Annotated in this window: 47 protein-coding genes and 5 pseudogenes (1 of these 52 running past the window's edge); 25 read left to right on the forward strand and 27 right to left on the reverse strand. The window is 63.0% G+C overall.

Going from position 1 to position 57,671, the window contains the following annotated elements; all coding sequences use genetic code 11:
- Window positions 1-309 (reverse strand): annotated as a pseudogene (locus HDG34_RS38695) (GGDEF domain-containing protein); the annotation flags it as partial.
- Window positions 310-560: 251 nt separating this feature from the next.
- Here HDG34_RS38695 and HDG34_RS39885 point away from each other — a divergent pair.
- The 4 genes from HDG34_RS39885 to HDG34_RS25475 all read left to right on the forward strand — a co-directional run bounded on the left by HDG34_RS39885 (window position 561) and on the right by HDG34_RS25475 (window position 5,071).
- Entirely contained in the window at window positions 561-1,025 is a 465-nt protein-coding gene (locus tag HDG34_RS39885; protein WP_311734743.1) for a filamentous hemagglutinin N-terminal domain-containing protein, read from the forward strand.
- Window positions 1,026-1,383: 358 nt separating this feature from the next.
- Window positions 1,384-1,926, forward strand: coding sequence for a (2Fe-2S)-binding protein (locus HDG34_RS25465; protein ID WP_184063127.1), 543 nt, complete (start codon window positions 1,384-1,386; stop codon window positions 1,924-1,926).
- Window positions 1,923-2,933, forward strand: coding sequence for a xanthine dehydrogenase family protein subunit M (locus tag HDG34_RS25470; RefSeq protein ID WP_184063129.1), 1,011 nt, complete (start codon window positions 1,923-1,925; stop codon window positions 2,931-2,933). The genes HDG34_RS25465 and HDG34_RS25470 overlap by 4 nt, the downstream gene beginning before the upstream one ends.
- Window positions 2,930-5,071 (forward strand): xanthine dehydrogenase family protein molybdopterin-binding subunit, encoded by a 2,142-nt coding sequence (locus HDG34_RS25475; protein WP_184063131.1) that lies wholly within the window; start codon window positions 2,930-2,932, stop codon window positions 5,069-5,071. Before HDG34_RS25470 ends, HDG34_RS25475 begins: the two co-directional genes overlap by 4 nt.
- A 266-nt stretch (window positions 5,072-5,337) precedes the next feature.
- On the opposite strand, the gene HDG34_RS25480 is transcribed toward HDG34_RS25475, so the two are convergent.
- From HDG34_RS25480 to HDG34_RS25495, 4 genes are all read right to left on the reverse strand, one after another.
- Window positions 5,338-6,225: an amidohydrolase gene (locus HDG34_RS25480; RefSeq protein WP_221309263.1), complete on the reverse strand. Its 888-nt coding sequence runs from the start codon at window positions 6,223-6,225 to the stop codon at window positions 5,338-5,340.
- Between the two features lie 89 nt (window positions 6,226-6,314).
- Complete coding sequence (locus HDG34_RS25485; protein WP_184063135.1) at window positions 6,315-7,337, reverse strand: substrate-binding domain-containing protein; 1,023 nt, start codon at window positions 7,335-7,337, stop codon at window positions 6,315-6,317.
- A 25-nt stretch (window positions 7,338-7,362) separates the two neighbouring features.
- On the reverse strand, window positions 7,363-8,358 hold the full coding sequence (locus HDG34_RS25490) for an ABC transporter permease (RefSeq protein ID WP_184063137.1): 996 nt from the start codon (window positions 8,356-8,358) through the stop codon (window positions 7,363-7,365).
- Window positions 8,359-8,397: 39 nt separating this feature from the next.
- Window positions 8,398-9,879, reverse strand: a complete 1,482-nt coding sequence (locus HDG34_RS25495; protein ID WP_311734752.1) for a sugar ABC transporter ATP-binding protein — start codon at window positions 9,877-9,879, stop codon at window positions 8,398-8,400.
- A gap of 255 nt (window positions 9,880-10,134) precedes the next feature.
- Here HDG34_RS25495 and HDG34_RS25500 point away from each other — a divergent pair, with 255 nt between their 5' ends.
- The 6 genes from HDG34_RS25500 (at window position 10,135) to HDG34_RS25525 (ending at window position 16,985) form a co-directional block, all read left to right on the forward strand.
- A complete protein-coding gene (locus HDG34_RS25500; RefSeq protein WP_184063141.1) occupies window positions 10,135-11,031 on the forward strand; it encodes a LysR substrate-binding domain-containing protein in 897 nt (298 codons plus the stop codon).
- Window positions 11,032-11,238: 207 nt separating this feature from the next.
- Window positions 11,239-11,988: an SDR family NAD(P)-dependent oxidoreductase gene (locus HDG34_RS25505; RefSeq protein WP_184063143.1), complete on the forward strand. Its 750-nt coding sequence runs from the start codon at window positions 11,239-11,241 to the stop codon at window positions 11,986-11,988.
- A 78-nt stretch (window positions 11,989-12,066) separates the two neighbouring features.
- The gene (locus tag HDG34_RS25510; RefSeq protein WP_184063145.1) at window positions 12,067-13,395 is read left to right on the forward strand and encodes an MFS transporter; all 1,329 of its coding nucleotides are present in this window, start codon (window positions 12,067-12,069) and stop codon (window positions 13,393-13,395) included.
- Window positions 13,396-13,433: 38 nt separating this feature from the next.
- Window positions 13,434-14,279 (forward strand): transketolase, encoded by an 846-nt coding sequence (locus HDG34_RS25515; protein WP_184063147.1) that lies wholly within the window; start codon window positions 13,434-13,436, stop codon window positions 14,277-14,279.
- Complete coding sequence (locus tag HDG34_RS25520; RefSeq protein ID WP_184063149.1) at window positions 14,276-15,277, forward strand: transketolase family protein; 1,002 nt, start codon at window positions 14,276-14,278, stop codon at window positions 15,275-15,277. The genes HDG34_RS25515 and HDG34_RS25520 overlap by 4 nt, the downstream gene beginning before the upstream one ends.
- A 799-nt stretch (window positions 15,278-16,076) precedes the next feature.
- Window positions 16,077-16,985, forward strand: coding sequence for a LysR family transcriptional regulator (locus HDG34_RS25525; protein WP_184063151.1), 909 nt, complete (start codon window positions 16,077-16,079; stop codon window positions 16,983-16,985).
- A 7-nt stretch (window positions 16,986-16,992) separates the two neighbouring features.
- Here HDG34_RS25525 and HDG34_RS39450 read toward each other — a convergent pair whose 3' ends face one another.
- From HDG34_RS39450 to HDG34_RS25575, 10 genes are all read right to left on the reverse strand, one after another.
- A complete protein-coding gene (locus HDG34_RS39450; protein ID WP_260321338.1) occupies window positions 16,993-17,235 on the reverse strand; it encodes a hypothetical protein in 243 nt (80 codons plus the stop codon).
- A 314-nt stretch (window positions 17,236-17,549) separates the two neighbouring features.
- Entirely contained in the window at window positions 17,550-18,926 is a 1,377-nt protein-coding gene (locus HDG34_RS25535; protein WP_184063153.1) for an MFS transporter, read from the reverse strand.
- A gap of 97 nt (window positions 18,927-19,023) precedes the next feature.
- Entirely contained in the window at window positions 19,024-20,772 is a 1,749-nt protein-coding gene (locus HDG34_RS25540; RefSeq protein WP_184063155.1) for a GMC family oxidoreductase, read from the reverse strand.
- A gap of 33 nt (window positions 20,773-20,805) precedes the next feature.
- Window positions 20,806-21,612: an enoyl-CoA hydratase/isomerase family protein gene (locus tag HDG34_RS25545; protein WP_184063157.1), complete on the reverse strand. Its 807-nt coding sequence runs from the start codon at window positions 21,610-21,612 to the stop codon at window positions 20,806-20,808.
- Between the two features lie 6 nt (window positions 21,613-21,618).
- Window positions 21,619-23,175, reverse strand: coding sequence for an AMP-binding protein (locus HDG34_RS25550; RefSeq protein ID WP_184063159.1), 1,557 nt, complete (start codon window positions 23,173-23,175; stop codon window positions 21,619-21,621).
- Window positions 23,168-23,683 (reverse strand): (2Fe-2S)-binding protein, encoded by a 516-nt coding sequence (locus tag HDG34_RS25555; RefSeq protein WP_260321345.1) that lies wholly within the window; start codon window positions 23,681-23,683, stop codon window positions 23,168-23,170. The genes HDG34_RS25550 and HDG34_RS25555 overlap by 8 nt, the downstream gene beginning before the upstream one ends.
- A gap of 23 nt (window positions 23,684-23,706) precedes the next feature.
- Window positions 23,707-24,528: a xanthine dehydrogenase family protein subunit M gene (locus HDG34_RS25560; protein ID WP_090807402.1), complete on the reverse strand. Its 822-nt coding sequence runs from the start codon at window positions 24,526-24,528 to the stop codon at window positions 23,707-23,709.
- Entirely contained in the window at window positions 24,525-27,554 is a 3,030-nt protein-coding gene (locus HDG34_RS25565; protein ID WP_184063163.1) for a molybdopterin cofactor-binding domain-containing protein, read from the reverse strand. Before HDG34_RS25565 ends, HDG34_RS25560 begins: the two co-directional genes overlap by 4 nt.
- Window positions 27,551-28,174, reverse strand: coding sequence for a UbiX family flavin prenyltransferase (locus tag HDG34_RS25570; RefSeq protein ID WP_090807398.1), 624 nt, complete (start codon window positions 28,172-28,174; stop codon window positions 27,551-27,553). Before HDG34_RS25570 ends, HDG34_RS25565 begins: the two co-directional genes overlap by 4 nt.
- Window positions 28,167-29,660 (reverse strand): UbiD family decarboxylase, encoded by a 1,494-nt coding sequence (locus tag HDG34_RS25575; RefSeq protein WP_184063165.1) that lies wholly within the window; start codon window positions 29,658-29,660, stop codon window positions 28,167-28,169. The genes HDG34_RS25570 and HDG34_RS25575 overlap by 8 nt, the downstream gene beginning before the upstream one ends.
- A 290-nt stretch (window positions 29,661-29,950) precedes the next feature.
- Here HDG34_RS25575 and HDG34_RS25580 point away from each other — a divergent pair, with 290 nt between their 5' ends.
- On the forward strand, window positions 29,951-30,892 hold the full coding sequence (locus HDG34_RS25580; protein ID WP_184063167.1) for a LysR family transcriptional regulator: 942 nt from the start codon (window positions 29,951-29,953) through the stop codon (window positions 30,890-30,892).
- A complete protein-coding gene (locus HDG34_RS25585; protein ID WP_184063169.1) occupies window positions 30,889-31,491 on the forward strand; it encodes an aldehyde dehydrogenase family protein in 603 nt (200 codons plus the stop codon). The genes HDG34_RS25580 and HDG34_RS25585 overlap by 4 nt, the downstream gene beginning before the upstream one ends.
- A 17-nt stretch (window positions 31,492-31,508) precedes the next feature.
- On the opposite strand, the pseudogene HDG34_RS25590 reads toward HDG34_RS25585, so the two are convergent.
- Window positions 31,509-31,676, reverse strand: a pseudogene (locus HDG34_RS25590) (DAK2 domain-containing protein); the annotation flags it as partial.
- 454 nt (window positions 31,677-32,130) lie between these two features.
- On the opposite strand from HDG34_RS25590, the gene HDG34_RS25595 reads away from it, so the two are divergent.
- The 5 genes and pseudogenes from HDG34_RS25595 (at window position 32,131) to HDG34_RS25615 (ending at window position 36,586) form a co-directional block, all read left to right on the forward strand.
- Window positions 32,131-33,486 (forward strand): MFS transporter, encoded by a 1,356-nt coding sequence (locus HDG34_RS25595; RefSeq protein ID WP_184063173.1) that lies wholly within the window; start codon window positions 32,131-32,133, stop codon window positions 33,484-33,486.
- Window positions 33,487-33,516: 30 nt separating this feature from the next.
- Window positions 33,517-33,684, forward strand: a pseudogene (gene glyA, locus HDG34_RS25600) (serine hydroxymethyltransferase); the annotation flags it as partial.
- Window positions 33,685-33,754: 70 nt separating this feature from the next.
- Window positions 33,755-34,726 (forward strand): dipeptidase, encoded by a 972-nt coding sequence (locus tag HDG34_RS25605; protein ID WP_090807390.1) that lies wholly within the window; start codon window positions 33,755-33,757, stop codon window positions 34,724-34,726.
- 93 nt (window positions 34,727-34,819) lie between these two features.
- The gene (locus HDG34_RS25610) at window positions 34,820-35,353 is read left to right on the forward strand and encodes a DUF5943 domain-containing protein (RefSeq protein ID WP_184063175.1); all 534 of its coding nucleotides are present in this window, start codon (window positions 34,820-34,822) and stop codon (window positions 35,351-35,353) included.
- A 687-nt stretch (window positions 35,354-36,040) separates the two neighbouring features.
- Entirely contained in the window at window positions 36,041-36,586 is a 546-nt protein-coding gene (locus tag HDG34_RS25615) for an SRPBCC family protein (RefSeq protein WP_184063177.1), read from the forward strand.
- Between the two features lie 380 nt (window positions 36,587-36,966).
- Here the strand turns inward: HDG34_RS25615 and HDG34_RS25620 are convergent, their stop codons facing one another.
- From HDG34_RS25620 to HDG34_RS25640, 5 genes and pseudogenes are all read right to left on the reverse strand, one after another.
- Window positions 36,967-37,908 (reverse strand): GNAT family N-acetyltransferase, encoded by a 942-nt coding sequence (locus HDG34_RS25620; RefSeq protein WP_184063179.1) that lies wholly within the window; start codon window positions 37,906-37,908, stop codon window positions 36,967-36,969.
- Window positions 37,909-38,378: 470 nt separating this feature from the next.
- On the reverse strand, window positions 38,379-39,548 hold the full coding sequence (locus tag HDG34_RS25625; RefSeq protein ID WP_184063181.1) for an IS91 family transposase: 1,170 nt from the start codon (window positions 39,546-39,548) through the stop codon (window positions 38,379-38,381).
- A gap of 21 nt (window positions 39,549-39,569) precedes the next feature.
- Window positions 39,570-40,214 (reverse strand): annotated as a pseudogene (locus HDG34_RS25630) (tyrosine-type recombinase/integrase); the annotation flags it as partial.
- Between the two features lie 76 nt (window positions 40,215-40,290).
- Window positions 40,291-41,283, reverse strand: a complete 993-nt coding sequence (locus tag HDG34_RS25635; protein ID WP_184063183.1) for an alpha/beta fold hydrolase — start codon at window positions 41,281-41,283, stop codon at window positions 40,291-40,293.
- Between the two features lie 62 nt (window positions 41,284-41,345).
- Window positions 41,346-42,407: an alpha/beta fold hydrolase gene (locus tag HDG34_RS25640; RefSeq protein WP_260321339.1), complete on the reverse strand. Its 1,062-nt coding sequence runs from the start codon at window positions 42,405-42,407 to the stop codon at window positions 41,346-41,348.
- 185 nt (window positions 42,408-42,592) lie between these two features.
- Between HDG34_RS25640 and HDG34_RS25645 the strand changes: the two genes are divergently transcribed.
- From HDG34_RS25645 to HDG34_RS40230, 7 genes and pseudogenes are all read left to right on the forward strand, one after another.
- A complete protein-coding gene (locus tag HDG34_RS25645; protein ID WP_184063184.1) occupies window positions 42,593-43,474 on the forward strand; it encodes an NmrA family NAD(P)-binding protein in 882 nt (293 codons plus the stop codon).
- A gap of 44 nt (window positions 43,475-43,518) precedes the next feature.
- Window positions 43,519-44,247 carry a GNAT family N-acetyltransferase gene (locus HDG34_RS25650; protein ID WP_184063187.1) on the forward strand — a complete coding sequence of 243 codons (729 nt, stop codon included), beginning with the start codon at window positions 43,519-43,521 and terminating at the stop codon, window positions 44,245-44,247.
- Window positions 44,248-44,324: 77 nt separating this feature from the next.
- Window positions 44,325-44,879, forward strand: coding sequence for a TetR/AcrR family transcriptional regulator (locus HDG34_RS25655; protein ID WP_184063189.1), 555 nt, complete (start codon window positions 44,325-44,327; stop codon window positions 44,877-44,879).
- Window positions 44,880-45,219: 340 nt separating this feature from the next.
- A complete protein-coding gene (locus tag HDG34_RS25660; RefSeq protein ID WP_184063191.1) occupies window positions 45,220-45,684 on the forward strand; it encodes a hypothetical protein in 465 nt (154 codons plus the stop codon).
- A 592-nt stretch (window positions 45,685-46,276) separates the two neighbouring features.
- The gene (locus HDG34_RS25665; protein ID WP_184063194.1) at window positions 46,277-48,682 is read left to right on the forward strand and encodes a filamentous hemagglutinin N-terminal domain-containing protein; all 2,406 of its coding nucleotides are present in this window, start codon (window positions 46,277-46,279) and stop codon (window positions 48,680-48,682) included.
- A gap of 401 nt (window positions 48,683-49,083) precedes the next feature.
- Window positions 49,084-50,337: pseudogene (locus HDG34_RS25670) on the forward strand (IS110 family transposase); the annotation flags it as partial.
- Between the two features lie 120 nt (window positions 50,338-50,457).
- A complete protein-coding gene (locus HDG34_RS40230) occupies window positions 50,458-50,847 on the forward strand; it encodes a VOC family protein (RefSeq protein WP_184063553.1) in 390 nt (129 codons plus the stop codon).
- Window positions 50,848-51,364: 517 nt separating this feature from the next.
- Here HDG34_RS40230 and HDG34_RS25680 read toward each other — a convergent pair.
- The gene (locus HDG34_RS25680; RefSeq protein WP_184063196.1) at window positions 51,365-51,655 is read right to left on the reverse strand and encodes a hypothetical protein; all 291 of its coding nucleotides are present in this window, start codon (window positions 51,653-51,655) and stop codon (window positions 51,365-51,367) included.
- Window positions 51,656-52,124: 469 nt separating this feature from the next.
- Between HDG34_RS25680 and HDG34_RS25685 the strand changes: the two genes are divergently transcribed.
- Complete coding sequence (locus HDG34_RS25685) at window positions 52,125-52,529, forward strand: nuclear transport factor 2 family protein (RefSeq protein ID WP_184063198.1); 405 nt, start codon at window positions 52,125-52,127, stop codon at window positions 52,527-52,529.
- A gap of 466 nt (window positions 52,530-52,995) precedes the next feature.
- Here HDG34_RS25685 and HDG34_RS25690 read toward each other — a convergent pair whose 3' ends face one another.
- The 5 genes in view from HDG34_RS25690 to HDG34_RS25710 are tightly spaced (at most 47 nt apart) and all read right to left on the reverse strand, a layout consistent with a single transcriptional unit that may run on beyond the window.
- Window positions 52,996-54,501, reverse strand: a complete 1,506-nt coding sequence (locus tag HDG34_RS25690; protein ID WP_184063201.1) for an amidase — start codon at window positions 54,499-54,501, stop codon at window positions 52,996-52,998.
- Window positions 54,502-54,529: 28 nt separating this feature from the next.
- Window positions 54,530-55,195: a GntR family transcriptional regulator gene (locus tag HDG34_RS25695; RefSeq protein WP_184063203.1), complete on the reverse strand. Its 666-nt coding sequence runs from the start codon at window positions 55,193-55,195 to the stop codon at window positions 54,530-54,532.
- A 47-nt stretch (window positions 55,196-55,242) separates the two neighbouring features.
- Window positions 55,243-56,553 (reverse strand): amidase, encoded by a 1,311-nt coding sequence (locus tag HDG34_RS25700; RefSeq protein ID WP_184063205.1) that lies wholly within the window; start codon window positions 56,551-56,553, stop codon window positions 55,243-55,245.
- Window positions 56,554-56,555: 2 nt separating this feature from the next.
- Window positions 56,556-57,533 carry an ABC transporter substrate-binding protein gene (locus HDG34_RS25705; protein WP_184063207.1) on the reverse strand — a complete coding sequence of 326 codons (978 nt, stop codon included), beginning with the start codon at window positions 57,531-57,533 and terminating at the stop codon, window positions 56,556-56,558.
- A protein-coding gene (locus HDG34_RS25710; RefSeq protein ID WP_184063209.1) for an ABC transporter permease crosses the window boundary here: on the reverse strand, window positions 57,530-57,671 show its end. Its footprint extends 671 nt past the window's final position; only the last 142 of its 813 coding nucleotides appear in the window; its start codon lies off the right edge, out of view — the gene reads right to left on this strand; it ends in the stop codon at window positions 57,530-57,532. Before HDG34_RS25710 ends, HDG34_RS25705 begins: the two co-directional genes overlap by 4 nt.

The following is a 57,671-nucleotide window of genomic DNA, read 5'->3' on the forward strand; positions in this document are numbered from 1 at the left end:
GCCGAGCGCCAAGGCAGTCATGACAAGCGCCTGGTCTGCAATGGTGGTGACCGTCAATCGAAGGCGCGGCCGAACTGTCGCGGCGGTCGCGGCTACGTATGTCGCCACACCGAATACAACGTATGCGAAAACCACACCCAGAGTGTCATACGCGGCGGCCGTGCGTTGGAGCGCGGCGACGGCGATATAGCCGATCAACACGACCGTGCCCAGGCATATCCGGAGGAGCGCCTGCTCCTTCTCAGGTTGTCCGCGAAAGACACCTAGAAACGTTTGCTCATGCCAACGCTGCGCGCCCGGCCGCTCCATGCCGTCTACCCGTCAATATTGTCTTTTGCAGCGGGCATTCTATCGCTTTTGCCGGCGACCAATGCTTCTTGCCGCTCTCTCCGTCCGCTTCCGAGGGTTGAACGGCCATTCCTGCCGCCGCGGCGACCGACACACATCCACGCTTGAAGCGGTACCAGCAAGCACCGGGTGCATGCTCAAATACCGGTTGGTCTTTTGAAACGCGCTGCTACACATTAGGCTGTGTTGTGCGGTATGGCGGCTTTCGCGCCTTGCCTGGTCGCAACAATCTGCGTTCCGCGACGACGCCCCCAACCCCGCGCAATGGGCTGTCCTTTTCGCTGGCGTATGCCGGCGCGGCACTCGTCGCGCCTCGGTCGCGGCCTTCCGCGTGGAACCGTGTTCTGCGCCCGCTGACGCTTGCACTATGGGTGCCGCTCGCGCTCGCGCTCGCCGCGTGGTGCGTGCCGATGGCCCACGCGGCCGGACCACTGCCGCAGGGCGGCGCCTTCGTCCGGGGCCAGGGCGCGATGACGAGCGGCACCACTTCGCTAACGATCGACCAGTCCTCGTCCCGCGGCGTGATCGACTGGCACAGCTTCTCGATCGGCAACGGCAACACCGTCGCCTTCAACAACGGGTCGGGCGCGACGCTGAACCGTGTCACGGGCGGCGATCCGTCATCGATTCTCGGCAAGCTCACCGCCACCGCGGCACACTCACAGCCATGTGAATGAGGGCAGATGTCGAATAACCTTTAGCGCGTGCAGCCAACCGACGTCAGGCACAGGTCGTTGCAAACCGGCCAGTTCTCGACGGAGAAGGGTAGCCATCACCTACATCGACTGCATTTCGCTGGCGCCTATGGCCTGGGACCTGGGGCCTCAATCAGCATCAGGTCGAAATCGGCTCACCTAATCCTGGCCCGCTTGCAAGTGTCGAGCGAGTGCATGCGAGCAGCTCGCCGTTGCAGTTCGAGCCGGATCGATTCTTTGGGAGACGGTGCGGAAGCAGGAAGGATATCGTCCCTTGATATCAACTCCATATGGTCTATATACAAGCAGAGTGATTGTTGAAACCGGCAAGGAATTGGGAATGGACGACGCTACTTTCGGGGAGCAATTAGCTCCAAATGGAGACGCCGGACTGCCTTGGTCAAGCAGCGTCACGGTGACGATGCGTGTGAACGGCCAGCCGCGGGCCGCTACGGTGAACCCGCGCGTCACGCTGCTGGACTGGTTGCGCGAAGACTCGGGTCTCAGCGGCGCCAAGAAGGGCTGTAATGAAGGCGCATGCGGCACCTGCACCGTGCTGGTCGACGGCAAGCGGATGAACAGTTGTCTGACGCTCGTCGTGCAATGTGACGGCTGCGAGGTCACGACTGTCGAAGGTCTGGCCGCCTCCGACGGGACGCTGCATCCGGTACAGCGGGCATTTATCGAGCACGATGCCTTTCAGTGCGGCTATTGCACGCCCGGGCAAATCGTCTCCGCGGTCGCCTGCATCGCTGAAGGGCACGCGACCGATGAGGCGAGCGTTCGCGAATGGATGAGCGGCAATCTGTGCCGCTGCTCTTGCTATCCGCAGATCGCGGCGGCTGTGCTCGATGCCGCCGGCGCGGCCGGGGACAAACGATGAAAAACTTCGAATACGCGCGTGGCGCAACCGCGCAACAGGTAGTCGCGTCGTTGGCGGCGGGCAACGTGGCGATCATCGCGGGCGGTACGGAGCTGCTCAACTGGATGCGGCTCGGCATCGCAGCGCCCGATCGCGTCATCGATGTCGCTGGACTCACAGGTCTCGTTCGTATTGTGCGCGAGCGTGACGATCTGGTGATCGGCGCGCTGACGGACCTGAACGTGATCGGTGAAGACGCGCTCGTCGGCGCCCACGCGAGCGCGCTGGCTCAAGCCTGTCTGCTCGCCGCCTCGGCGCAGGTGCGCAACCGCGCGACGCTCGGCGGCAATGTGATGCAAAAGACGCGATGCGCTTATTTTCGTTCGGAAGCGCCGTTGCCATGGGGCTGCAACAAGCGCAACCCCGGGTCGGGCTGCCCCGCGCGCAATGGCATCAACGAACGGCATGCAATTTTTGGCTGGACCGATGCATGCGTCGCGGTTCAACCGTCCGATCCGGCTGTGGCACTGGCTTGTCTGGATGCGACAGCTGAGGTCATCGGGCCGAACGGCGGTCGAATGATCAAGATGACGGAGTTCCACCTGACGCAGCAGGAAGCGGCCGGCATGGGCGGCGATGCCGCCCGGCTCGAGACGAGACTGGCTGCCGACGAAGTGATCGTCTCCTTTCACATACCCATCCGCGCGGACGCACGATCGGCCTACGTAAAAGTCCGCGAGCGCGCCAGCTACGAATATGCGCTGGTCTCGGCAGCCGCATCCGTGGAGCTCGATCGGGATCGCATCGTGTCGGCGCGCATTGCACTTGGCTCGGTGGCGCAACGTCCGTGGCGCCTTCCAGCCGCGGAGGTGGCGCTGGCCGGGCAGGCGCCGACCAGGGAAGTGGTCACGCCGATTGTCGACGCGGCAATGAGCGACGCCCGGCCGCTCGCTCACAATGGCTACAAGGTGACGATGGCGCGCAATGCCGCGGTGCGTGCGTTACTGACGGCAGCAGGGCGATCATGAGCATCGGCACGGCGGTCTCCCGCGTGGAAGGCCAGGCGAAGGTCACGGGACAGGCGAAATTCGCGGCTGACAACACGCCGCCCGGCACGCTTCATGCGGCGTTGGTCGGCGCGCCCGTCGCGTCGGGCCGGCTGATCGACGTGGATGCCACCGCGGCACTTACCTTACCGGGTGTGGTGCGGGTGCTTACCGCGCACGATATGCCGCGATTCGGTGCGGTTCAGCCGCCAGCGGCGGTGCTCGCACTGCCGTTGCAAAACGACGCGATTCGGTACGAAGGCGAGCCGGTCGCAATCGTGCTTGCGGAATCCATCGAGGCGGCGGAAGCCGGCCGCGATGCCGTGCTTGTCCGTTGCGAGCGCGACGACCCCGTCCTTCCCGGTGCCGCGACGCGCGAGCCGCCGCCCGAGCCACGCATGCTCGGCGACGATCTGGAGATGGGCGACGTCGATGCGATTTTCGGAACCGCACAGGCAAGCGTGGCGGCGACGTATATTCAAGCCGCGCGTCACCACAATGCGATGGAGACATCCGGCACCGTTGCGCGATTCGAGCATGGCAAGCTCACGCTGTGGGATGCGGTTCAGGCGAGCGAGAATGTGCCGCTTGTCGTAGCCGCGGCACTCGGCATGAGGCCGGACGACATTCACGTGATTGCACCGCACACGGGCGGCGGGTTCGGCTCGAAGGGATATGTGTGGCCGCACCAGATTCTTGCCGCCGCCGCGGCACGCGTCGCGGGGCGGCCCGTGAAGCTTCATCTGCGGCGTCACGATCAGTTCGTCTGCGTCGGCTATCAGCCGTGGGTGAAACAGGACATCAAGCTTGCGGCAACGGCGGACGGCCGGCTCAGCGCCATCGATCACGAAATCGTCAATTCGAGCGCGATTGCGGACACGCATCTGGAGCCCGCAAGCGAAGCAAGCAAGACGCTTTATGCGTCGCCCGCCATTCGCACCAAGCAGTGGCTGGAGCGGCGCAACATCAACGTGCCCACGCCAATGCGCGCGCCGGTGGAAGGTCCGGGACTATGGGCGCTCGAAAGCGCGATGGACGAACTCGCCGTGGCGCTGAAGATCGACCCGCTCGATCTACGACTGGCGAACTACGCCGAGGTCGATCCGCATACGAACAAGCCTTGGTCGTCAAAAAAGCTTCGCGAGGCGTATGAGGACGGCGCGCGGCTTTATGGCTGGCGCACGCGCGGTGAGACGCCACGACGAGACGGAGCGTGGCGCATCGGACATGGGATGGCGACGAGCTCAATGGGCAATTTCCGCTTTCCCGGCGGCGCGCGCGTGCGCCTGAGGTCCGACGGCACGGCGCTGATCGAGGCGAACACGCACGATATCGGCACCGGCACGCAGACGGTCTTTTGCCAGATCGCGGCCGAAGAGCTGGGCTTGCCGATCGACAACGTGTCGATTGTGTGGGGCGATACCGACCTTCACCCGGCGAGTCCCGTCTATGGATCGAGCGCCACGGGCAGCACGGGAAGCGCGATCGCACTGGCTTGCCGGGAAATCAACGCGAAGCTCGATGCGCTCGGCGGGAAAGACGTTCGCGCGAGCCTGCGGCGGGCTAATCTACCGGAGATGGTCGCGGACGGTGCGTTCACGCTTCCGGGTGGCGCCAGCTTCAGCGCGGACGGCGACGGTACGCCATACGCGATGCGGACGTGGGGTGCGATCTTTGTCGAAGTAGGCGTCGATCCCGAGCTTGGCCTCGTGCGCTTGCGCCGGGCGGTGGGTGCCTACTCCGCGGGCCGGATCATCAATCCGAAAACGGCGCGAAGCCAGATGACGGGCGCGATCATCTGGGGTTGGGGCAAGGCGACGATGGAAGAAAGCGTGCAGGAGCCCAATACCGGTGGCTGGCTCGCGAAGAATCTGTCGAACGTGGCGGTCCCGGTGAATGCGGACATTCCGCTCGATATCAAGATCCACTTCGTCAGTGAGTATGATCCGCATGCAAGTGCGATCGGTACCCGCGGCATCGGAGAACTCGGCGCGACCGGCGTGGATGCCGCAGTGGCCGCAGCCGTCTATGACGCCATTGGCTTGCGTGTGCGCGACCTGCCCATTTTGCCGGGCAAGATACTGGCAGGCCTTTCGAGTCAGCACGCCGCTGCGGGATAGCACCATCTGTGCCTTGTGTGACAACGCTCGCTGACATATTGCACCCGCACACCGGGAGTTACAGGTTTATTTCAGCGAGCGGATGTTCCCGCTGACCGGCGACCGGGAAGTGTTCCCACGGTTTTCCGCGATCCTGTACAGACTGTCGCGAGGCGCCTGCGAACGGCAGTTCACGAGCCCAATTGCGGCACATCGGCAAGTCGGGCATGTCCCGAAGTGCCCCCTCGGCAGATTGCTTTTCGCAGCAAGCCGGAAAAACGCTCAGTTCAGATCCTATACACCCGCTCCGCATTGTCGTGAAATAGCGCGCGCCGCTCGTCGGACGAAAATTCTTGCGTAATTTCCTTGAATGCATTGAATACGGCGTCATAGCTGCTAAACAGTTTGTCGACCGGGAAATTGCTCGCGAACATACAGCGGTTCGCCCCGAACGCTTCAATCGCGTGCAGCACGAACGGCCGGATGCTATCCACCGTCCATTTCCAGTCTCCCATGCCCAGTCCGGATATCTTGCAGAAAACGTTGGGAGCCGATGCGAGCGATTTCATGCCCTGCTTCCAGCCTTCGATTTCTTCCGGCATCCGGTCGACTGGCATGCCGGTGTGGTTGAGCACCATCAGCGTATCGGGAAACTCCCGTGCGAGAGACAAGGCCTCTTCCATCTGGGTGTAGTAGAGCTGCAGGTCGAACGACAGGTCGTAGCGCTTGAGCAACGCATAGCCTCGACGCCATTGCGGATCGCTCATCAGATTTGGGTTATCGATAAACGTCTTCACCGGATCGCGGTGGAAATTCAGACACTGACGGATGCCCCGCACGTTGGCGAATTGACAGTGTTCCTCGATCACAGCCTGCGTGTTCGGCGCGGCGAGGTCCGCGAATGCGACGATACCGTGCGGATAACCGTGAACATCGGCGACGCCCTGGAGCCAACGCGTCTCGGCGACAGGATCGTTGTGGTCATATTCGACCTGCAGGTGAACCGACTTCACGACGTTCTGGTTCCTGATGTCGGCGAGGAAATCGTCGATGAGATAGTCGCGGCGAATGGCCGAATAGTCACCGAATACGCGCTCCAGCATCGGCCCCTGCAGCCAGGGATAGTTACCGGTTTTGAGATCGTAGAGATGATGATGCGGGTCGATGATCGACAGATTGTCCATGATGTCTCCCGTTTAGAGTAAGCCGGAATGCGTTGCCGCTCGCGGCGTACGAACGTCAACGCCACAACCGCCATGCACTATTAGTAGTTGCCCGCCGAAGGCGGATAGACTCGCTTGACCGTCGCCTGTACCTCTGGCTTATCGATGGTCTCTTTCGTCACGAGCGGCTCCTTGAGCGCCAGTTCCTGGGTGGTCGGCTGATGGTTCAGTGCGTTGAAGACCTGCGTGGTCGCGTCGATTCCCTGCCCGACCGCCTCCTGCAGGAATATCCCCTGGATCGCGCCATCGCGCAGCAGCCTGATCGTCGTCGGACTGCCGTCGGCGGTCACGACGGCAACCTTGCCGACCATGCCGCGCGTTTGCAGCGCCTTCGCGGCGCCCGTAGCGGCTTCGTCGTACATGCCGTAGATCGCCTTGACGTCCGGATGCGCCGTCAGCACGTCGTTCGCCTGGGTGACCGCCTCGTTGACAGTCAGGCCGTGCGTCTCCAACACCTGGACGACTTCACACCCATCAGCCTTGAACGACTCCTGCGCGCCCTTCAAATACTTCTGCGCGTTCTCGCGATCCTGCGGCAGCGACAGCACTGCCACCTTGTTGCTGCCGCGCTCCTTCGCGAGCTTGCAGACATAGGCGCCCTCTGCCTTGCCGGTGTCGTAGTTATTGGCGGTGACCGCCGACGTATAGTCGGTCTGACCGGCTTGCGGCCCGATGCCGGTGAATGCGACCGGGACCGACTTCGACTTCAACAGACGCAGCACCGGCGGCGTGCTGGTCGAACTGACCGGCCCCATGACGATCGCGCTGACGCCGCGTGTCATCGCCGTGCGGACGTTGTCCATCTGCTTGGCCGGGGAATTCTCGGAGGTGAACTCGACGTAATCCATGCCGAGTTCCTTCGCTCGTTGCTTCACGCCGTAGGCCACCCACTGCCAGTACGAAATATCCAGTGACGGCGCGATGTACGCGACGGTCTGCCGGTCCGCCGCGAACGACATCTGCGACGCGAAGGCCATGCTGATCGCCAATGCCGATGCCCCGATCAACCGTCCAAGCGGACGGTCTGAAAACCTGCCGGCTGATTGCAACGTGTGCTTGTCCATCTCCGTCTCCTGAGCTGGCCCGCGCTTAACGCCGGGCTTTGGTAACGCGGTCGACGAGGACCGCAATGAGAATGACGACGCCTGTGACGGTGCCTTGCCAGAAGCTGTTGACACCGATAAGATTCGCGCCGTTCTGAATGATGGTGATCATGAGTGCGCCAAGCAGCGCGCCAATCGCAGAGCCTGTTCCGCCGAAGAGGCTCGCTCCGCCGATCACGACTGCCGCGATTGCCTGCAGCATCAGGCTCGAACCCGCGGTCGCTTCCGCATTGCTGATGTAGGACACGCTGACGATGCTCGCGAATGAAGCGAACAGTCCCGACAGCAGGTAGGCGCCCAGCCGCACGCGATTGACCGGGATGCCGATCACGCGGGCCGATGAACTGCTGCTGCCGATCGCATACAGCCACCGCCCCGCGACGACCTTGCGCAGGCAGTACTCGATCGCGACGAGCAGCAGCACGCACCACAGCGCGTAGTTCGGCAGGCCGGGAATCAGCGTTCCGGAATTCAGCAGGTAGTAGTTGGGATCTGAAATGGGCAGCGAATGACCATCTGTGACGATGAACGAGAGGCTTCCTGCGATTGCGTACGTGCTCAGCGTCACGACGAACGGCGCCAGCCCGACGAAGGTCACAAGCGCACCGTTGAGCGCGCCGATCACGATTCCGACCGACAGCCCCGCGAGACTGCTGACGATTGCGCCGTAACCGTGCGTCATGGCCAGACCCGTGACCATGCCGGTTAGCGAGAACACCGAGCCGACGGACAGATCGATCCCGCCCGTGATGATCACGAGCAGCACGCCGAACGCCATGATCACGAGCGGCGCGGCCGCTTGCGTCACATTGGAAATGTTGCCACCGGACAGCGCCGCCGGCACGATCATGCCGACCGCGAGTTCGATCACGACGATGGCGATCGCAATGGCGATCTCCGTGCGATACGTCGACAGCAAACGGCGCAATGCGCCGCCAGACTGGCGATGCTCGCCCGCGATCGGCTGAGTGACTGATTTCATGACTGTCTCCAGATAAATATCGTTCGTATGCAAAGCGGTCTAGGCAGCCATGCCGGTCGCGGCAGCCAGTTGCGTCTCGTTCACGTCGGCATGACGCAACACTTCGGTCGGCCTGCCGTCGAGGTCGAACGCAAGTACCGTGTCGCACAACTCGACGAGTTCGATGTATTCGGTTGACCACCAGACGATCGTCGTGCCCTGCTGCGCCATCCTGCGGATCAGCCCGTAGATTTCCCGCTTCGTGCGGATGTCTACGCCGCGTGTAGGTTCTTCGAGCACCAGCAGCCTGGGCCGCAGTAACAGCCAGCGGGCCACCAGCAGTTTCTGCTGGGTGCCGCCGCTGAGCGTTGCGGGCAAGTCCCACAGCGAGCCTGCGCGGATTTTCAGTGCGTCAAGTAGTTGGGTGCTTTGCTCGATCTCCGCGCGACCCACGACTTGGCGCCGCCCGACGACACGCGCAGCGGCGACGAGGTTGTCGACGATTGGCAGGGTAGCGAGGATGCCTTTGTTGGAGCGGTCGCCGGAGACAAAGCCGACACCGTCGCGTGCGCCGGCGGAGGGGTGGGCGTATCTCACGCGCGTGCCATCACGCGTGATGGCCCACGCTCCGGCGGGTGCGATACCGGTTAGCGCATCGATAAGCGACGATGGACCGACAGGTGCGCCAGCGAGGCCGACAATCGCGCCTTGGGGAACCTCGATCGCCACGCCATCACGTTCGATGCGAAGCACGCCGGCGGAGTGGGCCTTGGCGCCATCGTGAGGTTCCCGGTCGGCAAGCGGCGCGGCTTGTGTCAACTGCGCCGAGCCCGCTACGCTTTCCGCCGCGTCGTCGACCACGACGCTTTGTCCCATGCATTCAATGATTTCGCGGTCCGTGATCGCGCCGAGCGCGGCACGGTCGACCGCTGTCTTGCCATCGCGGATGATCGTGCAGACATCGGCTATCTGGCGGATCTCGCGCATTCGGTGCGAGACGAACAGCACAGCGAGCCCCGCGTCGGCGATCAACCGGCGTATCACCGAAAAGAGCCGGCCCGTTTCCGCCGCGGTCAGATTTGCAGTCGGCTCGTCGAGCAGCAGCAGCTTCGCCCCTGAGCCGAGCGCGCGGGCGATCTCCACCAGTTGGCGCTCATGCAGCGTCAGGCTGCTGACGAGCCGTCCTGCCGATTCGCGCGCGAAGTGAGGATCGATCAGTGAGAGCGCTTCGATGGCGATGGCCATCGAAGCCCGTTCGCTGTAGCGGGCGCACCCGCGCTGTAAGCGCGGCATGGCGATGTTCTCGGCGACGGATAGATGCGGCAGCAGCGCCAGTTCCTGATTGACCACGGCAATGGTGCCCGCGGCGACATGGCCGCCCACGGATGTGCCGATGTCCTGTCCGTCGAATTCGAGCGAGCCGCCGTCGCGGTCGAACTGGCCAGAGATGATTTTGATGAGCGTCGATTTGCCTGCGCCGTTGCCGCCCAGAAACGCGTGCACTTCGCCTGCGGCGATTGAAATATCAAAACCCTTCAACACGCTCGTGGGTCCGAAGCTTTTGACGATCGAACGCGCCGTCAGCAGAAAGGACGGATAATTCATCGCTGTCTCCTGCGCAGCTGTTGCGCTGCGCAATATATGTCTATGGTTTACCGCGGTGCTGCCGGTGCATTGACGCTGTCAGCATCAGGAAACTTCACGGCCCCGGGTTAAGCGGCTTGCCCACAGAATGGCAGTGCGGATGGCGTGCTAACAAGGCGGTTTCATTCAACTTCGACTGAAATAAATTTCACTATGCGCATCCCACCCGTGAAAGCTATCGTCGCTTTCGAGAGCGTGGCCCGAACCAGGAGTGTCAGCCGTGCATCCGAGGAACTTGGTCTGACCGCTTCGGCGGTGAGCCATCAGATCAGCAACCTCGAATCGATCATCGGCCAACCACTTTTCTATCGGTCGGGCCGGGGTCTCGTCCTGACACCGACAGGCGAGCGCTATCTGTCGGACGTGACGGGCTCTCTTGCTGATCTGAGCCGCGCGACCGAGCGCGCATCGAGCCGCGCCGACGTCGATATCCTGCGTGTGCATTCCAGCCCCAGCTTCGGGCTCATGTGGCTGTTGCCCAGGCTCGCGTCGTTTCAGGAAGCCAATGGCGATATCCAGTTGAATCTGGCCTGCTCGTATGAAGATGTATCGTTTACCAGTGGCTACTACGACATCGACTTGCGGCATGGCTATGCGAACTGGCGCGATCTCGAGGTCAGGACACTGCGCAATGAATTCATCGCGCCGCTCGCCTCGCCGAGATATCTGGAAAGCCATCCGGTCAGAACGCCGGAAGACCTTCTGGAGCATCGTCTGATCTATTCGGAGACGCCGCTCGTCCAGTGGAAGCAGTGGTTCGGACGCACCGGCGTGTCCGCTGCGCACAAGACTTTCGATTTCTCGTTTGACCGCTCGTACATGTCGCTCGAGACGGCCGCACTTGGCCTGGGCATTGCGTTAGAAAGCCTGATGCTCGCGTCGGTACGAATCAAGGAAGGTGCGCTCGTGCCGGTATTCGCTGATTCGCACTCTGTCGAAGTGGGCGCGCATCATCTGGTCTATCCGCCCCAGAACGCGGAGCTCCCACGCGTTGCGCGGTTCATCGCCTGGATCGAGCGGGAAATCGGTCACAGGGACCGTACGGCGTAATGACTGCGCCGATTCGGCATCAGGGTATTCCGGTACGTGCATGAGCATGCGGGTTGTTTCGGCGCGTCGACACAGCGACCCGGCATGCCTCGCGGGCTGGCAGCCGGTTACCTGAAAATTTCTCAAGCATAGTTGAGCGCCACGGTGTTGATGCGAGTGACCGCGTGCCGGACACTGCGTCATCAGATCAACACCCAGGAGACAATCATGCTGCTCGACAACAAGGTCGTTATCGTCACGGGCGCGGCTTCACCGCGCGGAATCGGCAAAGCCACCGCCAAAGCACTGGCCGAGCAAGGCGCACGCATTGTGATCCTCGACCTGCGCGAAGAAGACGCGAAGCAGGCCGCCGCCGATCTCGGCGAAGCCCACCTCGGGCTCGCCTGCGACGTCACCGACAAAGACGCTTGCGTGAAGGCCGCGAAGGCGACGCTCGAACGATACGGCCGCATCGACGGCCTCATCAACAACGCCGGCATCACGCAGCCGGTGCGCACACTAGACATCACCGCCGAGGGCTTCGACGCAATCGTCGACGTCAATCTGCGCGGCACGCTCTATATGTCGCAAGCCGTATTGCCGGCGATGAAAGAGCAGAAAGGCGGCAGCATCGTATGCATGTCGTCGGTGTCGGCGCAACGCGGCGGTGGTATTTTCGGCGGCCCCCATTACAGCGCCGCGAAGGCCGGCGTACTCGGTCTCGCCCGTGCGATGGCGCGAGAGTTCGGTCCCGACAGCATTCGCATCAACTCGATCACGCCCGGTCTGATCCAGACCGACATTACCGGCGACAAACTCACCGCGGAGATGCGCGTGGACATCATCAAAGGCATTCCGCTTGGCCGGCTTGGCGATGCTGCCGATGTCGCAAACGCGTGCCTCTTTCTGGTGAGCGATCTGTCAACGTATCTCACCGGCATCACGCTCGACGTGAACGGCGGCATGCTTATTCATTGACTGACACCATGCGCCCGAGAGAGGGCGCTGAATTCCAGGTACCCGGGCCAACCCGGGGCCAGTGGATGGAGACAAAACATGAAATCCAAGAATACCGCTTCGCCCATCGAAGGCGGCGTGTTGCCCCTTGCCGACTCGCCCAGCTTCGAATCGAAGACCTACGCGAAAGTAAGCCGTCGGCTCATCCCATTCCTCATGCTGTGCTACCTTGGCGCATATCTCGATCGGGTCAACGTCGGCTTCGCGAAGCTTCAGATGCTCAACGATCTGCGCTTTAGCGAGACGGTCTACGGCATGGGCGCAGGCATCTTCTTTCTCGGCTATTTTCTGTTCGAAGTGCCGAGCAACCTCGTCCTTCACCGTGTCGGCGCGCGCAAATGGCTCGCGCGAATCATGCTCACGTGGGCGGTGATTTCCGCGAGCTTCGTTTTTGTGAAATCACCGACGGCGTTCTACGTGTTGCGATTTCTGCTGGGCGTCGCTGAAGCGGGCTTCGCACCTGGCGTAATTCTCTATCTGACCTACTGGTTTCCGGCTGCCCGCCGAGCGAAGGCGCTCTCGCTGTTTTTTATGGCGATTCCGCTGGCCGGCATAATCGGCGGCCCGCTTTCGGGCTGGATTTTGCACTCGCTGCATGGCACGCTGGATATGGCCGGCTGGAAATGGCTGTTCCTGCTCGAAGCGTTGCCCTCGCTCGTGCTCGGTATAGCGATCCTGCTGTATCTCGATGACAGCATTGTCAAGGCAAAGTGGCTCACCGAATCGGAAAAGACCCTGCTCGCACGCAATGTCGCGAGCGATAACGCGCATAAGATCGCCCACATCTCGGTCAGATCGTTCATCGGGGACCGTCGCTTGTGGCTGATGGCCGCGATCTACTTCTGCGTCGTGCTCGGCCAGTACGGTCTGACGTTCTGGCTGCCGACGATCATCCGCAAGTCCGGCGTTGCCGATCCGCTGTGGGTGGGACTGTTCACTGCGATCCCGTATCTGTGCGCCATCATCGCGCTGCCCTTGATCGGCATGAGCGCTGACCGTCGCCGCGAGCGCCGGCTACACCTGGCGATTCCCATGCTGGTCGCCGCCGCGGGCTTCGCCGTATTGCCCACGCTCGGCAGCATCCCCGCCTCGATCGTCTGTTTGAGTATCGCGGCAGCAGGCATCCTCGCCTCGTCGTCGCAGTTCTGGTCGTTGCCGACAGCCTTGCTAGGCGGCATGTCTGCCGCAGCCGGAATAGCTGCCGTGAACTGCGTCGCCAATCTCGCCGGCTTCTTTTCTCCAGCGATCGTGGGCTGGCTGAACGACCTGACAGGTAAGTCAACAGCGGGGCTGATCTTCATCTCGACCGCTATCACGCTCGGTGCCTGCCTTGTCTTCCTGGTGCCCGCTAAAACCGTGAACCGCTGAACCTCCTTCACCCATTCCGACTGATCACAGGAGACGACATGAACAGTCCATCCAATGCCTCGACGGCATCGCTTGCCGAGCACGCTTACCGTATCCGCAGAAACGCCCTGTTGATGGGCGAAGTCCAGGGACAAGGCTACATCGGGCAGGCGCTCGACATCGCCGATGTGCTGGCCGTTGCTTACTTTGGCGCGATGCGCTATCGCCCCGAAGACCCTGAGTGGGAAGAGCGCGACCGCTTCCTGTTGTCCAACGGACATTACGCAATCGCGCTGTATGCGGCGCTGCTCGAAGCAGGCATTCTGCCGGCCGAAGAGCTAGAAACCTACGGCAGCGACGATAGCCGCTTGCCGATGTCCGGCATGGCCAGCTATACGCCTGGCATGGAGATGTCCGGTGGTTCGCTCGGCCACGGCCTGACCATCGCGGTCGGACGGTGCCTCGGACTCAAGCGCAAGCATTCTGCTTCGTTCGTGTACACGCTGTTCTCTGACGGCGAACTGGATGAAGGCGCGATCTGGGAAGGCATCATGTCGGCAAGCCACTGGAAGCTCGACAACCTGATCGCGGTGGTCGACGTGAACAACCAGCAGGCCGACGGCCCGTCCACGCAGATCATGGCGTTCGAGCCGCTTGTCGAAAAACTGGAGGCGTTCGGCTGGTTCACGCAACGCGTCGACGGCAACGATATTGCCGCCGTGGCCGCTGCGTTCGACGCGGCCCGCGCGCATCCCATTGCGCAACCGCGCATGATCATCGCCGATACACGCATGGGTTGCGGCGTGCCGTTTCTCGAAGAACGCGAGAAGAACCACTTTATCCGCGTCGATGCCCACGAATGGCAATTGGCGCTGCAGGCACTCGAAGCAGGGAGACAAGCATGAGCAACGCAACGACAAGCAAGCCGCGCCTGAAGACCTCGGCCATGATCGCCTCGATCGCTGGCGAAGGACAGATCACGCGTTCGGCGCCTTTCGGCCACGCACTGGTGGAATTGGCACGGCAGAACACGAACGTCGTCGGCATGACGGCCGACCTCGGCAAGTACACCGACCTGCACATTTTCGCCAGGGAGTTTCCCGAGCGCTACTACCAGATGGGCATGGCGGAGCAATTGCTGATGGGCGCGGCGGCCGGCCTTGCGCACGAGGGCGCGCAACCGTTCGTCACGACCTATGCGGTATTCGCTACGCGCCGCGCCTATGACTTCATGCATCAGGCCATCGCCGAGGACAACCTCGACGTCAAGATCGTCTGCGCATTGCCGGGTCTGACTACTGGCTATGGTCCGAGCCACCAGGCGGCTGAAGATATCGCGTTGATGCGCGCGATGCCGAACATGACGGTGATCGACCCGTGCGATGCGCTCGATATCGAACAGATGGTGCCGGCGATTTCCGCACATAAAGGACCGGTGTACGCGCGCCTGCTTCGCGGCAACGTACCTGCTGTGCTCGACGAATACGACTACACCTTCGAACTCGGCAAAGCGAAGATGCTGCGCGACGGCGCCGACGTGCTGATCATCTCCTCCGGCATCATGACGATGCGCGCACTTGAAGCGGCGAAGGCGTTTGAAAAAGATCGGATCGACGTGGGCGTGCTGCACGTACCCACCGTCAAGCCGCTCGACACCGAGACGATTCTCCGCGAAGCGAAGCGATCGGGTCGGCCCGTGGTGGTAGCGGAGAATCACACGGTAATTGGCGGTCTCGGCGAAGCGGTGGCGGCGGAACTGATGCGCGCGGGCGTGTCCTGTCCGTTCCGGCAGGTGGGACTGCCGGATGCGTTCCTTGCTGCCGGTGCGTTACCTACGCTCCATGACCGCTACGGAATTTCCACGTCGACGATGGTTGAGGCGATCAAGCGGTGGTTGGTCTGAGGCAAGGCACTCGCCGTCAGACGGGTGACTCGGAATCAGGGGAAATTCGCGGCTGCCGAGGTGCGAATGTCCGGAAAGCAAGCTGTAACTGCCTCAGAAACGCAAGCGCGTGTCAGCGCCTTCTATCGGTTGAATGAGACAGCACACGGGGAGCGGCGATACGTTACGTGCCTACGCCTGCCGCGCTGTCGGCGCCGCCGTCCGGCACCTGTATGTAGTCGTCCTGCGAAAGGTCCCTTATTCAGGCTCCGTCGTTGGCTCCGCACGCTCCGACACATCATTCCCCTTCGCGTGCATGCACTCCAGGTACGCGAGATCGTATCTTTGCTGCACGTTCAGTTGTGCCCGCGGCACGTGGGCGTCGCTCGCGGCGCGCGTGTCGACACCGCTCGCCAGCTGCTCCCTCGCATACTGTTTGCACTGCGCATCGTCCCGCAGAAAAACGGTGAATGGCTTGTCGCGCCCCGGCTTCACGGCTACCGCCGGCCCTATGGGCTGCGACACGCATCCGGCGGCAACCGAGCAGGCCGTCACGGCAATCTTGATTCGACAAAGAATACTCACGGCGTCCGTCCCTATCCGAGGCTATCAAGATAGCAGCGTCCCGACGGAGAGGAAGTAAAGGGTAATAAGGTCGACATGCATGCTCTCGCTTGCCTGATAACTTCGCGAAATGGGGATTCCCTACGACGGGTTAACGGCGAGCGGCCCGACGTCTTAAGGGCGACGCAAATCCCGCGCGGCGTTACGATATCTGCGTTCAACCGACAGCCGATTCCTTCCGCTCGACCGCCGCCCCATGGAACTGAAGCAGATCCAGTATTTCATCGCTCTCTTCGAGGAGGGCACCGTGACCCGCGCGGCCAAGCGGCTGAACATCGCGCAGCCCGCGCTCAGCATGCAGATTTCGAAGCTCGAAGCCGAAGTGCGGCAGACACTTTTCGCGCGCGGCCCGCATGGCATGGCTCCGACCGAAGCGGCGCGGCTCATGTACCGCCTCTACACGCCGATCATGCGCGACATCGAACATGCCCGCGAGCATCTGAGCCGGCGCGATGTCATCGTGACGGGACGCGTGTCGCTCGGGATGGTGTCGTCAGAGGCGCAAAGCGTGCTGCCCGAATCGCTCGCACGGTTCGACGCCCTTTTTCCGCAAGTCGAAGTGTCCGTCGCGGACGGCTTCAGCGCGCAACTCATCGACGCCGTCGAAGCGGGCCGACTCGATGCCGCGATCATCAACAAGCCGCGCGGGCGGCTCACGCTCGACGTGGAGCCGCTGCTGGTGGAAGAAATGGTGCTGGTGACGAGCGCGGCGCACGGGCCGGATCTGCCGGAGACGATGCATCTGGTCACGCAGTCCGGTATCGAATTTGTGCTCCCCACGCGCCGCAACGGACTGCGCGGCGCGCTCGACGCCGCCTTGATGGCCGCCGACGTCGTCATTCAGCCGAAGTTCGAGATCGATCTGCTCAGCACCATCGTGCAGTTCGTCGAGCAGAGCAGCATCGCGACGATCCTGCCGCGCGTCGTGGTGCAGGCGAAGGTGGACGAAGGCCTGCTGCGGGCGCGCACGATCGACTCGCCGCCGATCGTGCGTCACATCATTCAGGTCACGCACCCGAAGCGGCCGATCGGGCCGGCGGCGCAAGCGCTCATTGCGATCATCACCGAGGAGATCCGGCGCGTGACCACTGGCGCGCGGGCTTAGTGAAAACTCAACCGCCGCTCGGGCTCATCGGTTCACGCGCGCTGCACGACGCATCGCTGCGCGTGCCGAACAGCGTGTCGCAGATCGGGAACGTGAGGTTGAAGTTCTGCGTCGCCATAAGTTCGGGATCGTGATGCGTGACGTGCAGGCGCCGGACTGTGTTGATGAGCGGCACACGGTCGAGAAACGGGCTGTCCGTCACATGCGAAAGCGTGTGCAGCCCTTCGTACATCAGATAGTACGCGGCCATGCAGCACATAGCGGTGCGCGGCCCATTCCGCCCAGTTGCCGAACAGAAAGAGCGGCACGACCGCGAGCCATTCCGCGAACGTCGGCGCATGAAGCTGCGCGGCGCAATAGACGATCACCGCCGTCGTGAAAATGAGCGTGAAGCCGAGATGCATCTCTCCGCGATACCACCACGGCGTCGCCTGCACATATTCGTCGCGAAACTTGTAGGATCGCGCGCGAATGTCGTCGTCATACTTCATGATGAGCGTCTCCTTTTTCTATCGGACGATGCGCGGGCGCGCTCTTCGGCGCGCCCGCCGATGCTTGCATGCTTCAGGACGGATTGCGCGCCGCCCCGTTTTCGAGCTTGCCGAGCGTCTCGGGCACGACGAACGCGCCGATCAGGAAGATCACGCTGATCGCGCCGACGAAGATCGCGAGCGTCGACGGCAACTGGCTCGCATCCTTCGCGACGAGCGAGACGAAGGTCGGCATCATCCCGCCGATCGCGAAGCCGATGTTCCATGAAAGACCCGTCCCGGTCGCGCGGATCGCAGTCGGAAAGCGCTCGTTCAGGAAGATCAGGATCGGCGCATAGCCCGCGCTGCCGAGCGCGGAGAGCAGCACCGCGTACACGCCGATCATCGTGATGTTCTGCGCGGTCGGCAGCAGCACGAAGAGCGCAGGCAGCGCGACCAGCCGGATGAGGCCGAGCCACACGAACGCGCTCTTGCGCCCGATGAACGTGCTCAGATGCCCCGCCGCAACGGAGGCGACGACCACCGCCACGCTGCAGATCATCAGGATCGCGGCGGCCGCGCCGTTCGGCACGTGGCTCACGACCTTGAGGAAGGTCGGCAGATAGCCCGACGTGAGGTAATAGCCGCTGCCGCCACCGATGGTCAGCAGCAGGTTCACGAACAGCACCTTGCGATAGTCCCGCGAGAACAGCGTGCGAACCGGCGAGCGCACCACTTCCACCTGCCCGCTCTTGACCTGCGCGGCGGCCTTGGCGGCCTTCTCGGCGGCGAGCTTCTTCCAGAGCGGCGATTCTTCCAGGCTATTGAATACGAAGAGGCCGAGCAGCGAACTCAGGATGCCGGTAAAGAACATGCAGCGCCAGCCCCAGACGTCGAAGAGATCGCCGGGAAAAAGCGACGACATCGCGAGATACGTGAGCGACGCGAGCAGTGCGCCAAGGCCCGCGCCACCGCCGCCGATCAGCCCCGAAACCGCGCCGCGATACTTCGGCGCGACGGATTCCGTGCCGATAGTATGCGTCGAAGCCACCACGCCGCCGACAAACACGCCCTGCACGAGGCGCAGCAGCATAAACAGGACCGGCGCGACGAGGCCCACCTGCGCGACCGTCGGCAGCATGCCGAAGGCCGCCGTCGAGAGGCCAACGCCAACGACCGCGACGATCATCGCCCCCTTGCGGCCATGACGGTCCGCGTAGGAGCCGAAAAGCGCGGAACCGAGCGGGCGCATCAGCAGCGTCACCGCGAACGACGCATAGACCGCCGCGAGCGAGAGCATCGCGTGCTCGGATGGGAAGAACAGACGCCCGACCACCGGCGCCACGTACAACAACACGAACAGGTCGAACAGATCGAGCGCCCAACCCATGCACGAGGCCACGACTGCGCCCATGACCTGGCGCTGATTGACGTGAAGCGCGGCGGCACCTTCTTGCGCTGCTACGGACATTTGCATCTCCTTGTATGTCACTGGGCCGTCTTTCGATCGCCCCCGTGTCGCAGGCACGTTGGTCTTTTGGCGTGCTCTTGTCGAGGTTAAAAAATCGTCAGTGCGCGGCGGCGAGCGGCGGCGCAGCGGAGTCGCTGGATGCGCCCGATGCCAAGCTCGCGCGTCGCTGCGCGACCATCGCGTGGGCGATCTTCTCGGCGATCATGATGGTCGGTATGTTGGTGTTGGCCGAAGGCAGTCTCGGCATCAGCGATGCATCGACCACGCGCAGTCCCTGCGCGCCGTGCACGCGCCCTTCGGTATCCGTGACGGCGTCGCGATCCTGCGCGCCGCCCATGCGGCATGTGCCGCTCGCATGCCACACGCCGAACACGTTCGCGCGGATGAAGTCGGCAAGCGCGCGGTCGTCGGCCAGGAGCGCGGCCATGTCCAGCCCGCGCGTGAAGAAGCGTTCGATCAGAAAACGACGCAGCGGCGCGGGCGTATCGAGCAGCGTGCCGAGCATCGAAGTCAAAAGCGCGTTGCGCTCGCCGACCTGGCTCAACGCCTTGACGCGCGGAGAAAACGCCGCTGGAAAGAAGTCGCGCGGATCGCGTCCGAGCCCCGACGCCTCGACCACGCTCGCGAGCATCCGCACGCCGGTAGCGAGCCGTTGCAGATCGCGTTCGTCGTCGAGCAGATTCAGGTCGACACGCGCAGCGGCGGTGGTGTCGGCGGATACGAGCTGCACGCGGCCGCGCGAGTACGGCCGGTTGCACCACAGGAAGAAAAGGCCCAGCCGGTTGCCCAGCTCGTGCCATGCCGCGCGCGTCGCGCTCGACAGATACAGGTCCGACTCGTCGCAGCCCGCGACGCCGGAGCTCATGCGCGCGGCCATCATGCTGGCGCGGCGTCGCGCGAGCGGCATGCGAAAGCGCGGTTCGAGAAAATGACAGAACGTGAGCGACGGATGATCCTGCAGATTGCGCCCGACGCCCGGCCGATCCACCGCACACGCGATGCCGAGCGCCGCGAGTTCGCGGGCATCGCCGATACCCGCGCGCATCAGCAGCGCAGGCGACTGCAGAGCGCCCGCGCTCAGCACGACTTCGCCCGCCTCGAAACGCACGCGCTCGCCGCTTTGCGCCAGCGCGATCACGCCGCGCGCCGCCGCGCCTTCCATCACGATGTGCTCGACGCGAAGGTTCGAATACACCGTGAGATTCGGGCGCTTGCGCGTGGCTTCGTCGAGATAGGCGAGGGCCGTGGACACGCGCTTGTCGTCGATGTTCGAGAACGCGCCGGGGAAAAAGCCGTCGCCAAATTCGCCGTTCTGATCCTGCAATTGCGCGACGCCATTCGCGCGCAAGCCCTTGGCGAACGCATCGCAGAACGGCGGCCAGTCTTTCGGCATGATGCGGCGAATCGGCACGGGGCCGTCGCTGCCGTGCAGTTCGCCGCCCGGAAAGTTGACGTCGCGTTCCAGCTTGCGAAAGTACGGCAGCACGTCACGCCACGCCCAGCCATCGGCGCCGTTCGCAGCCCACTCGTCGTAGTCGCGCGGCAGGCCACGATTGGCCGATTGCACGTTGATGCTCGACCCGCCGCCCATCACGCGGCCCTGCTCGTAGACGCGCGGCGCGGCGTCCCTGGTGGCTTTCGCCTTCAGGTCCGGCCAGATGTAGGTCTCGCCACAGAAGACGGGCATCGGATAGCTGTCGAGGATGGCGGCGGGCACCGCGCCCGGCGGCGTATCGGCGCCTGCTTCGATCAGCGCGACGCGCAGCGACGGCACGGCCGACAGCCGATGCGCCAACACGCATCCCGCAGAGCCGCCGCCCACGATTACGTAATCGAAGCGTTCCATCCTCTGTCTCCTGTTCTTCTGCGACGCTGCTTATCAACTTCCGCGAAACACCGGCTTGCGCTTACCATGGAACGCCTCGACGCCCTCGCGGAAATCGTCCGATGTGCGCAGCCGGCTATAGCAATGCCCTTCAAGTTCAATAGCAATGGAAAGCGGCGCATCTTCCGAATCGTTCAGCAGCTTCTTCGCGGTGCGCTGAGCGAGCGGTGAGAACGCGCGCAGTTCGTCGACGAGCGCATCGGTGGCGGTTTCCAGTTCCGTGTCGGCCACGCAGTCCACCGCAATGCCCCACTCGTAAGCCTGCTTCCCCGGAATGCGGCGCGAGCGCATCACGATGTCCTTCGTCCGGCCGATGCCGACCATCGCCTGAAGACGAGCCGAGCCGCCCGAGCCGGGAATCTGCCCGAGCTTTTGCTCCGGCAGCGCATAGAAGGTCGTTTCGGTGACGATGCGGAAATCGCAAGCCAGCGACAGCTCGAACCCCACGCCGAAGCAGAAGCCGCGATTGGCCGCGATCACCGGCTTCGAGCAACGGGCGGGCGCCGCGATATTCCACGCGAGCTTCGACACGTGCTCCGGCGACGCTTCCAGAAAGCCCTTGATGTCACCGCCGCTCGAAAAGTGCTCGCCCGTCGCGCGCACGACGATCACGCGCACGCGCTCGTCGTCGTCCAGCGCTTCGAAGACGAGGCGCAACTGGTCGCGCGCGCGCATCGAAATGACATTCAACGGCGGCCGATGCAGGATGATGTCGGCGCGCTCGCGTTCGGCGTCGATCTCGACCGAGAAGCCGTCGAGTCCTTGCAGCAGCGTCTGGCCGCGATGGTTCAAATCGCTCATATCGGGTTACTCCTTTGTGGTCTGTGTGGGTTGAACGTTGCCGTCGGATGCGTATTCGCCCGCCGAGAGCTTGCGGCGCAGAATCTTGCCGACCGGCGACTTCGGAATATCGTCGACGAACACGTAGTCGCGCGGGCGCTTGAAGTTGACGAGGTCGGACTGGCGGCACCAGGCGTCGAGCGCCTCGGCATCGACGTATTCGCGGCGCTTGATGAACGCGACCACGCGCTGGCCCCAGCGCTCGTCCTTGACGCCCGCGACCGCGACTTCATCGACGGCCGGATGCAGCGAGAGCACCGATTCGATATCCACCGGCGAGATGTTTTCGCCGCCGCTGATGATCATGTCGTCGACGCGGCCGGTCACGTACAAATCGCCGTCGCGGTCGAAATAGCCGGTGTCGCCGGTGAAATACCAGCCCTCGCGCAGCGACTTCGCGTTCGCGTCCGGGCGGTTCCAGTAGCCTTCGAATGCTTCGTCGCCGAGCAGGTCCGCGATGATCTGGCCTTCCTCGCCGGCCTGTGCGATCTCATCGGGCGACACGGCGTCGAGCTTCACGACGCGCAGCCGCGTGTTCACGCCCGCGCGCCCGGCGCTGCCCGGCTTGCGCGTCGCGTCCTGATCGATGCTGACCGTGTAGACCTCGGACGAACCGTAGTGATTGACGAAGATCTCCGGCTCGAACGCAGCCGACAGGCGCTTGAGCAAACCATCGTTCATCGGCGCACCCGCGAAGCCTAGCTTTCTGACCGACGACGTATCGGTGCTGGCGAACGCGCTGTCCGCGAGCAGATCGTGATAAAGCGTCGGCACGAGATAGAGGCACGTGAGCGCGTACTTCGCGATGGATTCGAGCGCGAGCTTCGCGTTCCAGCGACGCACGCAGACGAAGACGCCATCGACGAGCGCCATCGAAAGCAGCGAGCGCACGCCCATCGTGTGATAAAGCGGCATCACGCCGAGCGTGCGTTCGCCGCGCCGGTACAGGTTCTGCGCGACGTGCGCGAGCGCGCCGGCGCGTTCATGCCGATGACGGCGCGGGACACCCTTCGGCTTGCCGGTCGTGCCGGAGGTGTAGAGGATCAGCGAGATATCGTCGGCGGTGGCGTGCGTCGTCTCGCCGGTGCGCGTGCGTTCCGCGAGCAGCGCGTCGAAGGCCATCGTGCGGCCGGGGGCGTCGTCCAGACCGATGCGCGGCACGTGCTGCGCGGCGGCGCTTTCCACGACGGCATCGGCGCAAACGGGTTCGTAGACGATCGCCTTCACGCCCGCATCCGTCACGCAGTACTCGACTTCCTCCGGCTTCGCGCGCCAGTTGAGCGGCACGATCACGATGCCCGAGAATTGCCCCGCCCAGTGCAGCGTCGCCATTTCCCAGCGGTTTTGCAGCACGACGAGCAACCGGTCGCCGCGTTGCAGCCCGAGTTCGCGCAGGGCATCGGCGACATTCAGAATCATGCGATGCCACTGCGAATAGGTCAGTTGCATGTCGCCATCGACGAGCGCGAGCGCGTTCGGGCTGCGCTCGACGCTTTGCAGAAACGTGCGGCCGAGATCAAGCATGTTCGGCCTCCTTCTTGCCGCGCGCCTCGACCTGACGACGCGCTGCCACATCGAGCACGGCCGCGACGATCGGCGTATAGCCGGTACAGCGGCAGATATGGCCCGAGAGCATGTCGCGCACCTGATCCTCGGTCGGATTCGGCACGCGCTGCAGATAGTCCGCACATGACATCAGAATGCCCGCCGTGCAGAAGCCACATTGCAGCGCGTGATGGCGCTGGAACGCCTGCTGCAAATCGCCGAGCGTCTGGTCGGGCGCAAGACCTTCGACTGTGTCGATGCGCCGCGCATCGGCCTGCACCGCGAGCATCAGGCACGAGCGCGCCGCGACGCCATCCACGTGCACCGTGCATGCGCCGCACACGCCATGCTCGCAGCCGACATGCGTGCCGGTCGCGCCCAGTTCGTGGCGGATGAAATCCGACAGCAGTTCGCGCGGCTCGCAATGGCCGCTGCGTTCGCGGCCATTGAGCGTCAGCGTGATGCGCCGCTGCTCCCCTTGCCGCATGATGTTGTCCGATGTGTTGCTGCTCACGTAGCCTCCTCGATCACGCGCCATCCCAGTTGCCGGACGAGATTGCGTCGATATTTCGCGCTGATGTGCGCGTCGTCCTGCGCGTTCAGTTTCCAGCTCAGGTCGTTCAATGCGCCGCGCAGGTCGTCGCCTGTCAGACGCGGCCAGCTTTCCGCCACCGGCCGGTCCGCGACGCCGCCGACCGCGATACGGATCGAATCGTCCGTCACCACCGCCGCGCACGCGACGATCGCGAAATCGCCGTGCCGCGCCGAGAACTCGGTGAACGCATAGCGTTCGCCGGGCTTCCTGAGCGGAAAGCGCACGGCTTCCACGAGTTCGTTTGGCTCGCGCGCGGTCATCAGCATTCCCTGAAAAAAGTCCTGCGCGGCGAGCGTGCGGCGCTTCTTTTTCGAGCGCAGCATCACGTCGCCGCCGAGCGCGGCCAGCACGAGCGGCAGTTCTGCGCTCGGGTCCGCATGCGCGACGGAGCCGCACACCGTCCCGCGATTGCGAATCTGAAAATGCGAGATATGCGGGAACGCCATCGCGAGCATCGGCACTTCGTCGCGCAGCGTGGGACGCCATTCGACGCTGCCTTGCGTCGCCGCCGCGCTCACGACGAGATGGCCTGCTTTGTCATCCACGCGCACGGCGTCGAGTTCGGCGGTGCGCGAGATATCGACCAACACGCGCGGCTGCGCGAGCCGCATGTTGAGCACGGCCATCAGCGATTGACCGCCCGCCAGCACGCGCGCGTCGTCGCCGGTTTGCGCGAGGGCGTCGAGCGCGTCTTGCGTCGTCATGGCGCGCAGATAATCGAACGGCGCGGGCTTCATACGTGCCTCCTGAAGCGGGCCAAAATCCGCGCAATCCACGACTTGCGCTGCTCGACGGGCTGGCCCGCCGCCTGCCGTCCGAGCGATTCGAACAATTGCTTGAGCACGACCTTCGCCGCGCCTTCGAGCATGCGTGCGCCGACCGCCGCCACCTTGCCCGACACCTGCGCTTCATAGTCATAAGTGAGGCGCGTGCCGGTTCCCTGCGGCGTCAGTTCGACGAGACCGTTGCCGCGCGCGCTGCCGAGCGGCGAGATGCCCGCGCCCGCGAGCCGCAGCCGGTGCGGCGCGTCGATCTCCGACAAGCCGATGCGCGCCTCGAAGCGCGCCTTGATCATGCCGACGCCCACCGTCACGTCCGCGCGATACTGATTCGGCGCGGTCTCGTCGAGCGCATGGCAGCCGGGAATAACCTGCGCGAGCGCCTTCGGGTCGAGCAGCACGCCGAACACGGCTTCGGGCGTCGCGGGCAAATCGACCGTGCCGCGCGCCGTCAACGCCTTGCCGCCCGGCGTCGCGGGCTTCGCAGCCGGTGCTTCGCGCAGTTCGGGCCGCGACGGTTCGGGATCGTCGATGCCGATCAGCGCCATCACTTTGGGCGGCGTGAGCGGCAGGCGGATATCGTCGACGCCGAGGGCATCGGCCACCGCATTCGCGATGCACGGCGGCGTGCTCATGTTGTTGCCTTCGCCGAGCCCCTTCGCGCCGAGCGGCGTGAAGGGCGACGGCGTCTCCAGATGTACGATCACCGGGTCGGGCACTTCGCAGGTCGTCGGCATCAGATAGTCGGCGAGCGTGCCGGACTGGAAACTGCCGTCCGCGCCGTAGCGGAACTCTTCCATCAGCGCCGCGCCGACGCCTTGCGCGAACGCGCCGCGAATCTGGCCATCGGCGAGTGCGGGATTGAGTAGCGTGCCGGCGTCGTGCGTCGTCACATAACGGTCGATGCGCACGCGCCCCGTCACGCGGTCTACTTCCACGCCGCACATGTCGAACGCGAAGCCGTACGCCGCCGACGTGTTGATGCGATCCTGCTCGTCGGGCGCGTCCATGTGCGGCGGCGACCAGAAGACGCTCTCGCGCAGACCCGGCTCCTCGCCTTCCGGTAACAGCGCGGGCGCCCAGTGCGGCGCATTGCTTGCGGCGCGCGCGAACGGCAACGCGCGCTCTTCGGCACCGTTCGGAAAGACGCGCGCGCCTTCGAAGCGCACGTCGCCGGGCGCGCAGCCGAACTGCTTCGCGAGAATACGCGCGAGCTTTTCGCGCACGCGGGTCGCGGCCAGATGCACCGTGCCGGCCACCGCGCCCGCGAATCGGCTCGAATAATTGCCCGCCGCGACGGACCACGCGTCCTTGTGCGTATCGAATTCGACGTTCACGACGATGTCCTTCGGGTCGAGCCCGAGCACATCCGCGACGACTTGCGCGCACACCGTCATGTGGCCCTGGCCCGCTGGCGTCGACGCGATGGTGACGACCACGCCGCCGAGCAGATCGACGCTCACCGTCGCGCTGGCGATCGCGCCGTTCTTCGGCCCGGCTTTCTTGCGGGCGTCGGGCGGCATCACAGTCGTGATGTATCCCATGTTCGATACCGACGGCTCCACGATCGCCGCGAAGCCGATGCCATATAGACGCCCAACTTTGCGCGCCGCGTCGCGTCGCGCGACGAGTTCGTCGTAGCCGCCTTCGGTCATCGAGCGGCGCAGCGCTTCCTGATAGTTGCCGGAGTCGAGCAGCGCGCCCGCCGTCGCGCGATACGGAAAGGCATCGGCGGGAACGAAGTTGCGGCGGTACACATCGAGCACATCGAGCCTCAGTTCGACGGCGATACGCTGAATGAGCCGCTCCAGCGCGAAGTAGACCTGCGGTCCGCCGAAGCCGCGCACGAGGCCGGTCGGCGTCTTGTTCGTGAGCACGACGCGGTTGCGCACGACGAGATTCGGAATGGCATATGCGCCCGTCAGGCAGCCGTGCATCCGGTAGAAGGTCGCGGGTTCGGGCGCGCGCACGTAGCCGCCGATATCTTCCAGTTGATCGTAGGAAAGCGCGACGATGCGGCCATCGCTTTCAACGGCCGCTTCGATGGTCGAAAGGCGCGCGGTCGCGGAAGTCGCCGCGCTCAGGTGTTCGAGCCGGTCCTCGACCCATTTCACCGGCGCGCCGGCCCGGCGCGAGGCGAGGCACATCAGCACGACATACGGAAACACCGCCTGCTTGACGCCGAAGCTGCCGCCTGAATCGCGCGGGGCCTTATGACGCAGACGGTTCGCGGGAACGTTGAGCGCCATCGCCATGACGGCGTGCAGCGAAAACGGTCCCATGAAATTGGATGTGACGTCATAGCCTTCGCCGCCCGACAGATACTCGGCGATGACCACGCCGCATTCGATCGGCGCGCACGTGTTGCGCGGATAGTGCGCGACGAGCTTCACGCGATGCGGCGCGTTTTCGAACGCGGCTTCCGGTTCGCCATAGCGGAAACGCCGGTCGCTGATCACGTTGCTGCCGACGCGCTCGTGCAGCACCGGCGCATCGCCCCGCACCGATTGTTCGATGGACGTGACCGGATCGAGCATCGCGTAGTCGACCTTGATGAGGTCGAGCGCGTCTTCCGCTAGCGCGCGGGATTCCGCCATCACCACCGCCACCGGCTCGCCGACGTAGCGCACGCGGTCCATCGCGAGCGCCCACTGCTCCATCGGCGACTTCACGCCGACGACGAAGGGTCGCGACCACGCACGCAGATCGTCGCGCGTGAGCACGGCGTGCACGCCGTGCAGCTTCGATGCGGCTTCGGTATCGATGGAAACGAGTTCCGCATGCGCGTGCGGCGAGCGCAGAATCGCTGCGTGCAGCGTGCCGGGCTTCACGGCGATATCGTCGCCGTAGCGGCCGCGGCCCGTGAGAATCGCGGGGTCTTCGAAGCGCTGCAGCGGCTGGCCGACGTGGCGCTGCGGCTTCGCGGCATCGCTGTCGGCCACGCGCGCGTTGATATCGGCAAATCCGGTTTCGCGCTGATTCATGGCGTCACTCCGTCATCTTCGCCGCGGCTGCCGAATTCATCGGCGAGACCGCTCCAGCGGCGCGCAATCTCGCCGTGCTCGATGCCGAGCAGATCCAGAATGCGCCCGACCGTGTGATCGACGACATCGTCGATGGTCTTCGGATGCGCATAGAACGCCGGCACCGGCGGCATTACGATGGCGCCCATTTCGGTCGCGAGCGTCATGTTGCGCAGATGCGCGAGATTGAGCGGCGTCTCGCGCGCGACCAGCACGAGGCGGCGGCGCTCCTTGAGCATCACGTCGGCGGCGCGGGTCAGCAGATTGTCCGCGAAGCCGTTCGCGACACCCGCGAGCGTTTTCATCGAACACGGTGCAATCACCATGCCTTCGCTGAGGAACGAACCGCTCGCCACGGCCGCGCCGATATCGCGCACGTTATGCACGACGTCCGCGAGTTGGTCGACGTCGCCGCGCGTGAGGCCGAGCTCCTGCGCCGCCGTCACTGCACCCGACGCCGACACGATCAGATGCGTCTCGTGCGTGCCGAGGCGCCGCAGCGCAGCGAGCAGCCGCACGCCGATGACCGCGCCGCTCGCGCCCGATATGCCCACGACGATGCGCTTCTTCCGCTCAGCCATGATCGCGCGCGAGGTAGGCGTCGAGCGCGCTGTTGTCGGCGGCGACGAGCGCGGTCAGATCCGCGGTGTCCTGACCCGGGATGCGCACGCGTGTGAAGACATGCGCCGGATAGACGACCGGGCGCGTCGCGTCGAGTCCCATCTTCGCGCTGATGCCTTGCAGATGCGCGGGGGCGTCGTCGGGCTGGCCGACCGTCGTCGAGGGATCGAGCGGCGAGCCTTGCGCGCCCGCGATGACGACGAGATCGCGGTCGGCCTGAAAGCGCGTCGCAATCGCCCATTCGATTTCTGCGGGATCGTGCACGTTCACGTCCGTATCCACGACGACGACCAGCTTGATGTCGTAATGCGCGCCGAACGCGCAGAGAATCACGTTCTTCGCTTCGCCTTCGCGTTTCTTGTCGAACTGCACCCACAGGTGATAGCGGCACACACCGCCTACCGACAGATGCACGTCCTTCACCGCCGGATGGCTGCGCTGAAGGTGCGCGAGGAGCGTCGCTTCGCGCGGAATCGCGCCGAGCAGCAGATGCTCCATTTCGGCCGGCACGATCGTATGAAAAATCGGGTCGCGCCGATGCGTCACCGCCGTCACTTCAATGACTTCGCGCGCTTCCTTCGCGCTGTAGTACTTTGGGAACTCGCCGAATGGGCCTTCCGGCTCGCGCACGTTCGGCAGAATGCGTCCTTCTATGACGATCTCCGCGAACGCGGGCACATGCACACCGCTCGTCACGCATTGCGCGACCGGCAGCGGCGCGCCGTGGAGCGCGCCAGCGATTTCGAGTTCGTCGTTATCGATGGGCGTGATCGCTTGCGAAGCGAGCATCGTCAGCGGATCGACGCCAATGGCGACGGCCACGTCGAGCGCATCGCCCGCTTCCTCGGCGGCGCGCTGGAACGCGTAGAGATGGCGCGGCAGCAGCAGTATCGCCATGCGATCGCGGCCATGCACCTGAATGCGGTTGATCGACACGTTCTGCACGCCGGTGCGCGGATTGCGCGCAATCACGAGACCTGCGGTGATGTACGGGCCGTTGTCATGCTCGCTATGCGTGGGAATAGGCAGAAGCGCGTGCAGATCGATTCCGCTCGTATGCGCCACTTGCTGGCACGGCGCGTCCTCACGCGCAATGACTTTCGACGCGAGCGGCTCGGCGGCAGCGGCGGAAAAACGTGCGAGCAAAGCGGCTTCGTCGACGCCCATTGCTTCGGCAATCCACGCCCGCTTCGACATGAATCCGCTCACGACCGGAACCGCATGGCCGCCGGGGCGCGTGAAAAACGCCGCTTGCGTGCCGTCGAGGCGTTTGGCGATAGCGGCGAGTTCGTGTTCGAGCGCAACCGGCTTGTCGATGGTCGCGAGGCGGCCCGTCTTCGCGAGATGCGCGAGCCAGTCGCGCAGCGAGAGCGAGCCCGCCTCCGAGCCTTCCGGGGCCCACGAGAATGAGGAAATGCCGTTCTTTGCGGCATCGCGTATGTTCATCAGCGTCTCCATCTGTGCTGTGCCCGGCAAAGTGATGCCGCAGCGATCGATGGGGTCAAGCGTAGCGATATCGCGCCATAACTTCTAATAGTGTTTTCTGATGCGCTGGATCATTCACTCTTATATCAGTGTTAGCCCCGATGACAGCGTTCTTACGGTTACGTATCAATAGATCCGTCCCGCAACCCGTACTGGCGGGCGCGGGCGGCAACGGCGCGCGGCAGGCACGCACCGTTCGACGTGATAATGCAGGTGGTGGCTATTAGCATCGCTGATGCACGAGGGGTGAGATGGACCTCAAGCAAATTCAGTACTTCATCGCGCTGTTCGAGGACGGCTCGGTTACGCGGGCGGCCAAGCGCCTGAATATCGTGCAGCCCGCGCTCAGCATGCAGATCGCGAAGCTCGAGGACGAACTGCATCAGCAACTCTTCGAGCGCGGCGCGCACGGCATGGCGCCGACCGCGGCGGGGCGGCTGATGTATCGCCTGTTTCTGCCGATCATGCGCGACCTCGCACACGCGCGGCAGCAGATCGTTCAGCGCGATGAAGTCGTGACGGGACACGTCGGCATCGGGCTGATTGCGTCCGTCACGGAGAGCGTGCTCGCGGATTCGCTCTCGCGCTTTCACGCGCAATATCCGGATGTCGAAGTCACGGTCGCCGACGGCTACAGCGCGACTTTCATCGACTGGGTGGCGGGCGGTCAGTTGGAAGCCGCGATCATCAACAAGCCGCGCGCGCGTCTGTCGCTCGACTCCCGCGCGCTGCTCGACGAAGAGATGGTGCTCGCAACCAGCGCCGCGCACGGCCCCGATCTGCCGCACGCCATTGAACTCGCGCAGCTGCCCGAACTGGAACTCGTGCTGCCGACCAAGCGCCACGGCCTGCGCGGCGTGCTCGACAGCGCCGCGCAGCATGAAGACGTGCTGCTCGCGCCGCGCTTCGAAATCGACGTGCTCTCGACCATCCTCAAGCTCGTCGAAAACACGCGCTTTGCGACGATCCTGCCGCGCATCGTGGTCGAGCGCGCGGCGCGGCATGGCACCTTGCGCGCGTGCCCGATTCTCGCGCCGCGCATCGTGCGGCATGTCGTCTGCGTGAGCCATCCGCGAAGGCCGTTGAGCGCGGCGGCCGAAGCGCTGATCGCGATCATCGGCGACGAGCTGCATCAAGCCTCGAATATTTCGTGTAACGAACCATCCCCTTCTTTGAAGGAACGCTCCGCATGAACGCATCACGCTGGATTGCCGGCGAATGGACCGGCACGCCTACGCTCGACAGCATCGATCCCGCCACGGGCGAGGCCATCGACCGGTTCGCCGACGGCGGCGCGGATGAAGCCGATGCCGCCATCGCCGCCGCGCGCCATGTGTTCGATCGCACGACGTGGGCGCTGGATGCACGTCTGCGCCAGGACGTGCTGCGCGCCGCGGGCTCCGGCCATGCGTTTCTGTCGCCGACGCTCGTCGAGCATGGCGATCCGAAGGCGTTCTTCTGTCAGGACGAGATTTTCGGGCTGTTCGTCGCGCTCGAAGTTTTTGAAAGCGAGCAGGAAGCACTTGAGAAGGCCAACGATACGGTCTTAGGCCTGTCGGCCAGCGTGTGGACGCACGACGGCGCGCGCGCGTTGCGCACCGCGCGGGCGCTGCGCAATGGGACAGTGTGGATCAACGATCACAACAAGCTGTTCGCGGAAGCGGAAACGGGCGGCTACCGGCAAAGCGGGCTCGGGCGTCTGCACGGTCACGACGCGCTCGCCGACTTCACCGAGATCAAGCACATCTGCATGCCGGCGGGCATCGTGGAAGGCGTGGCTCCGCTTCGTTGATGCGCCAAAGGCGCGTGCTAGCGTCCGCCGCTATGCGGCATCAACGCGGCAAGCCAGATCGCGACCGCCACCGCGCCGCCATCGGGCCAACCCACCGCACGCGCGCCGCGATAGCTCGCGCGTCCGGCGCGTGGCGCCATGCTCGCGGTTTCGTCCGCGCCCTCAGCCGTCGAGGCCGCATTCCAGCCCGGAGTAAAAAACCCCGCGATAAGCCGAAAGCAGAGTTGTCGGTCCTTCTGGCGCAGAGATGGGTCATCGCCCGCCTACGCAATCAGCGCTTCTTCAGCCTGGACGACGCGCTCGATGACTATCTGCCCGATCTCCGGCGACCCGTGCCTCCGCTCGATCCGACGATCGATTTCGCATTCAAATCAGTGGCTTAGGTCGAGATGGGAGATGCGAGATACGGCGGATTTCTTGCGAATCCCGGCCGACCCTCCGCCTCGCTCAAAATACCGGAAGTCGAATCAGCGCGCTGAAAACCTGGCGCTCTCGTTACAACGTAATGGCGGGAATGTTCTATGACGCCGACTTTTGGTCCCTTCTACTCACTACCGATCCTCACTTTTTGAAGCGCGATCGATTACGCATGTGGGTGATGCTTTCACGGCACGCTCACAGCAACTACGGGAGTATCGAATGTCTAAGGCACCGTCCCCTGAAGTCGATATTAGAACACTGCGCAAAGTCATCATGGCTGCCTCGATTGGTAACTTTGTTGAATGGTTCGATTTCGCAGCGTATGGTTTCCTCGCAACTATCCTCACTAGCGAGTTTTTTCCGAGCAGCGATCCATCCGCGGGCCTCCTGAAGACTTTCGCGGTGTTTGCAGTGGCTTTCGCATTTCGTCCGGTCGGTGGCATAGTGTTTGGCGTAATTGGAGATAGGATTGGGCGCAAACGCACGCTGGCGCTGACCATCTTGATGATGGCCGGGGCGACCACACTGATCGGCCTGCTGCCGACCTACGCCGCCATCGGTGCTCTCGCGCCGTTGTTGCTAACCGTGATTCGCTGCGTGCAGGGCTTTTCGGCCGGTGGTGAGTATGCTGGCGCCTGTGCCTACGTAATGGAGCACGCCCCGCAAAACAAACGCGGCTGGTACGGCAGCTTTATTCCCGTGTCGACTTTTTCTTCATTTGCGATCGCGGCCGTCGTCGCGTATGCGCTTGATGCAACGCTTTCGGCTGATGCAATGCGCGCGTGGGGATGGCGCGTGCCGTTCCTCGCGTCCGCACCCATCGGGCTCATCGGGCTGTACCTGCGCATCAGTCTCAATGAAACACCCGCCTTCCGCGCTCTTGAAGGCGAGCACCAGGTGGCGCATGCGCCGTTGCGCGAAACGTTCCGTACGCAGGCGGGCGGCATTCTGAAGCTCGGTGCATTTATTTCAGTGACAGCATTGTCCTTCTATACCTTTACTACCTATTTCGCGACATATCTGCAGGTCGTAGGACACATGAGTCGCGCAACTTCGCTGCTGATCACCGTTGTGGCACTTTTGTTTGCTGCGGCCATTTGTCCGCTTGCCGGCCTGTATTCTGATTTCGCCGGGCGCCGCATGACATTATTCACCACGTGCGCGCTGTTGATTGTAATCGTCTATCCCTCGTTCTCGCTCGCGGGCTCGGGACAATTTCTGTCAGCACTGATCGGCGTCGCAATGCTCGCGACAGGCGCGGTGTTGTCGGGCGTGGTGACGGCTGCGTTGTTGTCGGAAGTGTTCCCAACCAGGATGCGCTATACCGGGTCGGCCATTACCTATAACCTCGCCTACACGATCTTCGGGGGCACCGCGCCGTTGGTCGCTACCTGGTTGATCGGCACGACCGGAAACAATATGTCGCCCGCTTTGTATCTGATCGCCGTATCTTTCATGGGCCTGATCGGCGGGATGATGCTTCCAGAAACTTCACGAATGTCCTTGCAAGATGTGGGCACTGACAACGACCCAGCTATAGGCGAGATGCTCGGAGCGCAGCGACCGCTCAGGTAGCCCGGATCGTTCGAAGCTTTCCCGAGACTGCCGGCCGGCACGACGCGCGGCCTTGGCGTCGGCGAATTCCGCGAGGTTGGCCGCCTGATCCTCGAAGTGTTCGATGCGCTGGGCCACCATCCGGATAGGGATGCGGCCACTGAACAGCGCGTACGCCGTGAGATTTTCGCGCTGTGCGAACGCATTCCGATTTACTGATTCGCCGAATCGCCAAGCTTGCGCACAGCCATAGCGACCCCACACGCCAGAAGCCTATACGGAGCATCGAATGAGCAATCTGCATGAGAACAGCATCATCATCGACGGCCTGAACATTTCGAAATTCGACCGCTCGGTGTTCGAGGACATGAGGAAGGGCGGCATCACCGCGGCCAACTGTACGGTGTCGGTGTGGGAGAGCTTTACGAAGACCGTCGACAACATCTCGTTGATGAAGCAGCAGATCCGCGCAAACAGTGAGTTGCTGACGCTCGTGCGCACCACCGAAGACATCGCGCGTGCGAAGAAGGAAAACCGCACTGGGGTGATCCTGGGCTTCCAGAACGCGCATGCGTTCGAGGACAACCTCGGCTATATCGAAGCCTTCGCCGACATGGGCGTGCGCGTCGTGCAGCTTTGCTACAACACGCAGAACCTGGTCGGCACCGGTTGCTATGAGCGCGACGGTGGGCTGTCGGATTTCGGCCGCGAAGTGATTACCGAAATGAACCGCGTCGGGATCATGGTCGATCTGTCGCACGTTGGTGGCAATACGTCGTCGGAGGCCATTGCGTTCTCGAAGAAGCCGGTCTGCTATTCGCATTGCCTGCCGTCGGGTCTCAAGGAGCACCCGCGCAACAAGTCCGATGAACAGCTGAAGGAAATCGCCGAGGCCGGCGGCTTCATCGGCGTGACGATGTTCGCGCCGTTCCTCAAGCGCGGAATCGATGCGACGGTCGAGGACTACATCGAAGCCATCGACTATGTCGTCAACCTGGCCGGCGAAGATACGGTGGGCATCGGCACCGATTTCACGCAGGGCTACAGCGTCGACTTCTTCGACTGGCTCACGCACGACAAGGGCCGCTATCGCCGTCTGACGAACTTCGGCAAGGTCGTGAACCCGGAAGGCATCCGCACGATCGGCGAGTTCCCGAACCTCACCGCGGCCATGCAGCGCGCAGGCTGGAGCGAGACGCGCATCCGCAAGATCATGGGCGAAAACTGGGTGCGCGTGTTCCGCGATGTCTGGGGCGCATAAGCACCGAAGCCCGATCCTCATTCATCGAAACGCGACGGGCGCCGTGACGAGCGCCCGCGCGAACCGAAACTCACCCCTCGGAGCACCCTCGCGATGCAACCGCAACTGCCGATCGACGTCGATCCGAACACTGGCGTCTGGACCTCTGACGCACTGCCGATGCTGTACGTCCCGCGCCATTTCTTCACGAACAATCACAAGGCTGTCGAAGAGGCGCTCGGGCGTGATGCCTACGCGGAGATCCTCTACAAGGCGGGTTACAAGTCGGCCTATCACTGGTGCGACAAGGAAGCAAAGCAGCACGGCATCAGTGGCATAGCCGTATTCGAGCATTACGTGAAGCGTCTTTCGCAACGAGGATGGGGCATCTTCACGGTCGTCGAAGTCGATCCGGTGAGCGCGCGTGCGCGCGTCGAACTCCGTCACTCATCCTTCGTGCTGGCGCAACCGGGCAAGCACGGCAAGCTTTGCTACATGTTCGCGGGCTGGTTCGCCGGCGCTATGGACTGGGTGAACGACACTACTGAAGCTGGCGAGGGCGCTCCGCGCTCGCAGTCGAAGGAAGTGCAATGCGCAGCGGAAGGCCACGACCACTGCCTGTTCGAAGTGTCGCCAGTCGCGCAATAAACCGTTTTTTCGCAATAAGCTGACCTGAGATGCTGAGAGACGGCGCCAGAGCGTAGGCCATTGCAGTACGCGAGAACGGACATCGTGTCCCTGACGCGACGTACAAGTGCGTATTCGACGGCAAGTCGAGCGCAGATTCCACGCTTGCCCGAGCGCGGATTCCACGACTGCCCGAGCATGAATTTCACGTGAAGTCGAGCGCTGGAATGTGAGGTAACCACGCGGGTAACCCATGGCACCCTCGACGTTTTTGCGTCGGGAGTGCGAATGCAGAACAACAGGTTATCCATGCGTCAGATCAAGGAAGTCTTACGGCTCTATTAGGTCTATTAGGGGGGGCCCGGTAGGCGCGATTTCCTGTCATAAGCGCCGGGGTTATGTACCATTAGCGACTCCCCCGCAAAAGTGTCATAGCGTGACATATAAAATCCGCTGTGCAAGTAGGGCCGACAGGGTCACGGAACGAAATCCGGCCCCCGCAATTCGCCCCCCTACGGAGCGGTCCGAATTCAAAGCAGATATCCGCGTCGCTACTGAGCACCCTGGGGACTGACCGCTTAGGCCGACAATGTGCTGGCCAATCTGACCGAGCGAATGGCCGTTGCACCTGGCGGCGCCGCCGATCGCCGTCCTTTCCACTCCGCCGTAAAATAGCTTCGCCTGTGACAGCGGAGAGTACAAGGCGCTATGAAAATCCGTACGCGGTTCGTCACCGCAATATTGGCGGTGCTCGTCGCCATCGCGGTGCTCTTTATCCCGTTGCCGCAGCGAATTGCGCTCGACACGCGCATCATTTCGGTTGCGTCGATACAACGCCCTCCCACGGTCGTGTTCGACTATGTCACGACGCCGGCTCACTGGCCAATCTGGCATCCGTCATCGCTCGCGGTCAGCGGTTCGGTGGAACATTCGCTCGATGTGGGCGAGCAGGTAACGGAGGAATTCAGGGTGGCGGGCAGGCGTGGCCGCGTTGTGTGGACAGTCGCGGCACGTGTGCGTCCGAGCAAGTGGGTGATAGCAGGAAAGATTGACGGCAGATCGGCCGGCACCGTCACTTATTCGCTGACATCGACTGTGAGCGGAACCCGTTTCGAACGTGAATTCACCTATCGCGCGCCGTCGTTGTGGTTCGCGATATTGAACTGGTCCGTGCTGCGCGCGCGGATTCAATCTGAATCGGATACGGCAGTCTTGCGACTTAAGAGCCTTGTGGAAGCGTCACCGCAGCATTAGCAACGTCGCTCGGCTGGCGTTGTGACTTGGCGTTTTCACGACCAGACTGAATCCTTGGGTACAAGTCTGCTAGTGGCCATTCGTGAGGGCAATCGAAGCGCAAGAGGGTGCCATATGCGGTCGTTCGCCATTGCCACGATTTGGACATTTGAGTGTCCGTTCACACAGGTTGAATCCGCTATTCATTGGAAAGTCCGCTTCGGATCGCGGGCCTAGACCGCTCGCGCGGCAGGGGCTCCGATAGACGGTGGCGCAATGGAGAGGAAACCGACTCTGTCTTCATGTCGACGGGCGGGGAAATCCGCCTCGTCTACCATCGTGAGAAGCATCGACGGCCACATGTCGCCGAGATCGGTGGGGCAGGAGGTGAGCAGAACTTCCTAGCGCCAATCGTCGAGGACGAAGTCGTTAGGGCGGCTGTAGGCAGGCTCGTTAGGCCGATGCATGGTCACCACCTGCATTTGGCTGCGGAAACCGCGTGCCATCATCTGGCGATAGGCTTGCTCGCGCCCGGTATTGACCCCAGCCAGGACCCTCGCCATCCCCAATGCGGTGGCGAGCGCGCCGGCGGCGTCGAGCAGCACGCCGAACCGATCGGAGGCACCCGGACCGGGGCGCACCGCGCCGAATTTGATGAAGAGACAATCGGCACCGGCCTCGCTCGCCGGTCCCCAATGGCAAACCGCGAAGCCGCCCAGCTGGCCCGAACGCTCCCATAACAGCAGGGCGTCGCCGAGGCCGCGCGCGGCGACGGTGCGGATCTCAGCGGAGAGATCGAGGGCGTCGAGGATCTCGTCGCTGAGCGCGCGGCTCGCTTCTTCCGCCGCCCGCCGCTCGCCGGCCGCGAGCGCCGTATAGCGCGCGTCCTGCGGCAGCGGGCCGGACGCCGCCGCCGGCGCCGCCATGATCGCGGTGAGAAAGCGCGGATAGAAGCCGAACTTCTGATAGAGCCAAATGTGCTTCGTGCTTTGGGCGAACGTGCACAGGCCGGCATGGCGCGTGCCCCAGTCCGCGAATTGTTCCGAGACCGCTGCGACCAGCGGCTGGGCGATGCCCTTGTCCCACAGATCAGGGCGAACCGAGAGTGGGCCGAAAAAGCCGACACTGCCCCAGTTGGTGGCGAAGTTGACGCCGGCGAGCGTGCCGTCGTGGTCGGCAGCGAAGGCGGCGGTATGCTCGCATCCGAAGCGGCCATAGACGTAGTCGAAATCGGTCCAGAAATTATCGGGATCGGCGACGCCGAAGAAGGTACCGAAGGCGCGCCGCACGATGCGCTGCCCCTCCGGCAGGTCGCGCTCTTCAAGTGGACGAACGTTGAGCATGTTGGCAATCCCCCGTCCTCGGCCATGACCTGCAACGATCGTAGCATACGGTCGGGTCCTCGCGAATAGGCGGGGCGGAGGTCTGTTGAGGTTTACGGGCGGCCCCGTCAGGCCGAGGTCGTTAAGGTTTATTCGATGCCTGCCATCGGCCGCAGGAATGTGCATGCCTCCGCGCATGTCGGCAGGCGTCGAATAAGCCCGATGGAGGAAACCGCGGAGTGCTCCGATGCGCTCGGAGCTTCACGGCTATGGCGATTGATAGACCGGGATGCTGAGTGGCGTCGGATGCGGCACGGTCAGGCGAGGTGCCAAGCGGGCGCTGACGCCGTGGCGGAGCGGTGCAGTCGTGCATGCGCGAGGATGACGCGCGCGGGCGAAGCGCTTCGCGAAGCGACACGCGCAAACGTCCGCCCCTGGGCCGCGTTGCCGCAGAGCGAACGTTCGACAGGCAGGTCGAGGAACCGTGGAGTTCATGTCTGATCCCGGCGCATTGGCGGTGCACGGATCTGGGCGCTGCGCGCGAGGATGTCGATGACGATCATCGGTGCGCCGCAGTGCCGGCAGATGAAGACGGGGCGGGTTGCGACGATGGCCTCGTCCGGTGACGGGCTGATCTCAGGTGCGACGTGCAGCAGATTGCGCACCCTCGCGAGACTGGTACGGCGCACCGGGTTGGCGAGCAGTCCGTAATGACCGATCCGATGGAAGCCGCCGGGTAGCACATGGAGCAGGAAGCGGCGTATGAATTCGCCGGTTTCGAGGGTCAGGGTCTTGTAGCGGGTGCGTCCCTTCGCACGGTAGTCCTTCCAGCGGAACGTCACGCCACGCTCATCGAAGGTGACCAGGCGCTGGTTGGAGATGGCGACGCGGTGCGTGTAGCGTGAGAGGTACTCGAGCACCGCCTTCGGTCCGGCGAACGGGCGCTTGGCGTAGACCACCCATTCGCAGGTACGTAGCGGCGCAAGCCACCGGGCAAAGGTGGCGGGGTCAGCGAGCCCGGTGTACTCGCCGAAGAACTGCAGGTCGCCACGGTGGTGAACCGACTGGAGTGCCTCGAGGAAGCGGCGCCGGAACAGGCGTGACAGGACGCGCGCGGGCAGGAAGAAGCCGGGCCGGCAGGCGATCCAGCGCTCACCGTCAGGCGACAGCCCGCCACCGGGCACGATGCCGTGCACATGCGGGTGATGCGTGAGCGCCGAGCCCCATGTGTGCAGTACGAGCGTGGCGCCGATCTGGGCGTCGAGGTGCCTGGGATCCGCGGCGATGGTACGCAGCGTGTCGGCGGCGATGTCGAGCAGCAGGCCGTAGATGATCCGTTTGTTGTACCAGGCGATCGCACTGACGGGCGCGGGGAGCGTGAAGACGACGTGGAAGTATTCGACGGGTAGCAGAGCGGCCTGGCGTGCCTCCAGCCAGCGGTGTGCGGCGCTGGCCTGGCACTTCGGGCAATGCCGGTCACGGCACGAGTTGAAGGACACCTCTGTGCTTGCGCAGCCTGAACAGTGCAGCACATGTCCGCCCAGTGCCGCCGTGCGGCACCGTTCGATGGCCGACATGACCTTCAGCTGCCCCAGGCTCAGGTGTGTCGTGGTTTGCCACGCTGGTCCATGGCTGCGGAAGATGTCCGCAACCTCCAGCATGAGGCGTTACAGCGCGCGGGCCTACCCGGCAGGCAGGCGGTCCAGCGGACTGGTGACCTCGTGCAGCAGGTCGGTGGCCACCTGGACGCAGAGCGCGGTGTTCTCAAGCTTCGCATGGCCGGGCAGCACCTGGATCACGCGGATGTCCACCTTCTGTTCAAGCAGGTGTGTCGCAAAGCTATGCCGCAGCGTGTGCATGGACATGCGCTTGTCGATGTTCGCAGCCTCGGCGGCGGCATGAATGGCACGGTTCAACTGTCGCGTGCTTAACGGATCGAGCGGATCGAGCCCGGGAAACAGCCACCCGCCATCGAGCATCCTGCCCTGCGCACGGGCCACGCGCCACCACACACGCAGACGCTCGAGCAGCACCGGCGAGAGCATGGCGTAGCGGTCACGGCGCCCCTTGCCCTGCTCGATGCGCAGTGTCATGCGTTCGCTGTCGACGTCGGTGACCTTCAGCGCTACCACTTCGCTGGCGCGTAGCCCCGCGCCGTACGCGACCGGCAGCGTGGTCTGGTGCTTCAGGTTGCCGGCCGCCTCGATCAGTCGCCGCACTTCATCGGGACTGAGCACGACGGGCAATATGCGGGGCACGCGCACCGGTTGCATCCTGACCATCAGCTCGGGCCGGTCGAGCGTGACTGTGAAGAAGAACTTCAGGCCCCGTTACGCCGCCATTTTCTTCGCTCGATTAAACGGAGCCAGGAGCAGAGACTACACCGGACAGTGTCCGAAACGATCATGCGAGATCAAGGGTACGCACGAACTTCAGCAGTTGATCGCTGACATCGGCGGCGGCCTCATGCTGAACCCAATGCCCCACGTTATCGAGTTCGAGTCCTCCTACAAGGCCCGGTAAGCCGGCGCGAAGGTCGTCGAGGCTAAGCGGATATAGCTCTTTCAGACCGTCCGCCTTGCCCCAGATAAAAAACGACGGCTGAACGATCTTCGCGCCCTTCCACGGAGCGGACAAGGCGAAATACGGCTCCGCCGCGCGGTAGTAATTCAACCCTCCGTGGAAACCGGTACGCTGAAATTCCGCGATGTTATGCGCTACATAGTCTGTTGGGGCCCACGAAGGCAACGGTCCAGGGGCAGTACGATGAAGGCTTCGAGCCGGATCCAGTGGACTCCACTGCTGGCCAGCTGGCGCGGTACCCGATGCCCAATACAGAATGCCGGGAATGGTCACCGCTGCGTTGGCCCAGATTTCGTCGGCGTCGGCCCGAATTTGCTCGAACATATAGAACTTGTCTTGAAGCCCCGCCTTTCGCATTCTGTCGAAAACACTAGCGTCTCCGCGCGGCACGAAAGGGACACTGAGGCAGAACACCGCCGGAAATCTGTCCGGGCGCATCAGCGCCGCGTTCCATGCATGGGTCGCCCCCCAGTCATGTCCGACGAGGACGGCGCGGGGAATCGCTAGCGCATCGAGCAGGCCAATCAGGTCGCCTGCCGTGTGCAACGGTGTGTAGAGGTTTGCGTCGACTGGAGCCGAGCTTCGCCCATAACCGCGCATATCCGGGGCAATCGCACGAAAACCCGCCGCCGCAATGGCCTTCATCTGCCGCCGCCACGTATAGGCGGTGTCCGGGAAACCGTGGCAGAACAGCACTGCTGGCCCCTCACCTTGCTCCGTTACGTGCAAGGTAATGCCGTTGGTCGCAATGTCGTATTGTTTGATGCCATCGCTCAAATCTGAAATCACTTCATCGCTGTTCGATGCGCTCATTTCATTCAACTCCTTTAGTCGACCTGCAGGACCCTATCCGGGTCAGGATGTGACCGTGATGGCTACGACAGCCTTTTCGCCTCGAGCCAGGCGCGGATTACCTGGACGAGTTCAGCCTTGCGTTCGAGCGGAAGCCAGTGGCCTGCGCCCAGCGTCGCCACAGACAGATCCGTGCAGGCGTTTCGCATGGGCTCGCCGAGAGCGCTGCGGGTGATATCGCAGATGCCATCAAATTCGCCGTTCACGAACAGCACAGGCTGGCTCAGGCGGCCGCTGTCGGGCGCAATTCGAGCGTAGGCGATGTTGGCGTCATCGTTCAGATACCAGGCGTTACCCGGACGAAAACCGGTCACACGGAACACATTAACCAGCGCGTCGAAGTCAGCCGACGGCCAGAGCGCCGCGTCCGGCGCCACCGTCGGCGCGCGACGTGCCGACCCGAACCAGCCTCCATTGCGCGAGACCAGCGCAGAGCGATAGATGTGGTCCACGGATTTCGGGTCTCCAGACCGATAGATCGCCGCCAGTGTCGCCGCTATGTCGGCATTGAAGTCGGTAACGGTCTGATCGAAATGAGTCAGATAGAAGCGGTAGTAGTCCCATTGCCCGTCCGGATACTGGTCGGCGGGATAGAGCGTGCGATCGACCAGGGGCAGCAGACTGCGCAACCCGAAGCTCTCGGGCATATACGGAACGGAGACGAACACAACGGCACGGCTGCGCTTCGCGTAATGCGCAGCCAGCGCCCCGGCCACCGGGCTTCCGAGGTCGTGGCCGACCCATATTGCCGGACTTGCGCCCAGATGGTCATGAAGCTCGACCATATCGTCAACGATCTCTTTGAGTGCATAGGCATCGGGCGCGCCTGGTGTCGATGAGCCGCCGTATCCGCGCATGTCCGGTGCAATGCAGCGCCAGCCCTCCGACGCGAAAGCCTCGATCTGCGCGCGCCACATCAGACCGAGCCCGGGCCAGCCGTGAAGGAGGATCATCAGTGGCCCCTCGGCGGGCCCGGCCTCCCAAAAGCGCGTGGAATGGCGGGGTGAGGCGAACGTGTGGGCGATCATGGCAGGAGCATTCTCCGGTGGTCGGTCGTCCAGAAAGGACGCGGTTTTCGATTCCATTTGCAGCGTGAGTTCGCAAGCGCAGCGTGACTCACTTGCCGCCCGCCTCGAGAACGGCATTCCGCAAAAGACTAGTACGGAATTCTCATCTATCGCCGTTCAGGATTATGACTATACTCCAGCTCAGATCCGGTGACTGAAACGTTCATCACCCTCCCAATTAACGAATCGAGCGGAGCTTTCAAATGGCTTTTCGTAAATTTTTTATCGCAGGCGCGACTGGTGACACGGGCGGAGCAGCGACAACGGCCCTTTTAGCTGCAGGCGAACAGGTACGAACCCTGGTGCGACGCGAGGACGCTCGCTCAGAGCGGCTGCGCGCACAGGGCGTCGAGGTGCTGGTTGGCGATCTCTCGGATATCGACGATGTCGCACGCGCTCTTCAAGGCATCTCATCGGCCTATTTCGTTTATCCGATCGAGGCTGGTGGGATAGCGGCCAGCGCTTCGTTTGCACAGGCCGCCCGTGAGACCGGAATCGAATCGATTGTGAACATGTCGCAGATTTCGGCTCGCCGTGAAGCGAAAAGCCATGCCGCGCGAGACCACTGGATCTCGGAACAGGTGTTCGACTGGGCCGGCACGTCGGTAACGCATCTGCGCCCCACGTTCTTCGCTCAATGGTTGACCTACCCGGGTCAAGTCGCGTCCGTCAAAAAGGACGGGATGCTGCGTCTGCCTTTTGGCGAAGGGCGCCATGCGCCGATTGCAGCCGAGGATCAGGGGCGCGTGATTGCCGCGATCCTTCGCGATCCGGCGTCGCACGCGGGCAAGGTCTATCCGCTCTACGGGCCGGTCGAGATGAATCACCATGAGATTGCGGCGGAGATGAGCAAGGCGTTGGGTAGGACGGTCTCGTACCAACCAGTCGATCTCGATCTGTTCAAACAGCGCCTGAATACGGATGCAAAATTCAGCGACACCTTCACGCAGCATCTCCTGTCGGTTGCCGTCGATTACCAGGAAGGCGTTTTCGCCGGCACCAATTCCTTCATTGAGGATTTGACCGGTACTCCGCCGATGACGGTCCAGGCTTTTATCAGGAAGCACGCGGCACGGTTCGCCTGACCGCGATTCCACAGCAGAGAAGACGAACAAAACAGGAGCTTGTCATGCAGTCCTCCCGCATTGATGCAGCCAGTGAGATCGGGACCGAGGAATACCTCGCCAATCCCGTATGGATCGCTCTGAGCGAAGCGCCTCCGGCCTTCATCGAGCGCCGCGAAGGCGGTGCCCGGTATCGCCCGGAATTTGCGCCGTTCGGGGCCGCGCAAAATTACACCGCGCAAAGCGTCTCTCAAGTTGCAGCAATGCTCCAGCCGGGACAGCGCCTTTCATTCTTCACGGCGGCCAAACCGGACTTGCCGCCCGGCTTCGAAGTGGTGCGCGAGGCTGTTGCAAATCAGATGGTTGCCGCCAACAGGTTCACCGTATCGTCCGATGAGCGGATCATGCGACTCGGTGTCTACGACACACCTGATATGCTCCGACTCGCCGAAATGACGGAGCCTGGACCATTCAACGCCCGGACCAACGAATTGGGTCACTTCTTTGGCGTTAGGGAGAGCGGCCAGCTGGTGGCAATGGCGGGCGAACGAATGACTGCCGGCAAGTACGTCGAAATCAGCGCCGTGTGCACGCACCCCGAGTGGCGCGGCCGAGGGTTGGGTCGACTGTTGATGGAGCACCTGGCGGCAACCATCCAGGAACGCGACAGAATACCGTTCCTTCATGTGTTCACGAATAATGTTTCCGCCGTTCGTCTGTATCGGGAGCTCGGTTTTCGCATTGCCAGGACTTTGCAACTGACGGCAATTGTGAGGTCGTCGGGCGAGAGCTAACCGCTGCTGCGGGAGCACCGGGCGAACGGCATTGCCTCAGGTTGACTCGTAGCACAATGCATCTTTGAGACTGGAAAATGGGGCACTCACAAGCTGGCAAACTGGCCACGCATCAGCGGATTGTGCAGGTCGCCGCACGGCGTTTGCGCGAGCGCGGCATTGAGGGAATCAGTGTCGGCGACATCATGAAAGAAGCCGGCTTAACCGTCGGCGGCTTCTACAAGCATTTCGAGTCACGCGATGCGCTCGTGACGGAGGCTTTCATCATGGCATTGCAGGACATCGAGCATATTCAGACCGCGCTCAAGACGGCGCCTGAGCGCGCGATAAGCACATATGTGTCGGAAAGCCATCGGAACAACCTCGGCAGAGGTTGTCCAATTTCAGCGCTAGTCAACGACGTACCGCGCGCGCCCGAAGCAACCCGCGAGGCATTCACCGAACGTGTCAGTGAGATCATCGCTTTGCTCGCACAGTCTTTGCTGGATACAGAAGACGCCCATGCTAAAGCGGTGATGATCTTCAGCACCTGCGTTGGTTCAATAGCGCTCGCTCGCGCCGTGAATGACCCGAGTCTGTCGAACAGGATAATCGAAGGAGCGCTGGCGGAGATGCTCAAGATGTACGAATGATGTCGATCAGCGGAAAAGGATAATTCGCTGGCTTCGATCATAAGCCGGTTGATGGAGCAGAGCGGACGCTCGAATGTCTGCGCGGATCAGCGGCCGGAGGGCCGCAGTTGGCCGACTGCTGACTCATAAGCCTGCGTGTCGTCCAGTTGAAGCGTACTTCAGCCGGACGTCAGAGCCCGGCGGGGAACGCGTCAGATTAAGGTATTTCCAACGTAAATTGACGCCCTCGCTGCAAAGTCTCAGGACCAAATCTGACAGTTTCGCCGTTGACGTACGTAAACGTCCGAATCTTGACGGTACCCCGATTACGAAACGGTCGCCTTTGCCGATCGGCGCGGCTATGACGGCATCGGGCTATGACGGCATCGCCGTGGTGCGGGGGATGGTGGAGCGCGGCCGGCAGATCCTCGGCCAGCTCGAGAAGCGCCTAGAACGCGCGAAGGAGGCCGTGCGCGAGCGGTTCGGCACTGCCGACAACCGCTCGCGCTGCGTCTTCGCCATGAACCTCAACTACGACCCCGACGTCGTGCCCGAGATCGTCGAGGCCGACGCGATCTTGCGCCGCGACCATCAGAAGCTGGCTCCGTTCCGGTGCTATGCGCGCTTATGGCTCGAGCGCGACTACGACGCGGCGGCCGGCAAGGGCGAGGTCATCGTCCAGGGGGACTCAGCCGTAGCGGCGGATCGTTTCCTGCACGCTCGACAGACCTTTGCGCAGGTCATCGGCATTCATGACCGGCACGAGTTCGATCTTGGCGTTCAAACCAAAGAAGAGCCGCTCGGCGGTATCGGCAATCTGCGATGATTCCGCCATGTTCACGATGAAGAAGCCGCCCCGGTCGCCATTCTCGGCGTGGAAATAAGCGGCTTCGGGCTTCAGATCCTCGGTTAGCTGTTGGAAGACTTTTTCTAATTTGCCGGCGCGGATGGCGGAGTTGCCGGCATCAGCGGAAAACGAGAACTTCACCATAACACGCATGACTTACCTCCCTGACGGTTGCCGGGTCGCCCGGCGACGGGCACCCTCGGTGGATCATTCTTAGCCTACGCTCACCCGCCCGCAACTTGGATCGGCGGCAACCCTAGGCGGGGGATTTCGATCGCGGCGCAGCGGTTCATCACCTAAACGGACTTTTCGTACGCTAAGCGCGCTACGCTGGGCGTCTCGAACGTCTCTGCGCGACCCGTTGCCGCCACTCTGTCTCGTGGAGGCTCTACGGCAGATATCCAAGGGACAACTGACAGTGAGCAGAGCACACACGTGCCGACAAGGGGCGCAAAACGCGTAGATTTAGGCGCATCCCGACAACGTCTCCCGCTATTCTTCATACACGGGTCGCGCAGTTCGCGCCCTTTCCTCGCGCGTGCCGACCGTCTTGCGCTTACACGGGGGACGTATGAGCCCTGCTGCTAGATTGTCGCGTCTACGGCGCGCATCTGGAAGCTGTCGGTCGTCGCGAAACATCTCGCTGGTCATCGCGCTTGCACTGACTGAACTGTTCTCTGGGCAACAGGCCTTCGCGGCAGGACCGCTGCCGCAAGGCGGCCGCTTCGTAGGCGGCTCAGGAAGCATTGCTCAGAACGGCACGAACCTGAACATCACGCAAACGGGCTCACGGGGGATCATCGAATGGGACAGTTTCTCGATCGGACCGCACGCCACGGTTTCGATCAACAACGGCACGGGCGCGACACTCAATCGCGTGACGGGTAACGACTTCTCCGCGATCCTCGGCACGCTGAGCGGCACCGGCAGTATTTACCTTGTCAACCCGCATGGGGTTCTAATCGGGCGAAACGGCGTGGTCTCGACGGGCGGGCGCTTCGTCGCTTCGACGCTCGACATCCCCAACGACACATTTTTGAATCCGCCCGCGATCGGTGGGTCGGTCTACACGGGCAGCTCCACGGCGAATGTGATCAATCTCGGCAGACTCATCTCGTCGGGCGGGGACGTGTTCCTCATATCGGCTAACAAGGTCACGAACGCAGGGACAATCGATGCGCCAACCGGCAATGCCGAACTTGCCGTGGGGCGTCAGGTCCGTCTGCTTGACGGCACGGATCAGCAAGTTTTCGTGGACGTCGGAAGCGGCGGCACGGTGACGAACACGGGCTCGGTGCAGGCGGCTATCATCAATTTGCAGGCGGCCGACGGCAACATTTTCGCGCTCGCGGGTCATTCGGGAGCGCTGCGCGCCACCGGCACTGCGTCACGCGCCGGCCACGTGTGGCTCGTCGCGAACACCGATACCGCCACTTCAGTTATCAACACCGGTAGCGTCGACGCGCGCGGGGCGCAGATCAGCGCACGCAATGCGGACGGCAGCGGCGGCGCGGTCGATATGTCCGGCAAGGAGGTCGAGGTCGGCGACGCGGACGTTCAGGCGAAAACCTGGAACATCACAACGGGGGACTTCATCACGGACGCCTCCACCGCTCGCACGCTGAGTGCAAGCCTGAGCCACGGTGCCTCGATCAACGTGGACGCGAACGGCGGCGACGGCCTGCTAGGGGCGACCGGCGAGGGAGACATCGCTATCGACGCGAGCATTCGCTGGCACGGCGCCGCGTCGCTGACGCTCGACGCGGCGCACTCGCTGACCATTGCGCCGAACGCGACCATCGCCAATCGCGGCACAGGCTCGCTGATTCTCAATGCCGACTGGCATGGCTTCGACAACGGCGGCAGCGTGACCAACCTGGGCACCATCGACTGGTCGCGAAGCACGGGCATCGTCACGGCGCTCTACGACATGAACGGCAGATACACGCCCGGTACGTTGCGCAGCAATCCTTCCTGGAGTGCCGCGCCGTTTAGTGGCCTGGTGACGCAGATCACCGCCTATCAGCTAATTAACTACCTGGCGGACCTTAATGCGGTGAATAACAATCTCGCGGGCAACTATGCGTTGGGCAACTATGCGTTGGGCAACCTGTCAATCGATTTCCTGGATCCGGTGAATTTCGGCGGCATCGGCACCGCTGCCACACCGTTCACGGGTCAGTTCGACGGTATGGGCCATGTCGTCACGGGACTCAACATCTCCGGCGACGCCGATACCGGGCTTTTCGGCGTGATCGGCAAAACCGGCGTCGTGCGCAATTTTGATCTCACACAAAGCTCAGCGACCTCCTCCGCAGGACCGGTCGGCTTGCTCGCCGGCACCAACTATGGGCTCATTGTGCAGGTCGGCGTCTTCGGTAGCGTCCAATCCACGGGCGACACAAGCAGCGTGGCCGGAGGGATCGTCGGCGAAAATCGCGGCCTCGTCGAACAGTCGTTCGCTGCGGTGCAAGTCAGCGGCGCGGGCATGGTCGGTGGCCTTGCCGGTACGAACGATGGTTGCATCGAACAGTCTGTGGCCGAACATAGGGCGGGTGCCGGTGCGAAAGCCACGATCGGGGGACTCGTCGGCACGAATCATGGCGGCATTAACCAATCGAACGCAATCGAAATCTTGACGGGCGGCGCTGTGGTCGGCGGACTGGTCGGCAGCAATGCGGGCGTTATTCGCGAGTCCTATGCCAAGTCGACACTCGCGCCTGATCCGGGTGCAACGACAGGCGGTATCGCGGGCACGAATAGCGGCCGGATCGCCGCGGACGTGTTCTGGAACAGCGAGTCGTCCGGGGCGACGGCAGGCGTCGGCTCGGGCACACCGGTGGCGAGCTCAAGCGGACTCACGGACGAACAACTGACCGAGCCGGCGAGCTTCGGCCCGACGTGGGACTTCAGCGCGAACGGTGTTTGGGTCGTCGGATTTCCCTACCCGACGCTCCGCTGGTTGAGCGGATCCTGATATCCGGGCACTCGACTACAGTTCTGTGTAAGGCTTAGTGCCAGTTTCGAGCGACTCCGCTTCGTGGACTGGCAACCATATCTCGACTGGGCGTCACCGGCAAAGCGCGCAGCCGGCGCGGTTGGCGCAAGTCGACCCTCTATAGATAGTCCGTCCCGGTTTCATTAATACTGGTGGCACTGGCAGCTTGCTGCCAGTGGAAGCGGGACATGCACCTGCGGATTACGAATAAGTCGACCCAAACGCCTGGACGTTTGCCGTTTTAGCTTCGAGTCCGCGGGTGCGCTTGCGCTCGTCAACGAATACTCAGGGTTCGCCGTCGCACCGGCTCACTATATTGCCTTCGCAGAGCACAAGCATGCATGTCCCTGCTGGATAATCTATCACTTGCAGAGGCTCACATGTCACCTCTATCGGATCAGCAGTTCGCTGCGTATGTCGGCATCGACTGGGCGGACACCAAACACGATGTCTGCCTGCAGGCGGCGGGCGACACCCGGCGCGAGTTCAGTTGCGTTCCCCATCAGGTCGCATGCATTGATGAGTGGGCAAAGGGATTGCATCAGCGTTTTGATGGGCCGATCGCAGTTGCCCTCGAACTGGCGAGGGGACCAATTGTCTCCGCGCTGCAGAAATATGATTTCTTTGTCCTCTTTCCGGTTAATCCCTCAACCCTCGCGAAGTACCGTGAGGCGTTCAAACCGAGTCGGGCCAAAGACGATCCCACCGATGCCGAACTGGCACTCGATCTGCTGCTTTGCCATCCCGAGCGGTTCGCTCCGCTGAGGCCGCAAAGCGCGGGTATGCGTTGTCTGATGAGCCTGATCGAGCAGCGCCGTGAAATGGTCGGCGACAAGACGCGATTCACTAACCGTTTATGCAATACGCTCAAACAGTATTACCCGCAGGCGCTGGAGTGGTTCGAGCACATCGACACGGTACTGTTCTGCGACTTCATCACCCGCTGGCCGACGCTTCCAGCCGTCAAACACGCCCACCGCAGTACCCTTGAGACATTCTTCCATGCGCACAACTGTCGCCGCCCAAGGCTGATCGAAACGCGTCTGGAATCCATCCGCTCGGCTACTTCACTCACCGAGGATCCCGGCATCGTCTCACCCTGCCGGCTACACGCGCTGGCACTGGTCGCACAACTGCGAGCCGCGCTGGCTGCGATCGATGTGTTCGACAGGGAGATTGCGACGGTCGCGCGAACGCTACCGGACTTCGCCCTGTTTGAATGCCTGCCGGGGGCGGGCCCGCATCTGACACCGCGGCTGCTTGCCGCATTTGGCGAACAGCGTGAGCGCTTCCGGCACGCGGCTGAACTGCAGAAGTATTCGGGCATTGCACCGGTCACTGAGCGCAGCGGGAAGAAATGCTGGGTGCATTGGCGCTGGCAATGCCCAAAATTCCTGCGCCAGACCTTCGTCGAATGGGCCGGTCAGACCATCAACAAATCGTTCTGGGCCGGCGCCTACTACCGGCAGCAGCGCGCGAAGGGCAGCTCATATCAGGCTGCCGTCCGGGCGCTGGCATTCAAATGGATACGCATACTCTACCGTTGCTGGCAGACCGGGACCCGGTACGACGAAAGCATCTATCTGAATGCACTCAGGAAGCGGGGCTCCCCCCCTTCTTGGAAGCCTCGCGCTTCCCCCCTCGAAACGCTTGACGGACTGACTCAGGGCGTGATACGGCCCTTCAAGCTGCCTGGCAGCGGTCGTTCAATCGCTGGGAAAGCGGACGTCATATACTGGCTGCAGGAGAAGCCGATGAAACGCACATGGACAATCATTGGTGTTGCTGATGTGGCCCGCAGCTTCAAGTGGTATCAGTCGCTGTTCGGACAACCGGAAACGCTGCCAGCGCATGACTACTTCGGGCAAATCGTCGACACGGATGGAACGGTCTTGCTATGCCTTCACCAGTGGGGCGCGCACGAGCATCCTCCGCTGGCTAGTCGCTACCGTGCGGAACCTGGCAACGGACTGCTTTTGTTCTTTCGTATCGATGATTTCGACGATGCGCTGCCGAGAGCCCGCGCGCTTGTCGCCGGACTCGAAGAGGAGCCCAACGTGAACCCCAACACCGGAACCAAAGAGTTTGCGCTCCGCGATCCTGACGGGTACTACGTCATGGTGAGTGCGCTCGACCCGCCCTAACACTTCCATCAGGCGGTCGCGCGGCCAATGGCTACTATCGAGCATTTGCGCCTTCGCTGCGCAGGTCCGCAACCGGCCGTTCAGTGCCTCATGCAAGCGGCGTATGCACGCCAGGGCAGCGCGATGCAGCGATCGACAGCAGCCGGACCCGCTCCGGCCAGTCAATCCCCTCCGAAGCAGCCGTTCAACGTTTCACATGAGTCGCGTGCGCGGCTTGTCCCCGACTCGCCGCTCGATGAAGCGATGAAGAAGAAATCGGATTGCCATACGTGGAACCGGCGAGCGGCGTGGTGCCGCTTGTTCCCGAAGAGCGCTGCCTAGTTCAAGACAAGCCATCCGCAGCCCATTATGAGATCGCGGAATTCTCAATCCGCTCCGTGGGATCTTCCTGCTCAACGTACAAAGGCCGGTCTGGACGAACTCGGTAAACAGTGTGCGTGAGGAGCAGCCGGTGAAGCTGGTTACGTACCTGCCAATCCGGCCGCCGAACTCATACGGTGCCAGTCGCAAGGCGAAGTTACTTCAGGTGAATGAGGACTGATCCCTCCGATATTTCCGGCGCGGCCGCGCCCGTGTTTCCGGCGTTTTTCGCGATCCAGTCCTTCGCCTTTTGCACGCTTTCATCAATGCCTGCCTTGTCCTGGCAAACAGTTACCGAGAATCCGCCATCGCCGCTGCGCGCGAGGGTGTAGCCGACAAAGCCTATGACCGAACGCAGCAGTTCTTCGACGTCAGTCGCTCGGTTCTCCAGCAGATCGAATAATTCCTTTGCACCCTTCCCGGAATATGTCCTTATAACAGTTTGCATGATTGGATCCTCCTGTTTGATGGACCAACGAGACGAGCACGCCGCACAAAATAATGTGGAGGCTCGATCTGCTCTTTCCGACAGCGTGTAGTGCGTGCAACTAATTGAGAAGGCCGCCCCACCTGATATCCGCGACCCTTACCTATCAGTGTAGTAACTGTGCCGTCGTAGTAAACGCAACGCCCGCAAATGGCCGTTTACTGCACCATGCACGCGGCCACACCCCCGAACCGCGCAGGGCAGCGGTCGACAGCCCTCGACCCCTAGTTGCCGTCGGACCCGGCACCAAGTCAACGGCAGACTTTAGGATCCAACGGCCATCCATGAGCCTGGTGCGGCCGGCAGGTTCTCAGCTTTTTGCTGGTTGGCGAGCGCACGGTTTTCGGTGACTCGACTATGATGATCTGGTAATGGCCTCGATTCCGCAGTAATACAGCAAGATCTCGAAACGGCGATTGTGGGAGGCGCAATGAGCGAGCAACAAAATGTTCAATTGGTGCAGCAAGCATACGATGCTTTCAGCAAGGCCGACATCGGGGGCGTCCTGAAAACGCTCGCCGAAAATGTCGACTGGTTCATACCTGGGCCTACGGAGATCATCCCATTCGCTGGTGGAAGGCACGGCCCTCAGGAGGTCGCGGAATTCTTCAGTGCGCTTGCTGCGACTCAGACTGCCGAACGGTTCGAACCTCTCAATTTTATTGCCAGCGAAGACAAGGTCGTCGTGCTTGGGGTGCAGCGCTGGCGCGTAAATTCAACTGGCATTACGTATGAGGATGAGTGGGCTCACGTCTTCACGATCGAAAACGGAAGAATCACGAAATTCAAGGAATACCATGACACTGCGGCTGAAGCGGCGGCCCATCGGCGATAGAAACATTGGTCTACCTTGATTAAAGCCGAGGCAACGTTCAGCGACCGCGAGTTTGGCCCTCATGTCGATTTTCTTCGGTAATTTTCTTCGGTACCACCAGCGGCGGCGTGCATCGATCCGCAACATCGTCCCCTCCCGCACGCGCCTGGATGCCTCGTGTGGGTCACCGCAACGCTTCGCTTGACGAATAACGCGCTCGGGGCATTCTCTTTCGTCAAAGGCCCGCCCCGTTGCGCCACTAGCCCGCTTTTCGCGTGGGACGGATCTGGGCGCCGGATTCGGCCCTGTCCCGGCGTTTCAGCGCACCGGAGAAGGCTATCCGCCTGCGCCTCCTGCATCGCACGACAGGCCTTGTAAGCATGTCTTTATGCTGAAGTCCAGTTATCGAATATCGCCAAGAGAGCTGGCAAGATCCCTCTTGGGCTCGCATCACGAATGACAGCCTGAGTTTGTCGTCAAGCCGTCACTAGGCCATCCTCGAACGATTCGATAAGATCGGCGGGGACGACACGATAGACCGCAGCTCAGGGACCGGCTCGGACAGTGCTTTAAGATCCGGCGCAGGTCGCCGCAGCGCGTCGACCGTAGCAAATGCCGCTTCGAGCGCCTCCGAAATGTCCAGCAACCGCCCGTCTCCACGCGCTGGGCCGACCAACTGCACACCAAACGGCATGCCGGCATGATCGACCCCGCACGGCAGCGACAACGCCGGATTGGTCATCAGCGAAACGAGGTAAGTCAGTCCCAGCCAGCGATAGTACGTATCGAGCGGCTTGCCATTGATCGCTTCGAGATGCCATTGGGACCACGGAAATGGCGTGACGGACACCGTCGGCGAAACGATCACGTCATAGTGCTGCACGAGCGACTGGAAGCGTCGATACAGCGTCGTTTGCATCTTGTGCGCCCAAACGGCGTCGCCGAGCGTCATCGATGCGCCCAGCTCGAAGTTCGCGCGCGTATTGGGTCCAAGCTGCGACGGATCGCGCTCATAGATTTCCGCGAACTGCGCAACGAAGTTCTGCGCGCGCACTACGTCGAAGCATCGGTCGATGCCGCTCATGTCGATGCATACCGGTTCGCACACCGCCACGTGCCGTGCGATCTTGTCGACCTTCGCGCGGAACGTCGCGCGGGATGCGTCGTCGAGCGCGCATACCCCGAAGTCATCGGTAAAGCCGATGCGCAGCCCCGACGCATCGATCGGACGGCGCTGCGCAAGCGCGGCCGAATCGACGTCGTAAGATAGCGGATCGCGCGCGTCGAAGCCAGCCTGCGCGGCAAGCAGCAACCGCACATCGCCGACGGTACGTGCCATCGGGCCGCTCACGGTAATCGGCGCCCACCCGAGTTCGCGCCGGTCGCCCGGCACGAGTCCCGGCGATGGCCGCAGTCCCACAATCCCGCAGACCGCGGCTGGAATGCGCAGCGATCCGCCCGTGTCCGAGCCGGTGCAGAGCGGGAGCATGCCGGTTGCGAGCGCTGCGGCCGATCCGCCCGACGACCCCCCCGCGTTCAGCAGCGGCGCAAAGGGGTTGCCCGTCGCGCCCCAGACGTCGTTGCGGGTGTTCGCACCCGCGCCCATTTCGGGCGTGTTGGTCTTGGTTGTCACGATGGCGCCCGCCGCCCGAATGCGTGCGACCATCCCGTTGTCCTCGTCCGGAACGTTTGCGCGGAAGAGCTTCGAGCCATACGTCGTGAGTACGCCGGCGGTCTCTTCCAGATCTTTCACGCCGATGGGCACGCCATGCAGCAAGCCGAGCGGCTCGCCACGCATCACCGCCGCTTCCGCGCGACGCGCTTCGTCGCGCGCACGTTCGAAACACGTCGCCGCCATCGCGTTGACGGCAGGGTTAATCGCTTCGATGCGCGCGATGCACGCGTCAAGCAGTTCGACTGGCGAGACACTGCGATCGCCGATCAGTCGGCGCGCATCGACGGCGGAGAGAGAGACGAGAGAGTCGTGCGTCATGGGCATCGAGGAGGAATCGGATAAGAGCTCAAGCCGCCGCTGGCGAAGGCAAGGCCTGCTCGACACAGGCGATGATCGCATCGCGCGTGTTCTCGAGATGCGCGTACGTCTGCTCATGCACGGCGCGCATATCGCGGGCGCGGTAGGCGTCGAGGAGATCGGCATGCTCGCGGTTGTTGCTGTCGAGGATATCGCTTTTGACGTGCATCGAGAGGGACACGTAAGGCCGCGCGACCAGCGACAGCCCTTCGACCAGTTCAAAGAGACGCGTGCCGGCGGCGCTCGCCATCAGATGCTTGTGGAACTCCTCATTGAGGATGGCCCACCTCTCGGACGACAATGTCGCGCACATTTCATCATGCACCTTTTCGGCGGAGGCGAGCTCGCCATCGGTGGCATGCGCGCAGGCGCGTTGGGACAGCATCGGCTCGAGCACCATGCGCAGTTCGTAGATTTCGCTGACGTCCGCGGCCGTGAGCGCGCGTGTGACGACACCCTTGTTGGGATCGATCGAGACCAGCCCTTCCGCGCGCAGGTCGCGGAACGCTTCGCGCACCGGCGTCGTACTGACGCTGAGGCGTTTGGCGATCTCTTCCTGCCGCAGCCGCGTGTTCGGTGGATACACGCCGTTGAGAATCTCGGCGCGCAACGTGCCGAGCACGTATTGCTGAATCGTACGAAAGGGCTGGCTCATGCTCGTCTCCGTGAGCGGTCGTTATCGTATGTTGCGCATTTCGTCGATCAAATGGTGACGGCGCGTCTTTCGAACTTCAGCATGCTTTCGATGCGCGCGGCAACGCGCAGCAGCTTCGCATCATCGCCGAAAGCGCCGACGATCTGGAAGCCGAGCGGCAGATTTGCATCGCTCCAGCCGGAAGGCACATTGACGGCGGGCGCCCCCATCAGGCTCCAGGGTGCGCAGAAACGGGCGTCGCCCGTATCGGCGTGTCCGTGGGGCGCTTCACCGCTGGCGGGCAAGGTCACGAGCGCGTCGCAGCCTTGCAGCAGCGCGGCAGACTGCGAGCGCACGTGCGCCTGCAACAGCAAGGCTTGCTGATAGCGCTCGAGCGGCATCGCCTGGCCTTCGGACAACAGCACGCGCATGTGTTCGCTCATCAGCGCGGGCGCGCGTGCGGCTACATCGCCGACGGCGCGATACGCCTCGACCGCGAGAATCGTCAGTGTCGCTTCGCGCATTTGCGGCAGGTCCGCGCCGTAGTCCAACTCGACGATGCGCGCGCCGCCTTCGCTCAGCGTCCGCAGCGATGCATCGAAATTGGCGCGTTGATGCGGCGCGATGAGTTCGTCCCAGAACGGCGTGCGAACGACGCCGAGCGTGAGCGCGGAGGTGCCGCGCGGAAAGTGATCGCGCCACGCCGCTTCGCTTTCGACCGCCTGAAGAGCGCCTTCGACGAACAACGCATGCGCGACGGCGACATCGTCGACGGATCGCCCGAAGAATCCGACGTGATCGAGCGACGCAGCCAGCGGATGCACGCCTTCGCTCGGCACCGCGCGATACGACGGCTTGTAGCCGACGATGCCGCAATACGCGGCCGGGCGAATGATCGATCCGACCGTCTGCGTGCCGATGGCGAGCGGCACGATGCCCGCTGCGACGGCCGCCGCCGATCCGCTCGACGAGCCGCCCGGCGTGTGCGCACGGTTCCACGGGTTGACGGTCGCAGCCGGTCCGCGCCAGGCGAATTCGGTCGTCGCGGTCTTGCCGAAGACCGTTCCGCCGAGCGCGCGGATCATCGACACGATGCGCGCGTCGCGCTCGGGCCGATGCCCGTCGTAAGCCGGCGAGCCGTAGCCCGTGGGCATGTCGGCGGTATCGGCGAGATCCTTGACTCCGATGGGCACGCCCACGAGCGCACGCGCCACGGCGCCGCGCACGGCGTACGTATCCGGCCGATGCACGAAGGCCCGAAGCCACGGCTCCAGCGCATCGGCGCGGGCCTGCGCGTCCAGCAGCGTCGCGCGCGCGGCGGCTTCGTCGTGACGATTAGCGAGCAGTGTCGTGAGCAATGATTGATCTGATCGATTCATCGTTACTTGCTCGCGGCTGCGGCGAACGTGTTGTCGACGCCATTGGCATAAGTGATTGCGCCGGGTTTGATGTTGCCGATCGACTCCTGCAGATCGAGTGCATTGCGGAAGGCCTGCTCGGAAATACCGGGCGTGGCCGCATAGATCTTCTGATCGATGAGACGCTGCACCGCCGAATCGACGATCTTCGGATCGAGCGATGGGAATTCGGCGCGCGCGACGCTCTTCGCCGTGTCGTGCGATTGCTGAATCAGAGCTTCGGCTTCACCGATCGACTTCACGAACGCGGCTACCATCTTCGGCTTGCTCTTGACGGTGAGAGAGAGCGTGTCGATGGTCGAGAATGCATAGCCGCCCGGATACGCCTTCGGGAACGCGTACACGATGCGATAACCTTGCGCGAGCCCCGTTTCCGCTTGCGGCATATAGAGCGCGGCGGCTTCCGAGCGCCCCGCCATCACCGGCGCGAGTTCGGTGCCGATCTGCACGGTGTTCATCTTCACGTCCGCGAGCTTCTGTTCGCTGATGAGCCGTTGCAGCAGATACGTGCTCGTCGACGGCGGCAGTGCGGTCGAGACGCTTTTGCCTGCGAGATCGCCGACGCCCTTGACCGTCGAATCCTTCGGCGCGATCACCCACACCGGCACGCCGGCGACCACGTTGGCCACGTTCACGAGCGATGCGCCCTTGAGGTTGGCGAGCATGGCGGTCATCGGGTCTTGCAGCGAGAAGTCCGCATGACCGCCGATCACCGCTGCAACGCCCGCCGCGCCGCTGCCCGCAGTGACCTTCTGCACGGCAAGGCCGTTCTTCTCGAAGATGCCTTTGTCGATAGCCACATAGAGCGGCAGGTACTGGATCGACTGAAATGCCTGATAGATGACCACCGGCTCGGCGGCCTGAGCGCTCGTCGCGCCGATTCCGGATGCGACCAGACATGCGGCCGCGATACTATTGAGCAGAGCGTGTGTCTTCTTCATTTTTTCTTCCAGGAAATGATCTTCGCTTCCGCGAGTTGAACGATCCAGCTGAGAACCGAGGCCATCAAGGTCAGCACGATGATGCCGAGCCAGACGGTATTGAGATCGAAGAGCGAGCCCGCGACGAACACCGCGTGA

Source organism: Paraburkholderia sp. HC6.4b (assembly GCF_014200875.1).
Taxonomy (GTDB): Bacteria; Pseudomonadota; Gammaproteobacteria; order Burkholderiales; family Burkholderiaceae; genus Paraburkholderia; species Paraburkholderia tuberum.

Bases quoted from the DNA above. Each gene is read 5' to 3' on its own strand.
- HDG34_RS25465 (WP_184063127.1), top strand. From the start codon at position 1,384: ATGGACGACGCTACTTTCGGGGAGCAATTAGCTCCAAATGGAGACGCC.
- HDG34_RS25470 (WP_184063129.1), top strand. From the start codon at position 1,923: ATGAAAAACTTCGAATACGCGCGTGGCGCAACCGCGCAACAGGTAGTC.
- HDG34_RS25475 (WP_184063131.1), top strand. From the start codon at position 2,930: ATGAGCATCGGCACGGCGGTCTCCCGCGTGGAAGGCCAGGCGAAGGTC.
- HDG34_RS25485 (WP_184063135.1), bottom strand. From the start codon at position 7,337: ATGGACAAGCACACGTTGCAATCAGCCGGCAGGTTTTCAGACCGTCCG.
- HDG34_RS25490 (WP_184063137.1), bottom strand. From the start codon at position 8,358: ATGAAATCAGTCACTCAGCCGATCGCGGGCGAGCATCGCCAGTCTGGC.
- HDG34_RS25500 (WP_184063141.1), top strand. From the start codon at position 10,135: ATGCGCATCCCACCCGTGAAAGCTATCGTCGCTTTCGAGAGCGTGGCC.
- HDG34_RS25505 (WP_184063143.1), top strand. From the start codon at position 11,239: ATGCTGCTCGACAACAAGGTCGTTATCGTCACGGGCGCGGCTTCACCG.
- HDG34_RS25510 (WP_184063145.1), top strand. From the start codon at position 12,067: ATGAAATCCAAGAATACCGCTTCGCCCATCGAAGGCGGCGTGTTGCCC.
- HDG34_RS25515 (WP_184063147.1), top strand. From the start codon at position 13,434: ATGAACAGTCCATCCAATGCCTCGACGGCATCGCTTGCCGAGCACGCT.
- HDG34_RS25520 (WP_184063149.1), top strand. From the start codon at position 14,276: ATGAGCAACGCAACGACAAGCAAGCCGCGCCTGAAGACCTCGGCCATG.
- HDG34_RS25525 (WP_184063151.1), top strand. From the start codon at position 16,077: ATGGAACTGAAGCAGATCCAGTATTTCATCGCTCTCTTCGAGGAGGGC.
- HDG34_RS39450 (WP_260321338.1), bottom strand. From the start codon at position 17,235: ATGGCCGCGTACTATCTGATGTACGAAGGGCTGCACACGCTTTCGCAT.
- HDG34_RS25535 (WP_184063153.1), bottom strand. From the start codon at position 18,926: ATGTCCGTAGCAGCGCAAGAAGGTGCCGCCGCGCTTCACGTCAATCAG.
- HDG34_RS25540 (WP_184063155.1), bottom strand. From the start codon at position 20,772: ATGGAACGCTTCGATTACGTAATCGTGGGCGGCGGCTCTGCGGGATGC.
- HDG34_RS25545 (WP_184063157.1), bottom strand. From the start codon at position 21,612: ATGAGCGATTTGAACCATCGCGGCCAGACGCTGCTGCAAGGACTCGAC.
- HDG34_RS25550 (WP_184063159.1), bottom strand. From the start codon at position 23,175: ATGCTTGATCTCGGCCGCACGTTTCTGCAAAGCGTCGAGCGCAGCCCG.
- HDG34_RS25555 (WP_260321345.1), bottom strand. From the start codon at position 23,683: ATGCGGCAAGGGGAGCAGCGGCGCATCACGCTGACGCTCAATGGCCGC.
- HDG34_RS25560 (WP_090807402.1), bottom strand. From the start codon at position 24,528: ATGAAGCCCGCGCCGTTCGATTATCTGCGCGCCATGACGACGCAAGAC.
- HDG34_RS25565 (WP_184063163.1), bottom strand. From the start codon at position 27,554: ATGAATCAGCGCGAAACCGGATTTGCCGATATCAACGCGCGCGTGGCC.
- HDG34_RS25570 (WP_090807398.1), bottom strand. From the start codon at position 28,174: ATGGCTGAGCGGAAGAAGCGCATCGTCGTGGGCATATCGGGCGCGAGC.
- HDG34_RS25575 (WP_184063165.1), bottom strand. From the start codon at position 29,660: ATGAACATACGCGATGCCGCAAAGAACGGCATTTCCTCATTCTCGTGG.
- HDG34_RS25580 (WP_184063167.1), top strand. From the start codon at position 29,951: ATGGACCTCAAGCAAATTCAGTACTTCATCGCGCTGTTCGAGGACGGC.
- HDG34_RS25585 (WP_184063169.1), top strand. From the start codon at position 30,889: ATGAACGCATCACGCTGGATTGCCGGCGAATGGACCGGCACGCCTACG.
- HDG34_RS25595 (WP_184063173.1), top strand. From the start codon at position 32,131: ATGTCTAAGGCACCGTCCCCTGAAGTCGATATTAGAACACTGCGCAAA.
- HDG34_RS25605 (WP_090807390.1), top strand. From the start codon at position 33,755: ATGAGCAATCTGCATGAGAACAGCATCATCATCGACGGCCTGAACATT.
- HDG34_RS25610 (WP_184063175.1), top strand. From the start codon at position 34,820: ATGCAACCGCAACTGCCGATCGACGTCGATCCGAACACTGGCGTCTGG.
- HDG34_RS25615 (WP_184063177.1), top strand. From the start codon at position 36,041: ATGAAAATCCGTACGCGGTTCGTCACCGCAATATTGGCGGTGCTCGTC.
- HDG34_RS25620 (WP_184063179.1), bottom strand. From the start codon at position 37,908: ATGCTCAACGTTCGTCCACTTGAAGAGCGCGACCTGCCGGAGGGGCAG.
- HDG34_RS25625 (WP_184063181.1), bottom strand. From the start codon at position 39,548: ATGCTGGAGGTTGCGGACATCTTCCGCAGCCATGGACCAGCGTGGCAA.
- HDG34_RS25635 (WP_184063183.1), bottom strand. From the start codon at position 41,283: ATGAGCGCATCGAACAGCGATGAAGTGATTTCAGATTTGAGCGATGGC.
- HDG34_RS25640 (WP_260321339.1), bottom strand. From the start codon at position 42,407: ATGGAATCGAAAACCGCGTCCTTTCTGGACGACCGACCACCGGAGAAT.
- HDG34_RS25645 (WP_184063184.1), top strand. From the start codon at position 42,593: ATGGCTTTTCGTAAATTTTTTATCGCAGGCGCGACTGGTGACACGGGC.
- HDG34_RS25650 (WP_184063187.1), top strand. From the start codon at position 43,519: ATGCAGTCCTCCCGCATTGATGCAGCCAGTGAGATCGGGACCGAGGAA.
- HDG34_RS25655 (WP_184063189.1), top strand. From the start codon at position 44,325: ATGGGGCACTCACAAGCTGGCAAACTGGCCACGCATCAGCGGATTGTG.
- HDG34_RS25660 (WP_184063191.1), top strand. From the start codon at position 45,220: ATGACGGCATCGGGCTATGACGGCATCGCCGTGGTGCGGGGGATGGTG.
- HDG34_RS25665 (WP_184063194.1), top strand. From the start codon at position 46,277: ATGAGCCCTGCTGCTAGATTGTCGCGTCTACGGCGCGCATCTGGAAGC.
- HDG34_RS40230 (WP_184063553.1), top strand. From the start codon at position 50,458: ATGAAACGCACATGGACAATCATTGGTGTTGCTGATGTGGCCCGCAGC.
- HDG34_RS25680 (WP_184063196.1), bottom strand. From the start codon at position 51,655: ATGCAAACTGTTATAAGGACATATTCCGGGAAGGGTGCAAAGGAATTA.
- HDG34_RS25685 (WP_184063198.1), top strand. From the start codon at position 52,125: ATGAGCGAGCAACAAAATGTTCAATTGGTGCAGCAAGCATACGATGCT.
- HDG34_RS25690 (WP_184063201.1), bottom strand. From the start codon at position 54,501: ATGACGCACGACTCTCTCGTCTCTCTCTCCGCCGTCGATGCGCGCCGA.
- HDG34_RS25695 (WP_184063203.1), bottom strand. From the start codon at position 55,195: ATGAGCCAGCCCTTTCGTACGATTCAGCAATACGTGCTCGGCACGTTG.
- HDG34_RS25700 (WP_184063205.1), bottom strand. From the start codon at position 56,553: ATGAATCGATCAGATCAATCATTGCTCACGACACTGCTCGCTAATCGT.
- HDG34_RS25705 (WP_184063207.1), bottom strand. From the start codon at position 57,533: ATGAAGAAGACACACGCTCTGCTCAATAGTATCGCGGCCGCATGTCTG.